Origin of the sequence: Thermanaerosceptrum fracticalcis, assembly GCF_000746025.2 — a bacterium.
GTDB classification, from domain to species: Bacteria; Bacillota; Peptococcia; order DRI-13; family DRI-13; genus Thermanaerosceptrum; species Thermanaerosceptrum fracticalcis.
The window spans coordinates 2,037,388-2,095,058 of sequence record NZ_CP045798.1 but is presented as its reverse complement, the minus strand read 5'-3'; the positions used below and the strand labels follow the sequence as shown (position 1 = coordinate 2,095,058).

The following is a 57,671-nucleotide window of genomic DNA, read 5'->3' as shown; positions in this document are numbered from 1 at the left end:
ATTCGGAGAGACCGTGGGTATTGGCCGTTACTTCTTCCAGAGTTGCAGTTTGCTCTTTACCCTTGTGAATAACAAAAAAATTACTAATAAACATGAAAAAATTACGAATTAACATTAGGCCTAGTATTTTTTAGAGCCGGTTTTGCACAAAATAAAAGAGAAAAATGATCTATGGGAGGAGGGAAATACATTTTGCATATAAGAAAAATATGTAAATTCCTTTGTTTACTACTAGTATTTTCATTGATAGTTTCCGCCTGTGCACCACAACGTCGCCCGGGGACTGATAATAATTATGGTTTTAACATGATGAGAGATATGATGACAACGCCGGAGGCCCGCTATGGCATGGTAGAAATGATGAAAACACCTGAGATACGGCAGGCTATGGTGGAAATGATGAAAACACCGGAAATGAGACAAGCCATGGTGGAGATGATGAAAACACCGGAAATGCGCCAGGCCATGGTGGAAACGATGAAGACGCCCGAAATGCAGGCCATTTTGAAAGAGGTACTGAAACCATAGAACAAAAAGCGTGAGAGATTTATCCTCACGCTTTATTAGTAGTAAAGTATAGGTTTTCCTGTACAGGTTCTTTTGGTCAGTATTTGTAAAAGTTCACAATTGCTTCATAAAATAATAACAATTTGGACAAGTCTTTGTTGTAGACTTATGGTAGTGATTATTATAAAGGAATGTCCCAAAAATAATTTTTTTGCTATGATCAAAGAGGTATGATGCCATGGATGATAAAATGACCACTGAGGTTAGAGAGAAATACGATAAAAAGGCAGAGAGTTATGACAGGCTGCTCGCTCCTATGGAAAGAATGATGATGGGAAAATGGAGAAAAACCTTATGCTCTAAGGCACAAGGGCTGGTTTTAGAAGCCGGAGTGGGCACAGGGGCTAATCTTCCCTATTATCCGGAAGGTGTTAAAGTAGTTGCTGTTGATTTCAGTCCCAAGATGTTGGAAAGAGCAAAAGAAAAATTATCTCTAAGCAAGGTTCCAATAGAATTACTATTGGCAGATATTCAAAACTTGCCTTTTCCGGATAATACCTTCGATACCATAATCACTGCTTGTGTATTTTGTTCTGTACCTGATGCGATTAAAGGATTTAAAGAACTACGTCGTGTGGCCAAACCCGGGGGTAGGCTCTATCTTTTGGAACATGTACGCAGTGAGAATGTTCTTCTAGGGCCTGTGATGGATTGGCTTAATCCTTTCTCTGTGAAATACAGCGGTGTTAACATCAACCGGAGAACGGAAAGAAATATTGAGATGTCAGGAATGAGAATCTTAAAGGTAGAAAATCTGTTTATGGATATTGTAAAGTTGATTACTGCTGAACCAAATAAATGAAGGATAAAAATGATATAATTTGGAATATTGGAGAAAAAGGAGGAATTACAGTGGCAGGATATAAAAGGAACATTCTGGTGGTTGACGATGAGTCCGGTATTAGAGAGTTAGTTTCTTTATACCTAACTAAAGAACACTACCGGGTAGTAACGGCGGAAAATGGACAGGAGGCGTTAAAAAAGATCGAAGAAGGAGAAGAATTTCATCTTTTCATTATAGATGTGATGATGCCTAAGATGGATGGGTTTGCCCTCTGTAAAGAGATCAGGCGCTTTTCCGATAGTCCTGTAATATTTTTAACTGCCAGGGGTGAAGAATATGAACGTCTCTTAGGCTTTGAACTGGGCGGGGATGATTATGTGGTGAAACCTTTTAGTCCCCGGGAACTGGTGGCTAGGGTCAAAGCCCTGTTAAAAAGATCGAATAATCCCCTGGAAACTGTAGAGATCATCAAAGCAGGAGATATGGAGATAAACGTCCCTGGCCGGGAAATTACCTTGGCAGGTGAACATATTATTTTAACACCAAAAGAATTCGACCTTCTTGTTTATTTAGCCCAGAATAAAGGAAAAGTTTTAACCAGGGAAAAGATTATGGAAACGGTATGGGATTATGAATACTATGGTGACCTGCGTACAGTGGATACCCACATCAAAAAACTCCGGGAAAAATTGGGGGAAAAGGGTGACCAGTATATTAAGACTGTCTGGGGTGTGGGCTACAAGTTTGAGGTGAATTAAATGATTAGAAAAAGTGTGGTAGCCAAATTATGGGTGGCTATCGTTATTCTTATGATAATTATTCTGACTCTCCTCAGTATGGGTCTCTTTCAGCTCGTGGAAAATTTCTATTACTCCCAGATTGCCAAAAACCTTATTAACCAGGGACAGCAAATAGCAGATTTATATAAGAATGCACCCCATAGCCTGGAAGTTAGTAACCAGATAGAGATAGTATCCCGTATTATTAATGCTCATATCCTTATTGTGGATAGAGAAGGGCAGATACAGGCCTGTAATACCATGATGCAGCTGCCGCCGGGGTCGGTTTTTCAGGATACAGAACTGGCGGAAGTTTTTAATGGACAGATCGCCATCAAACGTGGTTTTCATCATCATTTTGACACCCAGATGCTGTCTGTAGCCTTACCCATTACAGTTGACAATGAAATAAAAAAGGCTATCCTCATGTATACCCCGGTAGCTCCCATTACAGCAACTTTGGAGTCTTTGAGACGACTGATTTACTTTGGTCTCCTGGGGTCCATCGTGTTAGCCTCTATTTTGGCCTTTTTTCTTTCCAAGAACCTTTCCAGGCCTCTGATTAAAATGAATGAAGTGGCCATGGAAATGGCCAAGGGCAACTTCAATCATAGAATACCGGTCCTGTCCAGTGATGAAATAGGTGTGCTCAGTGCTACCTTTAATTTCTTGTCCGCTCAGTTAAGGCAAAATATCTCTGCTCTGTCATACGAGAAAGAGAAACTGGAAAATGTGCTGACCAGTATGACAGATGGCGTAATAACCCTTGATTCTGCCGGGCGGATAATCCTGTATAACCCCCAGGCCAAGAAACTCCTTAACGATTGTGGAGAAATTAAAGAAGCTGCATTATTAACAGAGTGTGTTCACCTGGCCGAAGTAAATGTGCTGTTTAATGAGGTCATAAAAGAAAGAACCATTAAAAAAGGGGAAATATCCCTATCTGATAAAACTCTGTCTGTAAGGCTTTCACCCCTCTTTCAGCCTGAGAATGAGGAAATTATCGGGGTAGTCATTGTTTTGCAGGATGTGACCCGGGAGCGAAAATTAGAACAAATGCGCAAAGAGTTTGTGGCCAATGTTTCCCATGAATTGCGTACACCTATCAGTCTGATTCAGGGATATGCCGAGGCCATTATGGACGGGTTAGCAGATAACCCAGAGCAAAGAAAAAGTTTCCTTAAAATCATCCATGATGAAGCTAACAGGTTAAAAAGACTTGTTGATGACTTGCTGGAGCTTTCCCGTTTACAAACAGGAGCGATCAAGCTGAATAAAGAATGGGTTGATGTGGAACAACTTTGTCTACAGCTAAGGGATAAGTTTAAATCTGCTCTGGATCAGGAAGGTTTGGCTTTTCAATGTGAAGTATGTGACGATGCCACTGAGATCTGGGCAGACAGGTTCCGGATAGAACAGGTTTTAATTAACCTTATGAGTAATGCCATTCGCTATGCTAAAAAAGGATCTATCAAAATTAGTGTAGGGAAAGATGATGAAGGGTTCGTGATTAACGTAAGTGATACCGGTGCAGGCATACTGGTCAAGGATTTACCTTATATATTTGAGAGATTTTACCGGGCTGACAAATCCCGGAACAGGGAAAGCGGCGGCACCGGGTTAGGACTCTCCATTGTTAAAAATATCGTCGATGCCCATGGAGGTACAATTACTGTGGAGAGTAAGGAAGGAAAAGGAACAACCTTTAGGATCTTCTTGCCGGGTTTAAATATATAAATTTATGTAAACGAAACTGGCTGTTGAAATATTCAACAGCCAGTTTTATTAACTATTTCGTTAATGCCGGTTTTAGTTTTTCGTTTCTTCTTGTCTTGCCTTTAATCAAGAGAAAGCAACCTAAGGCAACGGCCGCTGCGATTAGACCGATGGGGTAAGAAACGGTTGTGGGTAAACCGAATCCTTCCGGAGCCTGGAAGATATAAGTCACTGTCACCGCTGTCATAAAGGTTGCTGGAACTGTAGCAATCCAGTGGTTTTTGGCGATGCTTTTAAGATATACGGCAGCGGTCCACAGGACAATCATGGCCAGTGTCTGGTTGGACCAGGCAAAGTAACGCCACACAATATCGAAGTTAATTCTGGTTAGAAGAAAGGCAACAATGAAAAGAGGAACAGCCAGTTGTAAGCGAGCCAGTGGCTTACCTTGTTTCAGGTTAAAGGAGTCGGCAATAGTTAAACGCGCACTCCTGAAGGCCGTATCCCCGGAGGTAATGGGGCAGGCGATAACGCCTAACATGGCTAACACACCGCCAAATACACCGAGAACACTGGTAGAAATGGTGTGAACAACGGCGCCAGGCCCACCTTTGGCTAAAGCTGCTGCCAATCCGTCTGTGCCGTGGAAGAAAGCAATAGCACCGGCTGCCCAGATCAGGGCAATGATTCCTTCAGCAATCATTGCGCCATAAAATACTTTTCTACCCTGTTTTTCGTTTTGCAGGCAACGTGCCATCATGGGCGACTGAGTAGCATGGAACCCGCTGATAGCACCACAAGCGATAGTGATAAAGAGCAAGGGCCAGATAGGCAATCCTTTGGGGTGTAAATTAGCCAGGGTCAATTCAGGCAGGGTGTATCCTTTAAAAATCAGACCTACGGAAATCCCCACTGCCATGAATATTAAAGCAGCACCAAAAATGGGATAGAATCTTCCGATTAATTTATCGATGGGAAGGATGGTAGCCAGGAAGTAATAGACGAAGATGATGGCAAGCCAGACATTAGTTGTCAAGATATCTGGAGTCAGGCTGGCTAATAACTTAGCGGGACCCAGCATAAATACTGTTCCTACCAGGATTAACAGGATGATGGAAAATACTCTCATGATCTGTTTGGCGGTATCACCTAAATAAATACCTACTATTTCTGAGATGCTGGCCCCATTGTGCCGGACCGAGAGCATTCCCGAAAAGAAGTCATGGACTGCTCCTGCAAAAATAGCGCCAAAGACAATCCACAGGAAAGCCGCCGGTCCCCAGAGGGCCCCGGAAATGGCACCATAGATGGGGCCTAATCCGGCAATGTTTAAAAATTGGATCAGGAAAATTTTCTTCCATCCCATGGGTACATAGTCAACACCGTCTGCCATGGAAGTAGCAGGGGTTGGCCGTGTTTCATCAACACCAAATGCTTTTTCTACAATTTTACCGTAAACAAAGTAACCGCCAATTAATAAAAGAATGGATGCGAGAAACGTTACCATGTTCAACGACCTCCCTTAGTATTTTGTATACTTAAGATACCTTAAATTTAAAGTAAAGTCAGTCTGGTTGACTTAAATTGCATAAAAATAACCCTAAAAATATCTTTTTAGGGCGTAAAGTGGCTTTTATTACTTTTTTAGATTTATGGCTTTCTTAAACTCCTTAACCCGGTTACGGGATACCGGAATCTTCTCATTTTCATAATTCTTCATGACCAGTTGGTAGGTATTATGGAACCATGGCTCGATCTCTTTAATATAATTTAAGTTTATGAGAAAGCTCCTGTGGGGTTTAAAAAATACGCTGTGCGACAAGCTTTCTTCCATTTCACCTATGGAATAGCTGGCTTCATATTCGCCCGTCACTGTTTTCAATACTGTATTTTTACCCTCGGTGGTAACAATAAAAACGATATCTTCCGGGTCTAACAGGATTATCCTGTCTCCTTGCCAGACAGGTATTTTTTCGAAAGTCTTTTTTTCTGTTAGTTTTTCCAGCAGATCTAGCAGTTGCTCTTTATTGTTGACGTTGTAAGATTTATTTTCGTTGATCTTGTCTAGAATACGCTCTATGGTGGTTCTAATTCTTCCTTCGGAAAAAGGTTTTAATATATAATCCATGGCATTGATCTCAAAAGCCTCAACTGCGTATTTGTCATAAGCCGTAGCAAAAACGATAAAGGGTGGATGGGGGTCCTCCATTATTTTTCTGGCCAAAACGATCCCGTTTACCGGTTCCATTTGAATGTCCAGGAAAACCAGTTCGGGTCGAAGTTCCACAACCTTTTTAAGAGCCTCAAGGGCAGAAGAAGCTTCCCCACAAACTTCTATGCCACCTATCTTTTTGATGAGATATATTAATTCATTCCTGGCCGGCCTTTCATCATCCACCACTAACGCCCGGATGTTCATCTTTCCCACCTCTTAAAGGAATTGTAATTTCTACTGTGGTTCCTTTTCCTTTTATACTGCTTATCCTTAGTCTGTACTCTTGACCATAAATATTAATCAGCCGGTTATTGACATTTCTTAAACCTATACTTTTACCTTGAAATCCTTCACTTAAGATGTTTTCTAACTTTTCTTTGCTGAAGCCTATACCGTTATCGCTGATAGTGATTTTCATTTCTTGACCAATCTTTTCCCCTTTAATCATGATCTTGCCTTGACCTTTGGGGAGGATGCCGTGTGTAATACTATTCTCCACGATAGGCTGCAAAATAAGGCTGGGCAATTGGAATTTGAGAATTTCTTCGTCAATCATGTACTCAACCTGAATCTGGTCACTAAAACGGGCTTCTTCGATAGCTAAATAGGCTTTAATATGATTAAATTCCTCAGCCAATGTGATGAAATCCTTACCCTGCAGATTGTTGCGGTAATAGTCGCCTAAATACTCCAGTAAATCTCTGGCTGTTTCCGGATCAGTCCGGCAGAAAGACTTAATGGTGTTCAAGGCGTTAAATAAGAAGTGGGGATTGATTTGGGCCTGTAAAACTTTTAACTCAGCATTAGCCAATAATTGGGCGTGCCTTTCAACTTTGCTTAATTCTAACTGAGTTGAGAAAAGTTCAGCCATACCCAGGGCTAATTCTTCTTCCACTGAGGTTATACTATATTGGCCCATTTTATAAAGCTTTAATGTCCCAATAACCTTATCTTTTTCTTTTAAGGGGACTATCACGGCAGAACCCAGCAGGCAGTCTTCATTAATGCAGCCAATCTCTTCTTTGGTATGAACCACTCTATATTTGCCTTCCTCAATGACGTTTTTGGTCAAAGCCGTCAAAATCTCGTGACCGGCGATGTGATGGTCTTCCCCCATCCCTACATGGGCCAGGATATATTTAGTATCTGTAATGGCTACGGCTGCGATGTCAGTCATTTGATGAATGATTTTGGCCGCCTCTATCACACAGGGGCTATATAAGCCTTTGCGAAAGTAAGGTAGTGTCCTGTTGGCAATTTTTAAAACCAGCTGGGCTTGAGCAGCTTTAACCCGGGAAGCCTCGGTGAATATATTTTCCGTAACGGCAATAAAAAGAGCGATACCTAAGGAGTTTACAACTACCATGGGCAGGATAATGATTTGTACCAAATCAAGGGCCGCGGAAAAGGGTTTGGCCACCGCGAGAATGATCAACATTTGTATGAGCTCAGATACTACACCAATAAATAAACCCATGATCCATTTATTTTTCATATGTCCGATAAAGCGGTAAGAATATCCCCCGATAAAACCCTCAGTAATAGTGGAGATGGCACATGCTAGGGCTGTGAAGCCGCCGATATCGATGGCCCAGCGGTGCAGGCCGGCGATCAAACCGGCACCTATACCCACAAAAGGTCCCCCCAATAGACCACCGGCGATCACACCTATGGCCCGTGAGTTGGCAATAGCGCCTTTAACCCCTACTCCGAAATAGGTTCCAAGGATCCCGAAAAGACCGAAAACTATGGCCATAATCAACTTATCTGTAAGTTTGAGATCTTGTTTCGTTACCAATCTTTTAAAAATCGTTAATTTTGAAAGAATGATGGCCAGAACGATAATCAAACCCATTTTATTTAAGAGGGCAGTCAAAATGTTTATCACCATTAGTTTTCACCTCACAACAACCCATAAGACGTTTGAGAGTTTCTCTATTGTTAGTTCTGTAATGCTAATTCATATTACTAGTAAATTTTATATTTATCAAGGAAGTATCCGTAGTATTTTTTGGCAGAAAGATGAAAGCCTATCTCCTGATTACGGGAGATAGGCTTTGTTATTACGGTGAATATTTCCTTTATGTTTAATTCGTCTGTCTCGATACAAAAGGGCTATTGTTGCCAGGACCAGGACGCATTATCCTGGCAAACAAATATTTTGGCCTATTTGTAGATTATTTGGCTCAATATTGGGGTTAAGTTCCAATAACTTTTTAACAGTAGTGTTCGTTGCTCTAGCTATGCTATAAAGGGTATCACCTGCAGCAACTTCCCAATATATTCCTGAGGGACAGGGCTGTTCCGGCGGTAAACAGATTAAGCTTCCTACACGGAGATTATTGGGGTCCACATTAGGATTTAGCTGCCTTAATGTCGTTACTGTTATTCCTGATTTGATTGCTATCAGGTATAGCGTATCTCCTCTTTTTACTCTCCAGTAACGTCCCGAGGCACAGGGCGGCAATTGTCTTGTTGGCATGGCACATTCACTTCTCCTTAAATAATCTTTCCATAATTATTTTATGAATTTGGTCAAAAGGTGTAATGGGGGACAACACCCTGCTGGAAGAAATGGAATGTGTTACCATAGAGGTTTGTAGAAGGGGTAAGGAAAGAGTATTCAATACCCAAGACAAAAGGCCATGAGCGGCAATACATGGCAGTGGAATACCCGCCAATGTGACACCAGATGCAGGTGGACATGGGAGTTGCGTACGTATTCGACTTCAACAAAAGGACCGGCAATGCTAAAGTGCATGGGATCACAAAAAAGTACCGGCTGAAGTCTTTGAGAAGAAAGACTTTTTCTCAAACCGGTACTCTCAACCAATAGAACTGTTGAAAATATTGTAATAAGAGATGTTCATAACCGGGTCCGTGAAATGAATTATGCTTGGCGCATTGCCATGCAAATCGTTTACCTACTCTATTACTGTATATTGATTCTTTTACCTTTTGTTTTAGCTGGTTCCACTTTAGGTACTTTAATAGTTAGAATACCATCTTTGTACTGTGCTTGAGCCTCATCGGATTTTATCTCCACGGGCAGGGGGATGGTTCTGGAAAAGCTTCCATAATATCGTTCGGTCCGAAAAACATTTTCATCTTTAAATTCATTACTTTTTCTAGTTTGGCCTGATAATCTGACGGAGTTTTCGTCTACATAGACATGGAGGTCTTCTTTAGCCACACCGGGTATTTCGGCCTTTACTACCACTTCCGTATCAGTCTGGTAAACATCCACTTTAGGTCCCGCCGGTCCATAGGCCAGCCTGAAAGGTGACCTTTCCAAGAAATTGGCCATATCCCTCGTCAGGTAATCCAGTTCTTTGAAAGGATTCCACTCAACTAGACTCACTATCATCACTCCCTTAAGTAAATGTTTCAAAATGGTTTTCGCTAATATGATTTCCCCTTTCAAATAACTTATTCAATATTGTTCTGCATTAAAAGATGAGCAAAATTGCTTATTTTGCCAAATTGTTATAAGATATATGTATTGAAAATGCTTCCATATTATCATACTATTACCATAATGCACTGCTAACAGAAGATGAAGTATCCGAAAGGAGAGACGGATGAAAATGAAGGATGGGCAAAAGAAGAATTTTATGACCTTGGATGGAGCCCTGGCCATGGACAAGCGGGAAGTCCGGGAAACTTACCGCCGCTACGTTAATCCAGGCCTGGTAGATGTCATGGGTTTTTTAGATTTTGATAAGCAGTTTGTAAGAGCTGAAGGGGTCACCGTGTGGGATAAGGAAGGAAAAGCCTACCTGGATTTTCTAGGAGGTTACGGTGCCCTGAACTTGGGCCATAATCCACCGGAAGTCCAGGAAGCGGTAAAGGCAGTAATGTCACGGCCCAATCTCTTACAGGCCTCTCTCAACCCTCTGGCGGCAGCCTTAGCCCACAACTTGGCCCAGGTGACACCGGGTGATCTGGATCGGGTCTTTTTTGCCAACAGTGGCGCTGAAGCGGTGGAGGGGGCATTGAAGCTGGCCCGGGCGGCCAATCCCGGACGCAGTAAGATTGTTTACTGTAAAGATTCTTTTCATGGCAAAACTTTTGGTTCCCTTTCCGTGACGGGACGGGAAAAATACCAGAAACCTTTTCAACCCCTTTTGACCGGGTGCGAAGCTGTACCCTTCGGTGACCTTGGTGCTTTAGAAGGAAAGCTCATGAGTAAAGACGTAGCTGCTTTTATTGTGGAGCCTATTCAAGGTGAAGGCGGGGTAATGGTTCCGCCCGATGGCTATTTAGCCGGAGTTCGCCAGCTTTGTGACCGCTACGGTACACTCTTGATCGTTGATGAAATCCAGACAGGTTTTGGGCGGACAGGATATCTCTTTGCCTGTGAGCATGAGAATGTAGTGCCTGACATCATGTGTCTGGCTAAATCCCTGGGCGGCGGTGTCATACCTATCGGGGCTTTTGTTACCCGACCCCAGATCTGGGACCGGGTCTATGGGGGAATGGATAAATTTGCCCTGCATACCTCCACTTTTGGGGGCAATTCACTGGCTATGGCTGCAGGCATAGCAGCATTAAACTCTATAGTTGCCCAAAGTCTTGCTCAGCAAGCCAGGGAAAAAGGGGAATACTTCATGGCCAAGCTCTCGGAATTGAAGGGTAAATATGATATCATCAAGGACCTGCGGGGAAGAGGTTTATTGATCGGCCTTGAATTCAAACAGCCTGTGGGGGGTGTACTGGACAAATTAACCTTGGGTAAAGTTAATCAACTGGCCGGGGAGTATTTTGGTTCTTTGGTAGCCAGTGAACTCATGAATAAATACCAGATTATTACGGCCTATACCCTCAATAATCCCAACGTTATCCGGCTGGAACCCCCACTCACCGTAAGCTATGAGGCTATAGACAGGGTGATTGCAGCCCTGGAAGAAATCCTAGGACACAGCGGATTTACCGGCGTAATGTTAAGCAGTGTACGTACTGCCGTTGCCACGGTGTTTAAGCGGTAACAAAAAACAGACCCGTCTTAGGTCTGTTTTTCCTTTTCGCCGTAAACACCGAGTTTTTCCTTAGACCAGGCAGCATGCAGGCCCTCGTCGATGAGATTATACTGGAGAGTTTTGATAAGGTGACCGGGATATCTAGTGTTGCTGAGGTCATTTATTAGGTTCCGATAATCCTCCATGGCCCTTTGCTCCAGTAAGATGTTGATGTTCAGGACATGCTCTACACCTGACAGCGAAAGTATTCTTCCTGTTACATTTCCCACAATGGGAGCTACGACATCCCCTATCTTACTGGGTTGGCCGCCCAGTTCGTGGATAGCATTGGCGATGTTATCCACGTGCTGCTGTTCAATTATAGCAATACGCTCAAAAGCCACACATATTTCCTGATCATTTAGGGACTTACTTTGTGCAGTGTATAAATCCACCTGACTAAGTTCCAGGTTATAAAACCAGTTTAATTTGGCTAAAAGTTTTTCTTTTTCCATAAATCACCTTAAAAGAATGTTTTTAAATATTAGCTCAATGCATTACGAATTATTCCAAAATGATGTTCTTTTATACATGGGGTTTTTATGACGTATACATAACTTATTAGACGATTATTTAAAATGTAGATATAGATATTTATGCCATATGTAAAGGGGTTAAAAAATGACGGATACACCGGGATATAGAAGCCTTTTGGCCAAGGGTGAGTTAAGGGAGAGGGTTAAGGAAGCCAGGAAGCATTTAACGGAGTGTAATTTATGTCCCCATGAATGTGCTGTGAATAGAAAAGAGAGGATAGGATTCTGCCGGGCCAGGGACAGGGTAGTGGTGGCAAGCTATGGACCCCATTTCGGCGAAGAGGGGCCCCTGGTGGGAAAAAACGGGTCGGGGACCATCTTCTTTGGCTACTGTAATATGCGCTGTGTATTCTGTCAAAACTGTGAATTGAGTTTTGGCGGGGAAGGAGAAGAGGTATCTAACGAAGCTTTAGCTAAACTCATGCTTAAGCTTCAGAACTATTACCGCTGTCACAATATCAATTTGGTGACACCAACCCACTTTGTGCCAAATATATTGGAGGCATTGTCCATAGCCGCGGAGGAGGGATTAAATTTACCCCTGGTCTATAACTGCGGAGGTTATGAAAGGCTAAAGACCCTGCAATTATTAGAGGGGATAGTTGACATCTATATGCCCGACTTTAAGTACAACACAGCAGAGCGGGGAGAAAAGTATTCCCGGGTAAAAGATTATCCTGTTAAGGTGAAGGCTGCCTTAAAGGAAATGGACCGACAGGTGGGAGGCTTGAAGCTGGACGACAGGGGCATAGCCTATCAGGGTCTACTCATCCGCCATTTGATGATGCCGGGGGGCCTGGAAGATACCAAAAAAGTCTTGGAGTTTATTAAAGAGGAACTATCCCCGGAATGTCTGGTTAACTTAATGGAGCAATATTATCCCGAACACCAGGCCTTTCAATATGAAGAAATCGCCAGACCCCTGACCAGGGAAGAATTCCGGGAGGCGTATCTTTATGCCCACAAGCTGGGGTTGCGGCTGGCGAGATGAATATAGGAGACATTTAAATTTTGTGGTACAATTTTTAAAGTAAACGCTTTCCCCATTTTACGAGATAATATTCAACTCAAGGAGGTATTATGATAGATGGAAACACTGGATGCACCCGCTAATTTGCCCCAGCCTTCTAACTTTATAAAAAATATTGTTAACGAAGATTTGAAAATGAACAAAAATGACGGCCGCGTCCATACCCGTTTTCCTCCCGAACCCAACGGCTACCTGCATATAGGACATGCCAAATCAATCTGCCTTAATTTTGGCCTGGCCAACGAATATGGGGGTTTATGCAACTTAAGGTTTGATGATACTAACCCCAGTAAAGAGGAAGTGGAGTTTGTCGAATCGATTCAGCAGGACGTAAAATGGTTAGGTTTTGACTGGGGTGACCGGATGTTCTATGCCTCCGATTATTTTGAAGAACTTTACCAGTTTGCCGTCAAATTAATCAAGGCGGGTAAGGCCTATGTATGTGATTTAAGCCCGCAGGAGATGAAAGAGTACCGAGGTACCCTCACTGAGCCGGGAAAAGAAAGTCCTTACCGCAGCCGTTCCGTGGAAGAGAATCTGGATTTGTTTGAACGTATGAGAAAAGGGGAGTTCCCCAATGGTTCCCGTGTCTTACGGGCTAAAATAGATATGGCGTCGCCCAATTTGAATATGCGCGACCCTGTGCTTTACCGCATTATGCGGGCCACCCATCACAGGACCGGGGATAAGTGGTGTATTTATCCCATGTATGATTATGCCCATCCCCTCTCTGATGCTTTAGAAGGTATTACCCATTCCATATGCACCCTGGAGTTCGAGGACCATCGACCCCTGTATGATTGGGTTATCGATAACTGTATGCAGGATAGTCACCTGGAAAGTCGTCCACAGCAAATTGAATTTGCCCGGCTTAATCTTACCAATACCGTCATGAGTAAACGAAAGCTGCGGGAACTGGTAGAAGAGGGATATGTGAAGGGCTGGGATGACCCGCGGATGCCTACCATCTCCGGTTTAAGGAGACGTGGTTACACCCCCGAAGCCATCCGGGATTTCTGTGACCGGATAGGTGTGGCCAAAAGTAACAGCACCGTGGATATAGCCCTTTTGGAACACTGTATCAGGGAAGATTTGAACTCCAAAGCTCCCCGGGTGATGGCAGTGCTGCGTCCCCTGAAGGTGGTTATCACCAACTATTCCGAAAATCTGGTGGAAGAAATGGAAGCTGAGAATAATCCGGAAAACCCGGAAATGGGCACTAGAAAAATCCCCTTTTCCCGGGTAATATATATCGAACAGGAAGATTTCATGGAAAACCCGCCCAAGAAATATTTCCGTTTGGCCCCCGGGCAGGAAGTTCGTCTCAAGCACGCTTACGTTATCAAATGTGAGGAAGTGATTAAAGATGAAAAAACCGGTGAAGTCATAGAACTGCGCTGTACTTATGACCCCACTACAAAAAGCGGTGCCGACACAAGCGGCCGTAAAGTCAAGGGTACATTGCACTGGGTTTCCGCTGCCAATGCCCTTAAGGCAGAAGTGCGCCTCTATGAGCACCTGCTGTTGGAAGATGATGCGGAAGAAGATGAGGAAAACACTGACTGGAAAGCGAAGTTAAACCCCAACTCACTGGTCACACTCAACAACTGTCTGGTGGAACCAAGCTTAGTCGGTGCTGCACCAGGGAGCCGCTACCAGTTTATGAGACAGGGATATTTCTGTGTGGACCCCGATTCTACAGAAGGAAAACTGGTTTTCAACAGAATTGTTGGACTCCGGGATTCTTGGTCTAAAATAGAAAAGGCGTAATGGGAAATGGGGTCTGAGCATTGTCCGAGAAAGAAAAGCATGAAAGCGCAAGCGGGGTATGGTATGCAGCGGCTGCCTTCACAGCCTGGGGCATTCTTCCCCTTTACTGGAAAGTACTGCAGCAGGTACCCGCTCTAGAAATTCTGAGTCATCGCATTTTCTGGTCTTTCCTTTTTGTTTCCTTTCTTTTATTGTTTTCCGGGCGCATGTATAGTTTGCGCCAGGTAATTTCTGACTGGTCCAAACTGGCGATTGTTTTTCTTGGGGCCATTCTCATTAGCGCCAACTGGTTTATTTATATCTGGGCGGTTAATGCCAATAGAGTGGTAGAAGCCAGCCTGGGCTACTATATTAATCCTCTTTTCAATGTTTTTCTGGGTATGGTGGTGCTTAAGGAAAGGCTTAATATTTGGCAGTTAATCTCTATACTATTAGCAGCTATGGGTGTTTCAGTACTTACTATACAGTACGGGAGCATACCCTGGGTAGCCCTTTCCCTGGCTTTGACCTTCGGACTGTATGGTCTGGTTAAAAAAATGACCAATCTTGACTCCCTGACAGGTTTAACCCTGGAAACAGCTTTTGTCGCCCCTTTGGCCCTTGGCTATTTGTTTTTGCAGCAGTTCCGGGGCAGCGGCTCTTTTGGCGTAAGTTACTTTTATATCAATTTTCTCCTCATGTGTTCGGGTGTGGTAACTGCCTTGCCACTGTTGTGGTTTTCTCAGGGAGCTAAAAGAGTTCGCCTTTCCACATTGGGTTTTCTCCAATATCTTTCCCCCAGTATCAGCCTGTTTTTAGGTGTTTTCATTTTCAAGGAACACTTTACAAAAACTCACCTGCTTAGTTTTGGCTTTATCTGGTGCGCTTTGACTCTTTATGCCTTTTCCCAGACTAGTTTGCTGCCGCAATTACAACCCGGCTTTCTCCAAACCAGAGAGAGGGGTTAGGAGTTGGAGTGAGTCATATTAGGTAAGGGAGCGTGATGATTATATGAGAAGAACTTGGCTGTTTATGATATCAGTTGTGTTGATCTTAGTTCTTATCATTGTAGGCTGCAGCAGCCAGAAGGTGGAAAGTCCTCGTCCTCAAGAAGAAAAAAAACCGGAGGTTATAATAGGAGAAATAACTTACGAAACCATAAAAATTCCTTCGCCCCAGTTCGAAAAATTAATGACCGGTGAATTTGCCCAGTGGTATGAAAAAAACTACAAAGTCGACGGGCTCCATGCTTTTAGTTTAGGTACAGAGCGCTACCTGTTGTTAAGTGTGGGGGAAAAGCCTACAGGCGGGTACTACATTGAAAATGTTACCCTTCTTGGAAAGGAAAAGGAGATTGAAGTTAAAGCTAAGCTCCATTCACCCCAGCCGGGACAGAATGTTACAGAGGCCTTAACGTACCCGCACATTTTAATCGGGATTAAAGAGGATGGAAGACAGCTTGTTTTTGGTGGGGTAACCGGTAATAATCCTACCCCTGTACCCCGTAAGGATACTGGTAAATATGTAGGACAGATTGATAATAATTCTATTGAAATAAGAGTTAGCGGTGTGCCGGAAAAAATATCGGCCAGAGCCTTTAAATTAGGAGACAGTGTGAGGGATAAATTCTCAGCGTTACAACTAAAAACTGGGGAAGAGATAGGTTTTACCTATGTGGAAAAGCCCAACCAGCAGCCTGTTATTTTAGAAATATACCGTCTGAAAAATACTAAATGACCTAACCCACTATCTTTAAAATAAGTACTTTAAAGAAACTCTAGGAGACCTTGACGGGTCTCCTTTATTTTTACTTTTTTACTCTATTTCGTGGACGTATTGTGTTATATAATAAATTTGATGGGAAAAGAGTTGGGTAGCAAAATGACTCACCTTTATCTACTAGAAAAGCCTGGAGGGGGGAGGTGAGAATCAATGATTAATGAAAAAGACGTAATCAACTCTATCGACCGGGCTTTGGACATTCTCTTGCTCTTACAGCAGGAGGGAAGGGAAATGGGGATTACGCAAATCAGCAGTGCATTAGGAATATATAAAAGCACTGTCTATAGAACACTGGCCACCCTGGAAAAAAGAGGATTTGTCCACCAGAATCCTGACAACGGGAAATACTGGCTGGGACTGAAGATTTATTCTTTAGGTATGCTGGTTAAAGAAAAACTAACCATTAAGAATCTGGCCTACCCTTATGCCAAGGCCTTATCCGATAAGTTCCGGGAAGTGGTGCATATTTCTGTCCTGGATAACAGTGCCGAAATTTATCCCAAACACATCATTATTGATAAAATTGAGACCCAGCAGGTGCTAAGTGTGACGCCCCCCGTCGGCTCAAGCGCTCCCTGTCATTCTTCCTCTGTGGGCAAATGCCTCCTGGCGTTTAGTCCACCTGGTTATCTGGAGAGGTTTATCGGTAAAGAGCTGCCCAAATACACCGAAAAAACCATAGTGGGCTGGCCTCAGTTGTTAGCAGAGCTTGCAGATATCAGAGAAAAAGGATATGCCATAGATGATGAGGAATTAGAATTGGGTCTTACCTGTGTAGGTGCACCTATCTTGGGGCGAAACGGTGAGGTCATCGCTGCCCTCAGTTTGTCCGGTCCCACCTCAAGGGTAAAGTCAGACAGGTTTGGGGAAATTGTTACGGAAGTCAGAAGAACAACATCAGATATTTCTAACTTGCTACGCTAATTTTTTTCTCACATAAACAGAACGACGTTCCCACAGTAGGAACACAAAATAAAGGGAGGTCAGAAGGTATGGGTGAATACCAACAGTACAGAATCCTGGTAATCAATCCAGGGGCTACATCCACAAAATTTGCCGTCTATGACGGAGAAAAACAACGCTTTAAAAAAACCGTAGAACATTCAGCACAGGAATTAAAGAATTTTAACCGGGTATTTGACCAGTACCAGTACCGTCTCACCATGATTATAGAGGCCCTGAGGAAAGAGGACATTGAACTGACAACCTTTAAGGCAGTGGCGGGCAGAGGCGGTCTCTTAAAACCTTTAGCGGGAGGAACTTATCTGGTGAATGAACAAATGGTGGCTGACCTTAAAAAGGCTGAACGTGGCGAGCATGCTTCAAACCTCGGGGCGGTGATTGCCTATGACCTGGGGCAGCAGCTGGGTATTCCTGCCTTTATTGTAGATCCTGTTTCTGTCGATGAAATGGAGCCGGTGGCACGGATTTCCGGACTGCCCGATTTGGAAAGGACCAGTCTTTCCCACGCTTTAAATATGAAAGCAGTGGCCCGTAAAGTAGCTAAAGAAATGGGGAAAAAATACGAAGAAGTGAATTTCGTTGTCGCCCACCTGGGCACGGGAGTGTCCGTAGCCCCTCACAGGCAGGGACGGATGATTGATGTAAATAATGCCAAAGAGGAAGGGCCCTTTTCCCCTGATCGCTGCGGGGGATTACCTGCCAGCCAGTTGGTGAAATTGTGTTATTCGGGTAAATATACCTATGAAGAGATGAGAGAAAAGCTGACCAGCAAAGGCGGGCTCTATGCCTATTTAGGGACCACGGACCTCCGGGAAGTGGAGAAAATGGCTGACCAGGGACATGAACTGGCTAACCTGCTCCTGGATGCCCTGGCTTACCAGGTAGCCAAAGAAATTGGGGCTATGTCGGCAGTCTTGGAAGGGGATGTGGACCGGATTATCATCACCGGAGGGATTGCCCATTCCACCAGGATAGTAAATGATATCATGAGAAGAGTGAAGTTTATTGCGCCTGTGGTGGTTGTCCCCGGGGAAGAAGAATTAGAATCCCTGGCCCTTGGTGCCTTAAGGGTTCTCCGGGGTGAAGAGGAAGCGAAGGAGTATGTTTAGTTGTTAGTTGATAGTTGATAGTTGGTAGTTGTTAGTTGTTAGTTGTTAGTTGATAGTTGATAGTTGGCAGTGACTAATGCTCCCCGTTCACCGACATCCGACTACCGACTGACGATCGCCGACATCCGACTGGATGACTTCCGACAATGCTGTACTAGAACATGGACTAGGAAGCAATTGAACTCGGAAATCGGATATGGGATATCGGGAGGCGAAGCCGTATTCGCCAAAAAAAGACGTCGGATAACGGAAAGCGGCTATTGGTTAGCAGAAATCGGATCTCGGAAGTCGGAAAGCGGGAAGTCGATTCTATTGATAAGGAGTGAGCATTGTTGTACAGAAGTTTCGGCGAAATATTAGAAAAAGTGAGAAGTGCCGGACCGGTAACTATTAGCGTTGTTGTTGCCCAGGACCAGGATGTCCTGGAAGCGGTGAAGGCTGCGGAAGAGGCGGGGATAGCCAGGGCTATTCTGGTGGGAGACGAAAATTTAATCAATCCCCTGCGGGAAAAGGTGGGACTTTCCCCGGACACACAGGTTATTCATGAGCCTGAGACAAATAAAGCTGCCTTAAGGGCTGTTTCTCTGGTAAAAAAGGGTGAGGCCCAGGTGTTGATGAAGGGACTCATTAACAGCAGTGATTTTTTAAAGGCGGTTCTTCACGCCACAGAAGGACTGCGTACAGGGCGCTTGCTCAGTCATTTGGCTGTGTTTGAAATCCCGGGTGAAGAAAAACTAGTTTTTCATACCGATGGGGGCATCAATATAGCGCCCAACTTAGGTGAGAAAAAAGATATTCTTGTCAATGCCTTGCTGGCATTAAAGTCTATAGGCATAACCAATCCCTATGTGGCCCTTTTAACGGCCAATGAAATGGTTAATCCCAAGATGCCCGCTACAGTAGACGCTAAAGCTTTAGTTGAAATGAGTGAGCAAGGGGAACTGCCCCCCGGTGTGGTGGAAGGACCCATTGCCCTTGACGTGGCTGTAAGCCCACTGGCGGCGAAACATAAGGGAATCACAAGCCGGGTATCCGGAAAAGTGGATCTTTTCCTTGTTCCCAATATCGAGACAGGCAATGCCTTAGGAAAATCATTAATTTACTATGCCAAAGCAAAAATGGCCGGTCTAGTTTTGGGAGCCACCCATCCTATTGTGATGACTTCCCGGGCGGAAACCGCCGAGGGTAAATTACACTCTATTGCGCTGGCTTGTTTGGCTCATGGCGATAAATGAGGCGAAAGGAGGGCTCTTGGTGCCTAAAGTTGTGGTATTGAGTGAGTATTGTAAAAGCTGTGGCCTTTGTGTAGAGATTTGTCCCAAGAAAATTCTCTCTATCGGCGATAAGGTTAATCAGAAAGGGTATTATACCGTAACGGTAACGGAAGAAGAGAAATGTACAGGATGTACCCTGTGTGGCCTGGTGTGTCCCGACCTGGCTTTGGAAATCTATAAGTAATCTGCAAAAGGAAAGGAGCTGAGGTAATGAGTAAGGTTTTATTAAAAGGAAATGAGACAATTGCTGAAGCCGCCATGCGGGCCGGCTGTAAATTATTTTTCGGCTATCCTATTACACCCTCTACAGAGATTGTAGAGTACCTGGCTAAACATTTGCCTAAAGGTGGGGGGACTGTCCTGCAAGCTGAATGTGAAGTGGCTGCCATCAATATGTGTTTTGGCGCTGCAGCAGCAGGAGCAAGGGTCATGACGGCTTCTTCCAGTCCCGGGATCAGCTTAAAACAGGAAGGCATATCCTATCTGGCTGCCAATGAACTCCCCGTAGTGATTGTCAATATCAATCGTACGGGACCGGGCTTAGGGGGGTTGGGGCCTGCCCAGTCAGACTATTTCCAATCCACGAAAGGGGGCGGGCACGGTGATTACAGGCTCATCGTTTTAGCGCCCTCAAAAGCCCAGGAGCTCTATGATTTAACCATGGAAGCCTTTGATCTGGCTGATAAGTACAGAAATCCTGTTTTACTTCTGGCTGACGGCTTCTTAGGCCAGATGATGGAGCCTGTTCAGCTAAAGGAAAGAAAAGAGGAAAACCTGCCTCCCAAGGATTGGAAGACCGATGGATGTAAAGGCAGGGCCAAACGGAAAATTGCCAGCTATTTTCTGGTGAATGAGCTGGCGGAAGAAGGCTGTCGACGCTGGCAAGCCAAATATGATCAGATAAAGGAGGCAGAGCAGCGCTGGGAAAGTTTTTATGCTGACGATGCCGAATATCTCTTAGTTGGCTATGGAACATGCGGCAGAATTGCCAAAAGCGTGGTGCTTAATGCCCGTAAACAGGGAATTAAACTGGGCTTAATCCGTCCCATTACCCTGTGGCCTTTCCCGGTGAAAGCCTTTACGTCTCACTTTGATGGGATCAAAGGAATTGTGACCGTGGAGCTCAATGCCGGACAAATGATAGAGGATGTTAAACTGGCTGTGAACTGCCGTGTTCCCGTACACCTCTACAGCAGGCAGGGTGGGATGCTTCCTCATGAAAGGGAAATATTAAAATATGTGGGGCAAGTCTTTAATTTGCCAGTGAGAGGGGAGGCATAGTGTGATGCAAAAAGTATTTGGCAGGCCTAAAGGCTTAACAGAAATACCCTTCCATTACTGCCCAGGCTGTACCCACGGTATTATTCACCGTTTAATCGGCGAAGTATTGGAAGAGTTGAATATTATAGAAGATACCATCGGGGTAGCTCCTGTGGGCTGTGCCGGTTTTTCTCTGGATTTTTTCAGCTGTGATTTCGTAGGGGCGGCACACGGGAGAGCCCAGGCAGTGGCCACCGGTATCAAGCGAGCCTTACCCGACAGGATAGTGTTTACCTACCAGGGTGATGGGGATATTGCGGCCATAGGTACTTCCCATGCGATTCATGTAGCGGCCAGAGGAGAAAAGATAACGTCTATTATGGTGAACAATGCCATCTACGGCATGACGGGAGGACAGATGGCCCCCACAACCCTCACGGGCCAGGTTACCACCACCAGTCCCTATGGCCGTGATAACGCCGTTGCTGGTTTTCCCATTGACCTTCCTAAGACTATCGCTACTTTTGATGGCGCTGTGTACGTAGCTTCTGTGTCTGTTGACTCTCCCAAGCATATCCTGCAGGCCAAAAAGGCCATTAAAAAGGCTTTCCAGGTTCAGCAGGCAGGATTGGGTTTTACCCTGGTCAGTATTCTCTCCACCTGTCCTACCAACTGGGGAATGTCGCCTGTTGACAGCCTCAAATGGTTACGGGAAAAAATGATTCCTGTCTATCAGATGGGTGAAATAAAGGTTTCCGAGGAGGTTAAAGGCTTATGATGGATAAAGTGCTGCTGGCCGGTTTTGGGGGCCAGGGTGTGATGTTTATCGGTAAAATACTGGCCTATGCCGGTATGCTGGGGAACCTTGAAGTCTGCTGGATACCCTCTTATGGACCGGAAATGAGGGGAGGCACAGCCAACTGTTCCGTGATTCTGTCTGACGAAGAAATTCATTCACCTGTTATCGACCAGGCTGACGGCGGGATTGTGCTAAATAAACCCTCCTTTGATAAATTTCTTACCCGGATTAGGCCGGGCGGGGTACTGGTAGTGAACAGTTCCATTGTGGAAATGGATAAAACCCGGGAGGATATTGAGATCATTACCATACCTGCTGGCGATATTGCCAATGAAATCGGTAATGCTAATTTAGCCAATATGGTATGCCTGGGGGCCCTGCTCCCTAAGCTCAAACTGGTAAGTCTAGAAAAGATAGAAAAAGCCATGGATGAGGTTGTGGGTAAGAAAAAGCCTGAACTTTATGACATGAATATCGTTGCCATTAAAAAAGGCCTGGAGAGTTAAACGGCTTCCTTCCTTTCCATTGCCTTAGGGGCTATCCTGGCTTTTGCTAAACGAAAAACAAATAAGTAAATTTTAAAGGGTCTGACATTTGTCAGGCCCTATCTGTTACCACAAGGATTTCTGTAGTAAAATTATAGTATATTTTTTACAAAATTATTAGGACAAAGGAGAATATGCATGCTAGTACTCGGTTTAATCATATCCTTTTCTTTAATCTTATATCTCATAAAAAGAAAGGTACCTATGGGGCTGGCCATTATTTCTGGCGGAATTGCCCTGGCTTTATTCTCCCGTATACCGGTGAAAGAAATAGTAATCATCATGGGTAAGGCCTTAGTGGAAAGGCAGACTATAGAACTGGTAGTGAGTGTTTTTTTAATCAGTTTATTAAGCATCATGATGCAGGGTTATGGCGTTATGGATAAAATGGTGGAATACCTGGAGAAAATGTTTAGTAATACCAAAACCCTGCTGTTTATTATTCCTTCTTTACTTTCTACTTTTATGGTTACGGGAAGTGCCATTGTTGCGGCTCCGGTCATTGATACCATGGGAGACAAAGTAGGTATCAGCAAGGCCAGGAAAGCGGCTATTAATCTATATCTGCGTCATGCGTGGTATTTTATCATGCCTATATCCGTGGGTATTGTGAATGCTTCTTATATTGCCGGGATACCTATAAAATCTTTAATTTTAGCCCAGTTTCCTGTAGCCCTTGCCTGTCTGGTTGCGGCCTACCTGGTGTACATTGCCCCACTTCCCAGGACTGAACATGAATTTACTACAGATGAAGGAAAGGGTAACATTTTTCTTAAAGTATTACGTTATACTTCACCACTTCTGGTGAGCCTTGTGCTTGCAATTTGGCTTCCTTTCTATCTAGCTATTCTTCTCGGTTGTGTCTTGACTTATCTGGTGAGGGTTGAAACCGCTGATTTTAAAGTTCTACTTATAAAAAGCAAAAATTTGCCTTTGTTTTATGCCGCTGTAGGTATCATGATTTTTAAAGAGATAATGGAAAATATTCCGGGACTTACCATGTTGATTCGGGACATCATTAATGAGGGTCTACCCTTTTGGCTTATCCTTATTATCCTACCTTTTACGGTCGGCTACATTGTCGCTAATACCTCGGCTATTGTAGGAATGCTCTATCCTTTGTTATTACCTTTAGTCACACAGGAGCAGCTGGTGCCTACGGCCATGCTCATTTATACGATGGGATACTGCGGCTACTTTATTTCACCCATTCATTTGTGCCAGGCTTTAACCAACGAATTTTTCAAGGTTTCTACCCGGGAATTATACAGGGAATACCGGATAACTGTTCCCGTTATGTTTATGGCCAGTGTTATAACTTACCTGTTTATCAGGTAAAACTAATTTTTGAAAACTTATATGGTATTTTGCCTTGCCAAGTCTTCCCACCCTTATTATGATGAAGTTGACATATTGATAATGGGATGAAAGGTTGAGGGATAGGATGCTGTTTATCCGTAATGAGTGTTTAGACCCCCATCATAATCTGGCTTTGGAAGAATATGTTCTGAAGAACCTGGACTTACATGAAAACTGTATACTTCTTTGGCAGAACGAACCCTCTGTTATCATCGGAAGGTTTCAAAATACCATCGAAGAAATAAATGTTGATTACATTAGGAAGAATAATATTCATGTGGTACGCAGAATGACCGGCGGGGGCGCTGTCTATCATGACCTGGGGAATTTAAACTTCACTTTTATTGAAAAGACGGAAAACGGCAACATTGATTTTCGCAAATTTACGGAACCGGTGGTTAAGGCTTTGGCTACCTTGGGAATTAAAGCTGAACATACCGGCCGAAATGATATAACCATAGCTGGGAAAAAGTTTTCCGGCAACGCCCAGTATATATATAAGGGGAAGGTTCTCCATCACGGTACGATTCTTTTTAATTCTAAATTAGAGAATGTGCAGGAAGCCCTCAATGTGAAAGGAGATAAAATTGAATCCAAAGGTGTAAAATCAGTGCGCAGCCGGGTAACAAATGTCATCGATTATCTAAAAGAGAAGATTTCTATTGAGGAATTTCGGGAAATACTCCTCTATGCCCTGTTTGAAGGAAAACCAATCCGGGAGTATAAGCTTGCGGAAAATGATCTGGCCAAAGTCCGGGAACTGACGGCGGAAAAGTATCTGACCTGGGAATGGAACTTTGGTAATTCCCCCGCTTTTAATTTTAAAAAGTCCGGGCGTTTTGCCTGCGGTGGAGTGGAAGTAAATCTCTTTGTAGATAAGGGCATTATTCAGGATTGTAAAATATTTGGGGATTTTTTCAGCAGTTGTGACCTGGAAGAATTGGAAGCACAGTTTAAAGGGCTTCGTTTTGAAGAAAAGGAAATAGCCAATAAACTCGCGAATATAGATATCACGAAATATTTCGGATCCATTACGAAAGAGGAACTATTGAGCTGTTTTTTGGTCTGAAATATATAATTTAAGTTTAGAGAGCCATGAGGTGGAATATACCTTATGGCTCTAATTATTATGGGGATCAACAATAGAGGAAATTCAGGAAAAAAAGCCCGTATAAAAAGGAAAAACAGGGTATTTGTTGAATTATAGAAAAAATATACTAATTGTTATCTAAGGGTGCTTTGAAGGAGATTGGTAAAAATGGCTACAATTAAATATGATAAGCTGGTGAGAGATAGAATACCAGAAATTATAGAAATGACTGGGAAAAAGGCCATAATTGAAAAATTAGATGAAGCTATTTATAAAAAGCTCCTTGATGAAAAGCTGGGGGAAGAACTTCAGGAATATATTTGTAATGATAATGTTGAGGAATTAGCTGACATTGTTGAGGTAATATACGCAATTCTTGATTATAAGAAAGTAACCATCGAGGAATTTGAAAGAATTCGCCTGAAAAAGGCGGAGGAACGGGGAGGTTTTAAAGAGCGATTATTATTAAAGGAAGTAATTGAAGAACTGGAGTGAACAGGATGAAGACTGAGATAAAACAGTCTGCCAGTGTGGCAAGTGTCGCGGAAGACTTATTTGTCGAGCTTTTCTGTGATGCATTTGGGCCTGAAAAAACCCAGTATCTATTTGTACAGTACCCTTTTGTAGATATTTATGGCAACAGGAGATTTATTGACTTTGCTCTTGAAAGCGAAGAGATGCGGATTGCTATAGAGATTGACGGGGAACGTTTTCATAATCCTAATAAGATTTCGAGTAATAAATATTTTGACGATTTGCTAAAACAAAACAGCCTGATTTTCAACAACTGGAAGGTATACCGTTGGGCATACAGCCAATTGAAGAAGCAGCGTGAAAAGGTAAAGGATGAACTGATTACCTTTGTCGGTGAAATGCCTGAATTCAGGATGCTGGAGGATTATCTGCTAAAGCAGAAAGGAAAGGCTGTTGAACTGAAAGATCATCAGCAGTTTGCAATTGATAACCTTAAAAAGATGAGGAACAACGGAGAAAGTATTGCGCTTTTATACCATGCAACAGGCACAGGTAAAACGGTCACTGCAGTTACTGATGCCAAGAACTTTGGTGAAAGAACCCTTTTCCTGGCGCATACCCGGGAGCTTGTCACTCAGGCAAAAAATACATTCGAGCATATCTGGCCTGAGAAACAAACTGGTATGTATGTGGCTGAAGAAAAAGATACAAATGCATATGTAGTATGTGCAAGTATTCAAAGTGTGGCGCAGAATCTTGATCAGTTCAAGCCGGATGACTTCGGATATATTATTATTGACGAATGCCATCATAGTACTGCAAATACTTACAGGAAGGTACTTGGGTATTTTAGACCGAAATTTACCCTGGGACTTACGGCAACTCCGGAGAGGACAGACGGTGAGGATTTACTGGAGTTATTTAAAAATGTTGCGCATAAACTGGACCTGAAAACGGCTGTTGAAATAGGTGAACTAACTCCAATCCGCTGTATCCGGGTTAAAACTAATGTAGACATTTCCGCTGTAAGAATCAACGGGATCAAATATAATTCGCAGGACCTTGAAAGCAAGCTGTTTGTGCCTGAAAGGAACAGGATAATTGTTGATACATACTTGCAATATGTGAAAAACAAGAAGACCTTAGTTTTTTGTGCTTCTGTTAAGCATGCGGAAGAAATTGCGGGGCTTTTTAGGGAGAATGATGTAAAATGTGAAGCTGTTTCAGGCACGCAGAAAAGTTCTGAAAGAGCACGCATATTAGATTGTTATGAAAATGGAGATATAAATGTGCTTTGTGCTTGCGATCTTCTGAATGAAGGATGGGACAGTCCGAAGACAGAAGTGCTTTTTATGGCCAGACCTACCATGTCTAAAACCCTTTATATACAACAGCTGGGAAGAGGAATGCGTAAATGTAAAGGTAAGGACTATCTGATGGTCTTTGATTTTATTGATAATGCCAATATGTTTAACATGCCTTACTCGATTCATAGGCTGTTAAATATCAAGAATTATCGTCCCGGACAATTGGTACTTGCGCCAGACAAGCAGATAGAGCATGATATGAACTTGCTGGCCAAAGGCGAAAAACCCGAGGTTTACCTGGACTTCCCAGTAGATATAACAGACTATGAATTGATTGATCTGTTTAATTGGCAGGACGAAGTTAAGAATATGATATCTCAGCTAGAATTTGTGAGAATGGTTGATGTACAGAAAGAGACAGTTGAAAGGTATATTAGAGAAGGAAAGATAAAACCTGATTTGGAGGTTCCGGTAGGTGATAGGTACAGTTTTAAATATTTTAAAGAAGAAACTGTGAAAAAGTATGCGTCTGAGTTTGGCTGGGAACTGATAACTGCAGCAAATATGAAGGATAAGTTTATGGATATTGTAAAGACCATGGATATGAGCTATTCCTATAAGCCAGTCCTCCTAAAAGCTATGTTTGAGCATGTTGATGAAAATGGAAGAGTTAGGGTAGAGGATATAGTTGATTATTTTATTGGTTTTTACAGTGACCGAAAGAATAAAGGGTTGGTTGTAGAAAAGAAGAACAGTATATTCTGTAAAGAGGGATTTACTCGGAAGGATGTAGAGAGGAATATATTTGCCAATCCATTTAGACGATTTGAAGATATGCGTTTTGTCAGGAGAAGCCGTGATATTGAGTATGTCGAGTTTAACCGACATATATTTAGAAAGCTATCAAAAGAGGATGTTGAGTGGATTAAGGAGCATTGTAATAACAAACTTGAGGAGTATTACAAGAGAAATATTTCATAAGTTAGTAGGGTTTGTATAACCGTATTAATGGCCTAAATCCCTTCTTAGCATATCCTGGGCAACAGTTCCCCTGCAGGCATGCGCAGCACTCTTTTCGTACCCAGATCTGTCTGTAAGAGGACCTGCCCCGGAGTCTCACCGGTGACCTCACCGATGAGGGAGGCCTGCCGTCCTAAAGGGTGATTGCGGAGTTGTGCCAGAACCCGGGGGGCAGCCTGGGGAGAGGCAATCACAACGGCTTTTCCCTCATTGGCCAGGTAGAGGGAGTCCAGGCCCAGGAGGTCAGCTAAACCTTCTACTGCAGGGTCCCGGGGAATGGCGCCTTCCTCCAGAAGAAACCCCAGCCCGCTTTGTAAAGCTAATTCATTTAGCGTAGTGGCCAGTCCGCCCCGAGTGGGATCCCGCATACAGCGAATCTCCGGGGAATGGAGGGGGTTTAGCAGTTCATGGAGGCAGGCACAGTCGCTGACCAGGGAGGTTGAGACAGGAAGGCTGCCACGGGCGGCCATGATGGTAAGACCATGCTGACCTAAGGGACCGGAGATAATTACTTTATCACCGGGCCTCATGTGTTGTGGAGAATAATCAATCTCCCCAGGTACGAGGCCTAAGCCCGTGGTGGTGATGAAAATCCCGTCACCGGAACCCTTTTCCACCACTTTAGTATCACCGGCCACGATCTGAATCCCTGCCTCCCGTGCCGTGTGGGCCATACTGGCCACGATTTTTTCCAGGTCTATAAGGGGAAAGCCTTCTTCCATGATGAAGGAACTGGTTAGGTACAGGGGTTTTGCCCCTGATACAGCCAGATCGTTGACAGTGCCACAGACTGAAAGCTTGCCAATATCCCCACCGGGAAAAAAGAGGGGTTTCACCACAAAGCTGTCAGTGGTCATGGCCCAACGACCCGGGGCACTGGGAAAGAGGCTGGCGTCCAGTTCCTGGGCAAGGATAGGGTTAGCAAAGTGTTTATGGAATATTTCTTTAATCAGTTGATAGGTTTTTAAGCCCCCGGCTCCGTGGGACATAAGAATACAGTCTTGATCCATTTTTTTTACCTCCCGTAGTAGAAGCTGGCGGCACAGGAACCTTCGGAAGAGACCATACAGGGTCCTACCGGTTCCAGGGGTGTACACTGTTTGGCAAAGAGCACACATTCTACAGGCTTTTTCAGGCCTTTTAGGATTTCCCCGCAGCTGCAGGCCGTAGGGATTTCCTTGCGGCCAAGTTGAAGAGAGAAGCGCCGGAAAGCATCAAAATCCTTGTATGCTTCAGCAAGGCCGAGGCCGCTCTCGGGAATTGCGCCCAATCCCCGCCAGGTGGTTTCCACGGGTGTAAAATATTTAGCTAAATAAGCCAGGGCCTGGGGGTTACCTTCAGGATTAACACCTCTTTTATACTGGATTTCCACCCGGTAAGATTTATTCTCAACCTGCGAAAGGAGCATTAGAATACCAAGGAGAATATCTTCGGCGGTAAAGCCTGTGATGACACAGGCTTTATTGTATTCCCGGGCTAAAAATTCATAGGGTTCCTGACCCAGGATGCTGCTCACATGACCCGGGAGAAGAAAACCGTCAATAGCCGTATTGCCCCCACTAACCAGAGCTTGGAGGGCAGGAACAACCCTTTTGTGAAAGGAGAGAACACTAAAATTGTTTACCTTATGGGCCAGGGCCTGTTCTATAGCCACGGCCACAGTGGGAGCGGTAGTTTCAAAACCTACACCCAAAAACACAATCTCTTCCTGGGGGTGGTTTACGGCATATTGGAGACACTCCAAGGCAGAGTAGCAAATAATCACATTTGCTCCCCTGGCTCGAATGGTTTCCAGGCTTCCCGAAGCTCCGGGAACCCGGAGCATATCGCCGAAGGTGAAAAGGGTGACCCCAGGCCGGCCAGCCAGTTCCAGGGCCAGGTCAATGTCGCTCTGGGACGTAACGCAGACGGGGCACCCGGGACCCGATAGCAATTCTATTTCCGCTGGAAGTAACTGACGCAAACCATATTTGGCAATGGCCATAGTATGAGTACCGCACACTTCCATGAAACGAAGGGGTCTGGCTTTTTCCTTGATTCCTCTGATCAGGTCTCCTATAGTCTTAACTTTCCCGGGCAAATTTGTTCAACTCCTCCCAGAGGGCCAGGGTCTCCAAGGCCTCTTCCCTGTCGATGGTATGAATAGCAAAACCTGCATGGATCAGGACATAATCACCTATCTTGGCCTGGGGGACCAGGGTTATACAGATCGTAAGCTGGTTTCCCTGCAAGTCAACTAAGGCTTCCTCTCCGTTAATAGAGAGAATCTTGGCCGGAACGGCTACACACATGCTGTTACCTCCCTGCTATGACTGCTTGACCCAGGCTTATTCCCCCGTCATTGGGGGGAACCTGGCGGTGTATGAGAATCTCAAAATCTTTTCTTTCCAATTCAGTAAGGAGACCGCTGAGCAGGACTTTGTTTTGCATGACGCCACCACTCAAGGCCACGGTAGTGATGTTTGTTTCTTCCCGTAAGAGAAGGAAAGTATGGGTTATCATTTCTTGCAGGGTACGATGGAACTTGGCGGCAATAAAGCCTGTATCACGTTTCTTGCAGATGTCTGCAATGAGTTCCGGCCACATTTCCCGGAGAGAAAGAGTTTCTATCCCGCCTTCTTGCCGCACAGCAAAGGAATAGGTTTCTTTAACGCCGGGAATACACAGGCTTTCCAGTTCCATGGCCGCCTGCCCTTCATAGCTGTTTCTCCTGCAGACTCCCGTTAAAGCCGAGACGGCATCAAAGAGACGGCCGCAGCTGGAGGTGAGAGGGATGTCCCGGGAGTTCTGGAGGATACGCTGGTATAAAGCTATTTCAGAAGGGGCAAAGCCCAGCAGTTTTTCTGCCCACTTTGCGCCTTCCTGGCCCCATTCATGAAGAAGAAAAAGCAGGGCCATTCTATCCGGGCGCTCTACCGTTTTATCACCGCCGATGAGGGGGACATAAGCGAGATGGGCCAGGCGCTGGAAGCAGTCGATGGTTCCCCGGAAGAACTCAAAGCCCCAGAGGTTGCTGTCAGAACCATAACCTGTGCCGTCACACACCAGACCTAATACTTCACCTGTGTAATTGTTATCCACCAGGCAACTGGCTAAATGGGCCTCATGGTGCTGCACGCCCACTAAAGGCAGGTTGAGGCTTTGGGCCAACTGGGTAGTAGTGTAACCGGGATGTAAGTCATGGGCTACTATTTCCGGGGCAATATTAAAATAAGACTGCAGGTGAGAAAGGGTTTTTCGGAATTCCAGCTGGGCCTCTAGATTATCCATATCTCCCATATGCTGGCTTAAGAATGCTTTGTCGCCCGCTGCCAGGCAGAAAGTGTTTTTCAGGTCCCCCCCTAAAGCCAGGACTCTTCTTTTTAAAGGGGTGATTTTTACGGGAAGAGGGACATAACCCCTGGCCCGCCGGGAGATTTGGGTATGTTTTTTAACCACTGCGGTGATGGAGTCATCACAGCGATGATAAATGGGACGATTATGGAGGAGAAAGTAATCGGCTATACTTTTTAGTCTCTGCAAAGCCTCCTCGTTGGTATAGACAATGGGTTCATGGGAAAGGTTGGCGCTGGTCATCACCAGGATATCCAGGTTCCCAGTAAATAAGAGATGGTGAAGGGGTGTATAAGGAAGCATCATCCCTAAAGTTTTAAGACCGGGGTTTAGGGAGGGGGGAAGAGAAGAAGGTAAGATTTGTTCTAAGAGAACTATGGGGGCTTGGGGGCTTTGCAACAGTTCTTCTTCTTCCTTGCTTATATAGGCGTATTTTTTTATCACATCCAGGTCCTTGGCCATTAGAGCAAAGGGTTTGGCTTCACGGCCTTTTCTCTGGCGTAAAGTGTTAACGGCCTCTGGATTTCTGGCATCGCAGACGAGATGGAATCCACCCAGTCCTTTCACAGCGAGGATAAAGCCCTTGGCGAGAAGGTGGCTGAAATCCTCCCGGCAGATACAACCTTTAGCATCCACAAGGGAAAGAGTGGGACCACACTGGGGACAGGCATTGGGCTGGGCATGATATCTCCTGCTCTTTATGTCGTGATACTCTTCACTGCATTCCTGGCACATGGTGAATTCCGCCATGGTCGTGTTGCCGCGGTCATAGGGGACCTGCCGGATGATGGTGTAGCGGGGGCCGCAGTTGGTACAGTTGATGAAGGGATAGCGGAAACGTCTGTCCCGGTGGCTGCGGAATTCCTGTAAACACTCAGGACAGAGGGCCAGGTCGGGGGAAATAAAGATATCACCCGAAGCCTCTTTACTTTCCTGAATGACAAAATCACTGTAACCCCGGACAGGATAAACCTCGGTGTATGTTTCTTTAATTTGTGCTGCCGGAGGGTGTTTTTCGTGGAGTCCACGGACGAAGGCTTGGATTTGTTCGTTAGTTCCTTCCACCCAGATCTCCACGTGGGAACCTTCGTTACGAACCCAGCCCCTCAGCCCGTGTCTTTCGGCCAATCTATGGACAAAGGGGCGAAAGCCCACCCCTTGTATCACCCCGCATACTTTAATTTTCTGGGCCATTATGTGCGACATGGGGACGGTTCTCCTGTCACATCGATAGTCGTTAACCATCCATACCAGGCTTCCATACCCTGACCAGTTAGGGCACTTACTTCAAAAACCGGCAGGTCTGGTTTGATGGTTTTCAGGTCCTCGTAAAATTCCCGGAGATTAAAATTTGTGTAAGGGAGCAGGTCTATCTTATTAAGGAGACAGGCTGCCGCTCCTTCAAAAGTGGTAGGATATTTGGCCGGTTTGTCACTGCCTTCCGTTACAGAGAGAATAACGACTTTTTTATCTTCCCCCAGATCAAAAGCTGAAGGACAGACCAGGTTTCCCACATTTTCAATAAAAATAAGATCCAGTTTTCCGGAAGGAAGTTCAGTCAGGGCTTTATGGACCATGTTAGCATCCAGGTGACAGCCGCCCCTGGTATTGATTTGCACTACGGGCACCTCCAGGGCAGCAATGCGTTCCCCGTCCCGGGTGGTCATGAGGTCACCTTCGATGACGCCAATCGTAAGGTGATTCTTTAGGGTGCGGATAGTGGTTTCCAGCAGGGTGGTTTTGCCTGCCCCGGGAGAACTGATGAGGTTGACGACTTTACTGCCTTTTTCCCTGAAGATTTCCCTGTTCCTGGAGGCCATATCCTCATTGGCCCTGAGAATGTTGGTAACGAGTTTAACTTTTATCACTGCTCGCCTCATCTCCTTCAATGTAATCGATATAAAAGTCCCGGCCCTGGATGATTTTACCTCCCAGGTGGGAACAGGACGGGCAGCGGTAGCCGTACTCCAGCCAGGGGTAAGTTTCCTGGCACTGGGGACACGCATTGAGGGCCTGCTGTTCCTCTATTACCAGTTTAGCTCCCTGGGCTACGGTATTTTGACTTATGACCTGAAAGGAGAACTCCAGGGCTTCCGGTACTACGGCCATCATTTCTCCTACCACAATTTTTATTTCCACCACGTTTTTTAACCTGTTGGCCCGGGCAGTTTGCTCAACCACCTGCAGAAGCTGTTGGGCCAGAGCTAGTTCGTGCATGTTCCACCCCGTGTTAGTTGGTAGTTGTTAGTTGGTAGTTGGTAGTTGGTAGTACAAAAACGCCCCCCGCTTCCCGACTCCCGACACCCGAATCAATAAAATGTTATTTAATCTTCGGGTAGCGGGTAACGGTAGCGGGTGGCAACTAAAAATGTCGGAAATTGAAAATCGGAAGTGTTATTGCTTAAGTTCCTCCAGAATAGCCTTTACTACGCGGGGTACCGCTTCTTCCACCGGGGGAGAGAGCTTTTCCGCGAAGGTCAGGGTATCCTGGGCTTCTATAGCGTAAATTACAATTTCTTTCGGTAACGATAGGCCTAAGGTTTTACCAAGCTCCAGGGCTGTTACCAGGTTGATGTCATGGACCGAGGCCAGGCGTCGGGAAAACTGCAAATCTTCCGGTGTGAGACGGTAAATATCACCGGCCTTCCCGTTCTTAGTTTGAATGGCGTCGACTATAAAGGTTCGTTCATAGCCTGCCAGAAGGTCCAGGAGATTAAACCCGGCAAGAGAGGCCGTGGTTACTTGGAACTCATCCTTTAATGTTTTTGCCAGTTCTTGGGCAATGACCCATCCCACACCATCATCGCTCAAAATGGGATTGCCCAGACCTATAATAATAGTGTTTCCTTTTACCAAGGCAAATTTATCCAGGGTTCTCCCTGGCTGTTATATATCTTGATATCTACCGGGAGACTGCCGGGCATGGTGTGGGTGGCGCAGCCGAAACAGGGGTCATAGGCCCGGAAAGCCATTTCGATCATATTTAAGGCTTGCTGGTTAAGCTCACCGTTTTTAACCAGGCCCTTGGCTGCTTTATCTACGGAGATGTTCATGGCAGCATAATTATGGGCGGTAGCTACGACAATATTTACTTTTTCCAGGATTCCCTGCTCGTTTGTCTGGTAATGGTGGTAGAGGGTTCCCCGGGGGGCCTCTACGATGCCGAAACCTTCTCTTGGTATGGCCGTGGGAAGGCGCCGGATGTCCGTACTTGTAATTTCCGGGTCCTGGGAGAGTTCCAGCATGCGTTCGGCGGCATAGAGCAGTTCCACCAGACGGGCCCAGTGGAAAGCCAGGGTTGCGCGGGAGGGCTTACCGCCCAAAGCGCCATACATTTTCTCATAAGCTTTTTGGGCCATGGGGGTGGCCATTCCTTCAGCGGCATTTAATCTACCCAGGGGACCGACCCAGAGGATACCGCTTTCTGCATCCTCCATAATACCTTTCCAGCCTGGATTTTTCAAGTAGGGAAATTTCAAATATGACCAGCTTTCCACATGTTCGGCGATAAAATCAGGATATTGATGGCTTGCGAATTTAGCAACTTCCTGGCCTTTTTGGTCTACAACCCTTACTAAGCCGTCATAAAAGTTTACCCTGTTATTCCCGTCGACCAGGCCCATGGAATAAGGGGCCAGCTGGTACATTTCACTAAGGATAAGTTTGACGTACTCGTTATTCTTGAGGACTACGTCTTCAAAAATTTGTAAGGATTCTTTTGCAAAGTCCACACAGGACATAGCCATGGCTTCAATGTGCTTGCGTTCTTCTTCAGAAAGGGGCTTACTCATACCCCCCGGCAGGCCGCATACAGGATGAGTGGCCTTGCCGCCAATCATAGCCTGGATCTTCTGGGCGTAAGAACGGTGTTTGATCACTTGCGTGCCTGTTTCCAGGCCAACTTTTGCCACTACCCCCAGGATGTTGCGCTGGGATTTATCGGCACCGGGACCTACCACAAAGTCCGGGGCGGCCAGGGCATAAAAGTGGGCGATGTGGGAATGGATAAAATGGGCACAGTAGAAAAGTTCCCTTAGTTTTTTGGCGGCAGGTGGAGGGTCTACCTGCCAAAGACTATCCAAAGCTTTGGCAGAAGCCAGGTGGTGGGCCTCAGGGCAGACTCCGCAGATGCGGGGTACAATCCGGGGCATTTCTTCGGCGGCCCGGCCTTCACAAAACTTTTCAAAGCCCCGCAATTCGGGAATCTGGAGGTAGGCTTTGGCCACGTTTCCTGCATCATCTAAGAATACTTCGATTTTACCGTGGCCTTCCAGCCTGGTAATGGGGTCGATGGTGATACGTTTCATGCCTGTTCCCTCCTCTTCACACGCTGTAATAAAGCATCGGGTAAGCCAAACCGGTAAAAAGTCCCGGCAGCATCAACGATAGTTTCGGCAGCCTGGCGGGCCTCTTCTTTAGTAGTGGCCTGCAGAATGGAAGTTAAAGCACTGACCAGTTTAGCTCCCTGGTCGTGGATATTGCCGGTAGGTCCGAAGCAGCCTCGGCAGGGCATGTTGGCTTTTATACAGCGGTGTCCGCAGCCGTCCCGGGTGGCTGGCCCACAGCAGACCAGTCCTTGTTCCAGTAAGCATTTTTCCGGGTCCGGGATGATTTCGTGGGGCCGGACAAACCCTTTAAGGTTTTTCTGTTCCTTTACCCTTTGGCAAGTATCGCAGAGAGACTTTGTTCCGGCTATTACGCTCCCCTTGGGGGGGAGATTACCGCTGACGATAGCTTCCACGGCTGTCCAGATGAGGTCTGGGGGAGGAGGACAGCCGGGAAGGTAGTAATCCACATCCACTACCTGGTTTAAGGTATAAACCCTGTTCATGAAGGCAGGAAGCGTGAGGGTACCCTCGGGTACAGCAGTTTCTGCCTGGGGAAGAATTCCTTCATGATTTACAGTGGTTGGGCTGGTTTTATACACTCTTTTCAGTATGCCTTCCCTGTTGGAAAAATTTGCAAGACCAGGTATTCCGCCGAAACATGCGCAGGAACCGAAGGCAACCATGACCCGGGAGCGTTCCCGTAATATTTCGGCCAGTTCCTTTTGTTCAGAATTACGTACGGCACCGTTAAAAAGGCATACGTCTATACTATCTTTGGGAAGAAGGGAGAGGTCCTGGTATTTATAATCCATGGCGATGGGCCAAAGAACGATATTTGCGGCCTCAGCCACATTTAAAATTTTTTCATCCAGATCCAGGATGGCTACGTCACAGCCTCCGCAGGCAGCGGCCCAGTAAATTGCCAGGTTCAGTTTAGGCAAGGTCTTCACCCCCTTGGCGCATGTAAGGTCCAATTTCCTTCAAATCTTTTACCATTTCCTCTACAATACGGGCAAAAATTTCTCCTTGGGATGCGGAAACCCAGACCTGGCGGAAACGAGCAGGTTCTACGCCCATCTGCCTTAGGAGGTTTTCCAGAAGGGGTGTGCGGCGCATGGTCTTGTAATTTCCGTCTACATAATGGCAGTCACCGGGACGGCAGCCGCTGACCAGGACGCCGTCAGCGCCTAATTCGAAGGCTTTAAGCACAAAGGTAGGGTCAACCCGTCCGGAACACATGACCCGGACAATGTGAATATTGGCGGGATATTTGAGGCGGGAAGTGCCCGCTAAATCAGCTCCCGCGTAGGAACACCAGTTGCAAAGGATACCTACTATTTTCGGTTCGAAGCTTCCTGTCATGCCAACACCCCCTCGATCTGGGCCAGTATCTGTTCGTCATTGAAATGCAATACCGTAATGGCACCGGAAGGACAGGCGGCAGCGCAGGTGCCGCAACCCTTACAGACGGCTTCGTTAATAGAGGCGCGACCTGTGGCTTTATCAATTTGAATGGAACGGAAAGGACACAAGCCTACGCAGATCCTGCAGCCTGCACATAATTCCTTATTGACACTGGCAGTAATGGGCGAAATTTTTACTTTCCCCGTAGCGATAACGGAGAGAGACTGGGCTGCCGCTGCGGAACCCTGGGCTACGGAATCGGGTATATCCTTGGGGCTCTGACAGCATCCTGCCAAATAGATGCCATCCGTAGTAGTGGTAACAGGGTCTAATTTAATATGGGACTCCAGGAAAAAGCCGTCGGCGCTCCGGGAGATACCGAAGACCTGGGCCACATGTTCCGCATCGTGACGGGGGACCAGGGCTGTATTGAGGATCACCATGTCGACGGGTATTTCGCGAAAAGCACCTAGCAGGGTATCTTCCGCCCGTACCACAAGCTGCCCGTCTACTTTAGTCACTTCTGCCCCTTTGCCCCGGATGAAGTTGACACCCTCTTCCAGTACGCGGTTGTAGAATTCTTCATACTGCTTACCAAAGGTCCGCATATCGATATAAAATTCATAAACTTCCGCATTGGTGTGGTCTTTGACCATATGGGCAAATTTCACCGAGCTCATGCAGCAGACCCGGGAACAGTAACGCTGGTAGTTGGCATCCCGGCTGCCAATACAGTGGAGAATGGCCACCCTTTTGGGTTCCTCCCCGTTTTTCATGACAATTTTGCCCTGGGTGGGTCCGGAAGCATTGGTCATACGCTCGAACTGTAGACCATTTATAACATTATCATAACGTCCAAAACCATACTGGGGGGCTTTTGCAGCATCAAATAATTCATAGCCTGTAGCCAGGATGATGGTGCCGACCTGGATGGTATGATATTTATCTTTTTGGGCAAAGTTAATAGCCCGGCGCTGGCAGGCCTTGACACATTCCATAGAACATTTTTTTCTATTGAGCAGGAGGCAGTGTTTATCATCGATGACAGCCCGTAATGGTACGGCCTGGGGGAAGGGGATATAGGCGGCGCCTCGTTTGGAGAGTCCCAAATCGAAATCGGTCGGGATGGTATCCTTTAAGACACAGGCCGCAACACAATCGCCGCATCCCGTACATTCCACGGGGTTAATGTAACGGGGTTTTTCCCTGACCGTTACCGTAAAATTACCTACGTAACCCTCGACAGCCGTAACCTCGCTGCTGGTTAACAAAGTAATATTGGGATGGTCTCCCACCTGGACCATCTTGGGGGTGAGAATACAGGCGGCGCAGTCCAGGGTGGGGAAAGTCTTGTCAAATTGTGCCATATGCCCGCCAATGTAAGCTTCTTTCTCTACCAGGTAGACCAGGTGACCTGCCTCTGCTACCTGCAGGGCGGCCTGGATACCGGAGATTCCTCCCCCTACTACCAGTGTTGCAGGATTGACGCTAACCTCTCGTTCCACAATAGGCTGGTGATAAACAACCCTCTTTACGGCAGCCCGTGTTAGGTTGAGGGCTTTCTGAGTGGCTAACTGCTTATCTGTAGTAACCCAGGAACAGTGCTCCCGGATGTTGGCCATTTCCAGGAGATAGCCGTTTAGGCCCGCCTTTTCCAGCGCCCGACGGAAAGTAGACTCATGCATGCGGGGAGAACAGGCGGCTACCACCACGCGACTCAAACCGTATTCCTCAATATCTTTTTTAATATATTCCTGACCAGGATCGGAGCACATGTATTTATAATCCCGGGAGATCACCACCTGGGGCCAGGTTTTAGCTTTTTCGGCCAGAGAAGCTACATCTACCACACTGGCGATATTGGAACCGCAGTGGCAAACATATACACCAATGCGTTCAGTCATGGGACACCTCCTAGCTGATTTTGCTGAGGACAGGTTTAGCGGAAACCAATCCCCTTTCCAATCCTAAAGACTGATAGTCTTTACCAAAAGCAAGACCCATCAACTGGGTGAAATAGACAACAGGGATATGGTAATTGCGCTTATATTTGCGGTTTACCTGGCCCTGGTAGGCATCAAGGTTCATCTGGCAGAGGGGGCAGGTCGTAGCAATCAAATCAGCCTGGCGTTCTTGGGCTTCCGCCAGAATTTCCTGGATTAGTTTGAGGGCCAGCTCCGGCTGGGTTGTGATTAAAGCTCCGCCGCAGCAGCGGCTCTTCTGATAAAAGTCCTGGACATCACACCCTAAAGCAGTGAGGATTTGGTCCATACTTTGAGGATTTTCCGCTTCGTCAAAGCTGGTTGGTTTGACAATCTGGCAGCCGTAATAAGGGACTACCTTTAGCCCGCTGAGGGGCTTTTTCACTAAATCCTTTATTTTTGGGATACCCACCTCGCGCCAGAGAATTTCTATGAGGTGCTTGACTTTAACTTTGCGGGCCATCTTTAGCCCTACTTCCGCTAAAAGGCTGTTGACTTTATATTGTAATTCCGGGTAGGATGATATATTTTCATTGGCTTTGGCCAGGGTGAGATAGCAGGAATTACATGCCGCCATAATATCGCCCTCCTGCTGGCTGGCTAAGGCTAAATTCCTGGCGGGCATAAGCTGGGCCGACAGGTAATCCAGAGAGGATGTGACGGTGGCGCCGCAGCAATTCCAATCAGGTATCTCTGTAAGTTCCAGATTGACTTCCGGAGCAACGGCATAGATGGATTGGGAAAAATCTTTGGCCGATGTCAGTAAGGAACAGCCTGGGAAAAATTGATATTTCATCTATATGATCCTCCTTGCGTTAGTTGGTAGTTGTTAGTAACGGACGCTCCCCGGTTCCCGATTCCCGATATATTTACGGGTAGCGGGTAACGGGTGGCGGGCAGCGGATAAACTTTGTCTGAATTTGTCTACGGTTAACGGTTCCTTGTACTCTTAAATAAAACTGGTCACCGGTCACGCTGCTGAAGGCAGCTTTATTGTGCTTGTGCACGCTTGAACAGTTCCTGCAGTTGTCCTGTCCCTTTGATACTGTGGGGCAGTACCTGTAGGCGGCCTTTCGTTAAAAGCTTTAAACCCATGGGAGCAAATCCCAGAAGTTTGGCAGGGTTAGTGGTGAGGGCGTAGCGCATCATCATTTCTCCTTCATGGACCCGGCCGTAACGATTGAGGACCTGCTGGAAGGAACGGTAGAAGGCCGCGACCTTGTTTCTCTTTTCACGACGGTTTTGTTTAAAAGCCAGATTTTTTAAGATGTACATGATATCGGTAAATTTAATACCCCGGGGACAGCGAACAGAACAGGTATAGCAGGAGGTACAGTTCCAGATGCCTAGGCTGTTTAAAACTTCCTCCCGTTTATTTGCGCGAATCATCGCAATCAACTTACGGGGAGTATAGTCCATACTATAGCTGGTGGGACAGGAGCCAGAACAGGTGCCGCACTGGATACAGCCTAAAATTGCTTTGCCGCCTGGATAGGAGAGGATTTCCTCCAGTAAGGTAAGTCCCTTTTTTTCCAAGACTAAAATGGACATAAAAAACACCCCTTTGCACAAAAAATCACTTTTCAGTAATTTTTTTGGCCCAGGGGATTTTTCTCAAAAAATATGCTCAATTCAGAAAATTATTTTTACTAAATTATATGTCGCCTTAACTAAGATTGCAACATAATTTTATTTATATGTATCATTGGAAAAATATATGGTATATACATGTCAGGTGTCTTATAAGGTTTTGGCAAATATTAGAGGGATATGCGGGAAAACGTCGAATTGTAAAATCGAATAATGAAGGACTAAGGCTTATTAGTTTTTTTATTAATATTACTGCCATTTTCGAAAACATACCTCTGTTGTTCGCAACAAGTCAGATTGACTTCAGGAATATTTTTACAGAGAATTAAAGAAGATATAACACAGAAATGAAATACGTAACAGGGAGGTTTCATGGGAAAGCTTGAACTCATAGCAACTGCTGCCTTTGGCCTGGAATCTGTCGTAGCCAGGGAAGTTCTGGATTTAGGCTATATTGAACAAAAGGTAGAGAATGGCCGGGTAACCTTTTGGGGTGATGAACTGGCTGTCTGCCGTACCAATATATGGCTCAGAACAGCGGACCGGGTACTTTTAAAAATGGGGCAATTTGAGGCCCGCACTTTTGAGGAATTGTTTCAACAGACCAAAGCCTTACCCTGGCCTGACTGGTTACCTGAAGATGCCAACTTTCCTGTAGAGGGCAAATCAGTTAAATCCACCCTTTTCAGTGTATCTGACTGTCAAGCCATTGTAAAAAAAGCCATAGTTGAAAAAATGAAGGAAAGATATAAAAGACAGTGGTTTGAAGAAACAGGGCCCCGTTATAAGGTGGAGGTAGCTCTTCTCAAAGATGTGGTCACCATAACTATTGATACAAGCGGGGCTGGCCTGCATAAAAGGGGGTACCGCAAACTGGTGGGACAGGCACCCCTTAAGGAAACTCTGGCTTCCGCTCTTGTTTATTTAAGCCGCTGGCACCCGGAGAGGCCCCTCATTGACCCCTTCTGCGGCTCGGGAACTATCCCTATAGAAGCTGCCATGCTGGGGCTTAACCTGGCATCGGGGTTGAGGCGTGATTTTGCGGCAGAAAAATGGCCAAATATACAGGAAAAATACTGGAAAGAAGCAAGGGGTGAAGCCCTGGACCTTATAAAAAAGGATATAAGTTTAGATATTGCCGGTTTTGATATTGATGACGAAGCCTTAAGTTTAGCCCGTTATCATGCCCGGGAAGCCGGGGTGGAAAAACATATTCATTTTCAGCGCTGTCCTGTAGCGGAACTTAAGTCTAAAAAGAAATTCGGGTATATTATCTGCAACCCCCCTTATGGCGAACGTTTAGAGGAAATGAAGGCAGTGGAACGCCTTTACAAGGAAATGGGACAAATTTTTAAGAAACTTGATACCTGGTCATATTATGTACTTACCTCTCATCCTCGCTTTGAAACCCTTTTCGGACGCCGGGCTGATAAAAATCGCAAGCTTTTTAACGGACGCATTGAAACCCATTATTATCAGTTCTTTGGGCCCAAGGTCCCGGGATTTAAGAGAGATATATAATTTGGAGCAGGATATCTTTGGGGAAAGTACAAAGTATTCTTTAGGGTGAGTAAAGGTGCTCACCTCTTTATTTTTGTCCTTTTTTATCGAAATTATCTTAAAAAACAACAAGTATATTTTTATATACTAAAAAGCGGCAACATAAGAACAAAATTCGACATAGGTCCTATGTTATCATAAATCAGGATATTTTTTAAAAGATAAATGATTTATTATAATATAATGGCTCAACCTGGGAAGAAGGTAAAAGCTGAATTGAAAAAGGGAAATTGTCTTATACGGATTGAGTGGGTTAAAAAGCGTAACTTTCAGATTATAAGAGAGGTGGGAGGTAAAGCGCACGCTTTTGAAATTGAACAGTTGCTTATAGAAGCCCTGAGCAACGCCTAAATCCATGGTAATAAAAGGGATGAAAGGAAACCTATATATCTCCGTTATACATATGATACAAACAGTATCACTTTTGAGGTGCAGGACTGCGGTCCCGCTTCGGAAACGGGCAAATTCCTTTAGAACTGCCCGGGGATAAGCTTCTGGAAGAGACAGGCCGAGGTTTATTTTTGATTAAGGCTTTTGCCGATGAAGTAGAATTGTGCGGCAATATTATTATAATCAGGAAAGCCTTGGACCTTGGACAAATGCGTATCCCATGTGGGGTAAAAAAAGAAATTTACAGGTCATTTTTGGAGGGATAAAAGTGAAACTGAGTTTAAAGGTTAAACTTATTACCATGTTCCTGGTCCTGATATCTACCCCTCTTTTGGTTTTGGGTTTCTTATCTTATAAAATGGCCTCGGAATCTTTACAAAAAACTATTGAACAGCAGCTGGCAGTAACTAATGCTTTAACCGCAGAAAATGTGGGACTGACCTTAGGGACAGTGAGGGATTACGTGAAGTTCGCCAGCGAAACACCCCAGCTTCTTGGGGCTGTAGTAAACAGCCAGCAGGAAAAAAGAGCGGCCTTTGCTTATGTGGCTGAACTGCAGCGCGAGAATGCCGGTTTGATTGAAATGGTTATTGTTACCGACAGCCGGGGAAAGACCATCATGACCAACGAGTCTCTCAATTCAGATGTGGATTTAAGCGATAGGGATTATCTAAAAAAAGCCCTGGGAGGGTCCGGGGCAGTCAGTGAAGTTATTATGTCAAGAATCACGGGTAAACCTGTTGTTGCCCTTGCTGAACCCTTAAGGGGAGAAAATAAAGTGCAGGGGGTGCTGATTGCCACCATTTTGTTTGATAAAATCTCAGAGCATGCGGAAAAAATAAAAATCGGTGAGAACGGCTACGCCTATATGATTGACAAAAATGGCCTTGTGGTGTATCACCCCAATAAAGAAAAAGTGCTTAAAGAGAACTTGAGTGATACAGATAATGCTGAGTTAAAAGCTCTTGTGCAAAAGATGAAAGCCGGGGAAACTGCAGATGGATATTATACATATGAAGGGGTTAAAAAGTTCGTAAGATTTCAACCGGCCGGTAACTGGATTTTGGCCATTACAGCTAACTATGATGAATACATGGCCCCCGCTTTAGCCATAAAAAATAGAACCTTAATCATAATTGGTATAGCTTTACTCATAGCTCTGTCCCTCGCTTATTTCCTTTCCGCCAAGAACATTATTAATCCTCTTAGACAATTACAACAACTAATGGAAAAAGCGGGTAAAGGTGATTTAACCGTTTATGCCCAGATCAGGACAAAGGATGAGATACAGGCATTGGGAGAATCTTTTAACCAGATGATTACTCATCAGGGAGAAATAGTCAGGCAAGTCCGGACCAGTGCCCAGGAGCTGGCGGCATCCTCTCAGGAAATGGCAGCTTCTTCTGAACAGGTCAGCTCTGCTACTGAGCAAATCACTGCCAGTATCCAGCAGGTTGCTAAAGATGCAGATGCTCAAAACAATTCTGTAATTGAAGCTTCTAAGTCCCTGGTGCAGTTGGCAAGTTTGGTAAAGCTTGCTCAGCATAAAGCCCTGTCCGCAAATGAAAGATCAGCCAATACGATGAGGATTGCCCAGGATGGCAGGACAAAAGTAGAAGAAACAGTACAGGCGATGAATATCATTAACGAAAAATCCAGTGATACGGCTGAAGTTGTCCAGCGGCTCAGCAAGCTGTCAGCCAAGATCGGAGAAATCATCAGCACCATCAATGCTATTGCGGCCCAAACAGATTTACTGGCTTTAAACGCTGCCATTGAGGCAGCCAGGGCCGGGGAACACGGCAGGGGGTTTGCCGTAGTGGCCGATGAAGTCCGGAAACTGTCGGAGGAATCCCATAAAGGGGCAAGTGAAATAGCAGCTTTGGTCAGCGAAATGGTGAAAGAGACCAATAAAGCCGTGGAATCCATGAGGTCAGGAAAAGAAGCGGTAGAGAACGGGGTCAAAGTGGTAAAAGCTACTGACCAGGCTTTTGCTGAGATAATCGATGCTGTTGAGGAAACCGTGGGGAATATTCAGGAAATAGTAGAGATTACGAAAGATGAAGTGGCCACTTCCGATCAGGTTGTCAATTTAATTAATACCATTGCCTCCATTAGCGAGGCTACAGCAGCCAATAGCCAGGAAGTATCGGCTGCTGCGGAAGAACAGGCTTCCGCTGTGCAAACAGTGGCCGCAACAGCTGAAGAAACCAGTGCCATGGCCAATTCTTTAGAAAATTTGGTAAGAGTATTTAAACTAGCTTAAGTAAATATACGCCTCTTATGAGGAAGCTCGGAGGAAGTAGCGCTTAGGGAGTGGATAAAATAAAAATAAAAATTACATTGGCTAATAAGCTAAAAAGACCCTGGGTATGTGACCCGGGGTCTTTTTAGCATTAACGGCACAAGTGCAACTAAGGCTTCTTTGTAAATACTTACAGGACAGGGTTTTAAAAAATAGCCGGTTAAGGCAATTTATAATTCCTCGATTATATTAACTTCATTACTTCTGAATATCCTGGCAACCTTGCCTATTATCTGAACTTGTTCTTTACCGGTAAGCAGGATTTCGGGATGGCAGGAATTGGGGGAGATAAGTTTAATCTGTGTTGTATCCCGGTAATAGCTGCGGATAGTAAAGGAACTGTTGAGGTTGACAAGGACTAACTCTCCGTTTTCAACATTTTGATCCTGTATGACCAGGGCAAGATCGTTTTCTGCTGCTATAGTATCTTCCCGTATTTTGAGGAGAAAGCAGCTCCCGGTAACCTTATTGCGGGAGATGACAACAAAGCCTTCAATGATTTTGCTGGCTGCCCTGAGACTCTTCAGATTTTCCTGGTCCAAGACTGGCAAGTAGATATACCCGGGAGGGGAATAGTGCTCTTTTTCCTCAGCAGCCATGGAATGTTCAGGTTTATGGGGAGTTTCTGAGGTAGTCTCTTTCTTTACGAGATACTCTACAAATTCAGAAAGGATGATCAGGTTTTTCTCACTTAAGTGGTCTAACAATGTGGTGATATGCTGATAAACTTTATTGGGATGTTTTGGTTTTTTGATTGAACCCGTCAAGAGCCAGTCCGTGCTTACGTCAAAAAAATTCGCAATACTAACTAATGCCTCAGAGGAGGGACTGAACCTTCCTGTTTCATAACTACTGAGATTACCCCGCGAAATACCCGTTTTTTTAGCCAGTTCCAGTTGGGTAACGTTTCTCGTTTCCCGTAAATATCTAATCCGTTCGCCTATCGTGGTCAATGCTTTTTTCCTGTGCAAAAGGATTCCTCCTTGAAACAAAGCAGTTATGTTTGAAAATAAATCACTAAATCTTGACAGTGTTTGAAATCAAAGCATATAATAGGTATAAATGTAATATCTTACGTAGAGATTGTATCATATCCTTAGAACTTTGGACTACATCACTGAGTACCAGGAGCAATAACAAGTGCAAGCGGGGGTGAGGTGATGACCAAGCGAAAACGCCAGCTCACAGAGTACGGGATAAAAGTGAAGATGGCTCTCCTTCAGAAAGGGATGAGCCAGCGGCAACTTTGTAAAGAATTAGGCTGCCATGAGGTTCGCTTAAGTGAATTGCTGTGTGGTGTAAACAATAATGCTAATATTCGTAACAAAATAACTAAAATATTGGAAATAGATGATTAGGAATAGAAACCCGAGCGAACTCACTTCATTTTCGGGTGATCTAAGGAGTGAAGAATATTATTACAAACAAATTTAACTACCGTCGTTTATTAAAAAGAATGATCGAGTATCAACGACGTAAATTGGTGACCTCTATTCAACAAAAGTGGAGTAATGTATCGAATAAACGAATTCTTTCTATCAGTGAAAGGTTAGACAGATTGATCGTCAAATACCTCAAGTGGATAAGGAAAATTTAAATATTACTTTGGGCAACAAAGCGAGAAGCGAAGTATAATTTTAATCATATTGGCTAACTCTTAAGACCTGGATATTTACCGGGCTTTTCTTTTCGAGAGGGACAAAGCAGTATTCTCTGCTACCCTAAGTAAACCAGATGTTTAACATCGATGTTTGCCGGTATCTTCTATTGAGGTGGTTTTTGGCAGTAGTGAATGAGTCTTTTCGGGTAGAATCCAACCCTATCCGGGAAACTATGGCTACAGAACCCTGGGCTTACCCTACGAAAGGATTATACGTTTCCTCCCTAGAACGATGAGTGGCGCAAATACTTGTAATTGGTGATTTTTCCTTCCGGGATATACGTGAAGTCAGCTAACCAGTAACCCTTTTCTCCTTCGTCTAGAGTCAAGCCCAGGGTATTATTTGTAGTTCCCAGGAAAATATCGACCCGCCGGAACTGGGTGCCGGAATAAAGGTAAGTCCTTCTTCCGTCTTTTTCTTCGATATAGGCCTGCCAAGGTGTACCCGGGGCAGTAAGATAATTTTCGCCGGTGTCGATTTTATCAATCTTCGCAATGACTACAATATCTTCTAATTCTCCGTCTTTATCGGCATCAAACTGTACCCGCTTCACATAGCCCCAGCCGGGATCCCCCGCCTTGGCTAAAGGAATTTTCTCATCGATAAACTGGATGCTTACGTCTTTCTTGAATAAGCCGAAAGAGGGGAGAGCGAAAATAAAAACAAGGACAGCGGCATAAACGAGGAATACCGCCGGTAACCAGAGCCAGCTTTTTTTCACGGTGATTCTCTCCTTCATTAGGTGTAATGTTCTTAAAATAAGCTTGCAGTAATATAATTATATAATGAAACTTGCTTAATATAGTTGAGATTTTAGAGAAAAAGGGAAATAATAAAATATGAGTATAAGAGTGAAATCTGCTAAAAATGGTGTTGACAGTTTGGGGAAGCCTTGATAGACTTTATCTTAATTTAAAATATTGTTTGTGCTCTTATCCCGAGAGGTGGAGGGACTGGCCCGATGAAACCCGGCAACCGTTTGGGCATGCTCAAATTGGTGCTAATTCCTGCAGAAGTAATCAACTTCTGAAAGATAAGAGACCCCGTATACAGCATGATTGGGGCCTCTTCTCTTGGGAAGAGGCCTTTTAAATTAACAGGGGAAGGGCACTTACAAGGGAGGAGAAAGACAAAATGAGTGTGGAACGTACTTATCAGGACATCAATGAACGAATCAAAAAAGGAAAAGCTGTGGTTCTCACGGCGGAAGAGGTTATCAGTAAAGTTAAAGAAAAAGGCGTCACGCGTACTGCCCAGGAAGTTGATGTGGTTACGACGGGTACTTTTGGTCCTATGTGTTCTTCTGGAGTATTTTTGAATTTCGGTCACTCTGCCCCGCGTATTAAAATGCAAAAGGTCTGGTTAAACAATGTGCCTGCCTATTCCGGCATAGCTGCAGTAGATGCCTACCTGGGTGTAACGGAATTGCCCGAAGACGATCCCTTAAACAGCAATTATCCCGGGGAATTTCGCTATGGCGGGGGCCATGTTATAGAGGAACTGGTAGCCCGTAAACCCATCAAATTAAAAGCCACCAGCTACGGAACAGACTGTTATCCTCGCCGGGAGATTGAGACCACTATCACCTTAGATGAGATAAACGAAGCTATCCTCTTTAACCCGCGCAACTGCTACCAGAATTATAATTGTGCCGTTAACCTGGGAGACAGGACTATCTATACGTATATGGGTACCCTAAAACCCCGTTTAGGCAATGCCAATTACTCCACTTCAGGCCAGTTAAGCCCCTTGCTTAAAGACCCCCATTTTAAGACCATCGGGATTGGCACACGGATCTTTCTCGGTGGGGGTATGGGTTATGTGGTGTGGAACGGGACCCAGCATTTTCCCGGTACCCTCAAAGATGGTAACAACAGAGACCTGTGTGGAGCAGGGGGGACGCTTTCCGTAATGGGCGACTTAAAGCAAATGAGCCCCCGCTGGCTGGTCGGTACCAGTTTCCGTGGTTACGGAGCCACCTTGACGGTAGGGGTGGGATTACCCATCCCGATTCTAAATGAAGAAATTCTTTATTATGCCGCCAAAACTGATGAAGAACTGTATGCTCCCATCGTCGATTACAGTGATGCTTATCCTAACCGGAAGCCAGGTAATCTGGGATTGGTAAGCTATGCAGAATTAAAGAAAGGAACCATCCGGATCATGGATAAAGAAGTTCCCACAGGGCCCCTCAGCAGTTATCCTCGGGCCCGGGAGATTGCCCATATCCTCAAAGAGTGGATAGAAAAGGGTGATTTCCTCCTGGGAGAACCCAGCCAGTTGCTGCCCGGCCCTGCTGCCGGCTTAAGCGGCAAGCCCCTCAATGAGAAAGAATAACTGACGATCACCGTGACCGGTGACCGGTGCCCAGTGTCTACACTCGTAAACCGTAAATCGTGAAAGATGAAAAATATGACCTGCCAATATAAGGGTGATAGGGACAATGTTGTCGGTGATCGTCTAAATATGCCGGTGATCGGTCAACGGTGATTGGTGATCGTTCATCACTAATAACTAGTAACTAGTAACTGAAGAATGGAGTGAATGCTATGGCCCCTGAGAAAATTGTCCTGCGCTTCAGTGCAGAGACTGCTGATAAGCCCATTATCTATCACCTGGTGAAGGATTACGATTTAATCATTAATATTGTGAAAGCCTCCATCAACCCTCATAAGGAAGGAACTATGGTTCTGGAGTTATCGGGAGAAAAATATAAGGAAGGTATCTCTTTCCTGCGCAAACAGGGAATCACTGTGCAGCCCTTAACCCAGGAGGTTGTACGTAATGAAGAGCGCTGTACCAGCTGCGGGGCCTGTACGGTCCACTGTCCTACCCAGGCTTTGTATATGGAGCGGCCTTCTATGGAAGTAAAATTCGACGGCGACAACTGTATCGTTTGTTTAATGTGCCTGAAAGTCTGCCCCGTACAGGCCATGGAGGTTAGAATTTAAGTGGTATACGAAGCTCGCACCTACCGGACCCTGCACCAGCAGAAGGACCTGTGCCATTTTCAGGTTATGGTAGAGGAGACTGACCTGGATATTGCCGTAAGGAAAGAAAGATATGATGCAAGAATCATAGAGTTGGCAAAAGCTGTAGTCCGTGAAGAGCGTTACCTTTTAAAAGAATATATCAGCCGTGACCCTGTTTTTCTCACCACTCTGGAGCCTTATCAGCCTCTCCCTGATGCACCCTTTTCGGTAGTGGAGATGAGTAGAGCCGCCCAGTTGGCCGGCGTAGGGCCTATGGCGGCGGTGGCAGGGTATTTTTCGGAAACAGTAGGCAAAAAACTGGCCGCTTTTTCCAGGGAGGTTATTGTAGAAAACGGCGGTGACATCTGGCTGAAAACCAGTAAAACCAGGCGCGTGGGAATTTTTGCCGGCAACTCTCCTTTTACCCATCGTATAGCCCTGGAAATTAGGCCTGGTCGTACACCTCTCGGAATCTGCACCTCTTCCGGTACGGTGGGACATAGTTTAAGTTTTGGCAAAGCCGACGCGATGGTAATTTTATCTCCTTCGGCCACCCTGGCCGACGCTGTGGCTACTGCCGCCTGTAACATGGTGCAAAACACCGATAACCTGGAAAGAGCCGTCAATTTTGCCCTCAATATTTCAGGGGTAACAGGTGCTGTGGCTATCCTGGGCGATAAGATGGCGGTACGGGGGGAAATAAAGTTAGTGCCTATGTGAGTAGGGGCCTATCCATTGACACATTAAAGTAACGGGGCCCCTGGATTATTAACAATGATTTTGCCAACCGTTTTGGTCTGGGACTTGCTCTGAAAGTGTAAAACTGGGGGTAGAAATGGCAGAGGCCTGGCTGGGGGCTGGATGCAAAATTATGCAAAGTGGCCAAGGAGTACTACCAGGAAGCAAAAGATGCGGGCTACGGGAAAGAAGATTGCAATGCTGTTTATAAAAAAAGAGGGGGCCTGACTTTAGGCCCCACACTTTACTAAAACTTTATTTTAACTTTAATTATCCCCACCTGTACCAGGGCTTGGAAGAAAATCACCACGGAAGGGCCGAGAATAAGACCAATGAACCCTGTGAGTTTAAAGCCTATATACATACTGATTAAAGCGGAGAGGGCCCCTATACCCATGGCATTGGCCATGATTTTGGGCTCGACGATACGGCGGAAAGTAATAATAATAGCATAGTGAATTAAGAGGCCAATACTTTGGAAATAATGACCCGTCATATATTCGTAGATGGACATGGGAATAATCACAGAACCTGTTCCCAATACCGGCAGGATATCGACAATGGTAACGAGAAGAGCTGTTGCTGAGGGGTAACTGATTCCCAGGATAAGAAAACCAAGGAATACTACAAAATAGATTATGATGCTGACAATTACCTGAGCTCTGATAAAACCCATGACGGCATGCTGCAGGTTTTTTAATACTATTTCCACTCTTTCATGGACTTCCGGGTCGAAGAGCTGCATAAACCTGTCTTTAAGCCTGGGAAAATTAAGGCTAATCAGATATAAGGCAATAAATACTATAAGAACTTCTAAAAAGACGTTGGGTAATTTTCTGGCAATGTTGAAGAAGATTTCGGCAATTTGACCGATCATTCCCTGTAAGGCTTCCAGGAGACCGCGAAAGATCTGGTGGAGGCTTGCCTGGTATTCAGGGGGAAGGGATTGAAATAAGTGATGGGTTCTATCGTTAAGCCACTCCAGACCGTGGGCTTCCTTAATAAAGATCAGCAGGGTTTTGGCAAGTCCTACGATTTCCTTAGATACCTTGGCGATAATAATGTAGCCTACGCCTATCACGAAGATAACGAAAACAGTGCAAACAAAAAAAGCGGTATAGATACGTTTGAACCCCGTTTTCTGGCTAAGCTGTTGGATTAAGGGCTCCAAGAGCAGTGCTAGAAGGAGAGCCAGTAAAAAGGGCAGTCCCAGGGTAAAAAGCGCATAAAGTAAGAAAAGACCCAAAGCGCTGTAAAGTATGGTTTTCAGTGACAAAGGACAGGCCTCCTATATTTAAGGTTTTCTCTTTCATTTTAACAGTTTATGGGGTAAAATCTACTGAAAAAGTATCTTTTAGTAGTTTTATGGCCCGGTAGACTGTAGTATCTCACGCATATACTAAATAAAAGGGAATAATCTTTACTGGAACCTCCTCATCTTTTCTGTTACAATGTTCATGTTTTAAGTTAAATGTATGGAGGGGAACATGGAAGAAATTTTAAAAGCGTTAATACTGGGGATTATACAAGGATTGACGGAATTCCTCCCCGTCAGCAGTACAGGTCATCTTTTATTAGGCAGGAAACTCTTGAACTTGTCTGAGGCAGGGCTTTTTCTTGATACCATGCTGCACCTGGGAACATTTTTAGCCGTAGTCGCTGTCTTCTGGGAAGATATCCTTTATATGATAAAACATCCTTTCAGCCGCTTAACTCTCCTCGTTATAGCCGGGACCATTCCCACTGCTGTTATTGGTTTGGCCTTTGAGGATTTTTTTGAGGAAATTTCCAAGACCGGTGTGACTGTGGGATGGGAGTTCCTGGTGACCGGTACTATTTTATGGATAGCCGATAATCTGAAAAAGAGAGGTTACAAGGATATAGATGAGATAACATATAAAGATGCACTGGTCATGGGGACCTTGCAGGGGGCTGCCATCTTACCGGCCATTTCCCGCTCAGGTTTAACCATTTCCGGCGCCTTATTCCAGGGGATTGATAAAAAAGCGGCCGCCCGTTTCTCCTTTCTCTTATCCCTGCCGGCTATTTTAGGGGCAGTTGTTTTACAAAGTGTTAAGCTTTTTAAAGGACAGGTGGAGGCTATCAGCATGGGAGCCCTGGCGGCGGGCACTTTAGCGGCGGCAGTTGCCGGTTATATCGCGGTAAGATGGATGCTGGCCATCATCCAGCGGGGATCCTTAAAAGTATTTTCCATTTACGTCTGGATACTGGGGATTGGTATCCTCATTGCCCAGTTCCTGGGTAAGTTTTAGTTATGCTAATAATTAAAAAATATGACTGAAGTACTAAAATACCCGGCAGATTTCCTGTCGGGTGTTTTTCTAAATTATTTCGGCTCCTGACGCTGTTAAATATCAAAAAGTGCTCTGATTTCTTCCTGGCTCATTTTCGTCAGGAAGTTTTCACCCGGCCTGATAACGGCCTGGATCAGTTCTTTTTTCTTTTGCTGCAGGTCATAAATCTTTTCTTCAATGGTGTCCTTGGTGATCATTTTGAATACCTGGACGGTGTTTTGCTGGCCCATGCGATAAGCCCTGTCTGCGGCTTGTTCTTCAACCGCCGGGTTCCACCAGGGGTCATAGTGGATCACCATATCTGCCCCCGTAAGGTTCAAACCTGTCCCGCCAGCCTTCAGGGAAATCAAGAACACCTCTTTTTCCCCGGCATTAAAGGAGTTGACCAGCATGAGCCGTTCCCTAGATTCCGTTGTACCGTCAAGGTAGTGGTAGGAGATCTTAGCCGCTGCCAGTTCTTCTTTTAGGAGAGAAAGCATGCTGGTAAATTGGGAAAAAAGGAGAACCCTGTGCCCTGCACTGACGGCATCTGCTAATAATTCCATAAGGGTTTCCGCTTTTCCGCTGCCTCCCTGATAGTCTGCAAAAAAAAGGGCGGGGTGGCAGCAGATTTGTCTGAGCCGCGTCAAGAGGGACAGGATTTTAAGCTGGCTTTTTTCAAAGCCGTGGGCCAGGAGTTCTTCCTCAAACTCTTTTTTGGCCTGGAAGAGATAGGCTGTATATAATTTGCGCTGTTCCTCAGTCATCTCGCAGGTTAACTTGCTTTCTATCTTGGGAGGAAGTTCTTGCAAAACTTCTTTTTTGGTCCTACGCAGGATGAAAGGCTGCAAATGACGGGACAGATCCTCCAGAGCCTTCTTATCCTGGTGTTTGACAATAGGGGTTTCGAATTTGTTTTTGAACTTGTTATGGCTTAAAAGGTATCCCGGCATGAGAAAGTCAAAAATAGACCACAGTTCGGTCAGTGAATTTTCCAACGGAGTACCGGTAAGGGCAAAATATCCTTGAGCTCTGATGCTTTTCACGACTTTAGCGTTTAAGGTGTCGGGATTTTTGATATACTGGGCTTCATCCAGGATACAGTATTTGAATTCAAGGTTTTCATAGAGTTCCATATCTCTTCTGAGCAGGGGATAGGAGGTTACCGCCAGATCTGTCTTAGACAGATCCTGGATAGTTTTCTGCCGTTCCTCCTGGTTTCCGACAATAAGGGTTGTCTTAAGTTCCGGAGCAAATTTTTGCGCTTCTTCCTGCCAGTTGTAGACCAGGGAAGTGGGGGCTATAACCAGGGAAGGGGCAGAGTCCCTGGGAGGATTGTTTTTTTCTGCAAGGAGAAAGGTTAAGACCTGTAAGGTTTTTCCCAATCCCATATCATCGGCCAGGATACCTCCCAGGCCGTAAGAGGCCAGGGTTTTAAGCCACTTGAAGCCTGTTTTCTGATATTCCCGGAGCTGGCCTTTGATCCCTTCGGGAAGCGAATATTCCAGTTCACGGGGTTCCCGGATATCCTGAATTATTTGTTTGAAAGCATTGTTTCGCTCCAGGTGGAGGTTTTTTTCTTTGGCCAGGCTGTCAAGATAGAGAGTACGGTATTTAGGAAGCTTGATGATACTTTTTTTCAAATCTTTTTCGCTGAGGTCAAGATTTTCTGTTAATTCGGCCATTTCCCGAAGCCAGTCGCCATCAAGGGCAAGAAAAGAACCGTCTTTCAGCCTGTAATACTTTTTTTTCAGTTTGTATGCTCCTAATAATGCGATAAGTTCTTTAGAGTCCAAATGCTCATAAGTCAAAGCCATTTCCAGAAGGTTCGTATCCATATTCAGCCTCACTGCGGGTGTGACACGGCTGGAAGTGTTAATCCTTATGTTTCTGAAAGCTTCTGAATAGTAGACTTCGGCCAGACTGGCCAGAGCAGAAAGACCTTCCTGCAGGAAGTCATATATTTTTTCTTCGCTGTCCAGAAGGAAATGCTCTTTAAGTTTCTTGAAACCCCATTTAAGGAACAGGTCTACCATCTCTTTTTCTTCTACTGTCTGTCTGATAAGGATTTTGTCCTTGTCAGTGAATATGGTTGCCTGTTTATCGGCAGCGGGATTAACCACTGCCTGCCCATATTTGAATTCTACCCGGGCACTGATGCCGCTGCCGGCCCGGTCAAGGTAAACGTGTTTAGTCAGGGGTGCCCTGTAGAATTTCTCCTTTAAGGAGGGAGCCAGGCTGACGGAACCGATTTTCTCCAGGGAAGGTACTAACGATTCTGGTTACATCGGCAAGGGTTTTGTTGATATTGATAACGAAGGAGTCTTCACCCATCAGGTCGAAGAATTTAAGCAAGTTGGTATTATTTAGTCTCAGCTTTCTTCCGTCAATGGAAAGAGACTGGCTGAGGTAATAGGCGTAAGGGTTGTTCCCGGACCACTGAGAAGTTGCTTTTCGTCCCTTTCGATGGTTTGGATGAATTGGAGCAGAGCGGCAGATTTAGGATCAAATTTTGTCTCACCAGGTTTTAGGCTGAAGTTTTTTCCGAAAGTAAATTCTTCCGATTTGGCTAAAGTTCCCAGGAATTTTTTCAAGTCTTTTACGGTGTACATTTTACCGCTGCCGACGGTAAATTCCAGCCAGCTCACTTTGGAACCGTCCTGGTACAAAAAAAAAATTAAATTCCGGTTTCAGGATGGCCGTTACGGTGTTTTGCTCCTCAAGGGAAGAAGATGTTCTATTGCTGAAAAAATCCAGGAAAGATTGGACACCCTGGGGAAGTTTTGGCGCTGTCTGGGGCCCTTTGGTTTCATATGGCTGGAAAGTACCGAAATATTTATGCCAGTCGGCCTGAATGGCTTTCATGACGGCCACGATATGTTTGCAGGCCCCATCGTAGCTGAAGAAGGCCTCACACTGGCAGGCATAGTCGTCCAGCTGGTTTCTGCTGTTGAACGTTACATTCACATAATATTTATAGGTGCCTCGCACTACGGCTAAAAAGCTGTTGTTCTTGCGGTCGTAATGAAGGGACAACACGCTGCCGTCCTGGTAATATTTGAGACCTTTGCTGTAGGTTGTTTCCAAAACAGTTACTTCTTTGATTTGCGCATCGGTGAGCATAGGAAGGACCATCACCTGAACTTTTTTTAGATTGTCGCAACTTTCATTTTAGCATATTTTAGATTAACTCGTAGTATAACGAAACAAGGAAATTTTCATGCAAAAAAATAAGGAGTTATTGCTGTTTAGATGATGATAACTTTTTGTCATGGGTAATTTATTTTACAAAGCACATGCTATGATTAAATTAAATAATAAATTGGGGTGTCAAATCCTTTCGCCCTAGCCATGACTCGCTAGCTTAATTGGTAGAGCTACTGACTCTTAATCAGTGGGTACCGGGTTCGAGTCCCGGGCGGGTCACCAGGAGAGAAAAGCGGGGAGGGTTGTTTCCCAGTTTCCTGTTTTTGTGCATAATGATTAATCTGTTTTGACAAATGGAAAAAAGGGAGATATAATTAGCTTGTAATTAGCTTAATAAATTGAATATGGTCAGTTTAAGGTGCCCTGTAGCAAGGGAGAATAGGGAAGCCGGTGTGAATCCGGCACGGACCCACCACTGTAAGCGGTGACGATTTACTTTTATGCCACTGGTCATACCCGGGAAGGCAGTAAGGAGGATGAACCGCAAGTCAGGAGACCTGCCTTAAACGTAGTTTGTGGGGGACAGGGGAAGAATGTCAGCCTGCATGTTTGCTGTTGCTTATTGATGGGGAAGCCTCTTAGCGTTGCTAAGAGGCTTTAATTTTTGTTTTCCGGTCAAACATTCTACTCTCTGGTGCCCGTCAAAGGGCATTCTTTTTTACAAAAAAGAGCTTGTCTCTTTTTGATAGGGGTGGACCTTGGGCCATCTGTCAAGGCTTTTAGGGAAGTGCAGCCCCCCCGGCCTTGGCATAGCCGTAGGAAAGCCCCCTCTTGATACACCCTCCACTAATTTTCTTTAGTTCAGCCTCAATATATTTTTTAGATTATTGAGGCCCTTTTTTTAGGGGAGCGAAATCCAGTTAGAAGGGCAGGAATTAGGTCCATGTTAGTTGGTGGGCAAAAGCTGTTTAGACAGTTAAAGGATTTAAGGGTATGGCGGTTTTTTATTTTGGTTGTGTTTTTCTTGATGGCTGTAGGGGGTATTCTTTTCAGTTTAAGTAAAGGGGCTATGGAAATAAGCCTGGGGCAGATCTGGCAAAGTTTTACCGAGGAAAGCCAGGAACCCTGGGCCCATGTGATGCGCAATATTCGTCTGCCCCGCACCCTGGTGGGAGCCCTGGTGGGCATTAATCTCTCCCTGGCTGGCACTATCCTCCAGTGTGTGATGCGCAATCCCCTGGCTGATCCTGGTATCATCGGTATTTCTTCAGGGGCAGGTTTAGCCGGCATTATTATCCTCATTGTTTTTCCCCACAATACTCACTTGCTGGTGCCTGTGGCTTTTTTGGGGGCCATGGGGGCAGCGTGTCTGATTTACATTCTGGCCTGGAAGGGCGGGGATATTCAGCCTATGCGGGTGATCCTGGCCGGGGTGGCGGTTTCTGCTTTTTTGGGTTCCTTTATTTCCGCCCTGATGATTTTTTACAGCGACCGGGTCCATGGGGCCCTGATGTGGATGGCTGGCGGTCTTTCCGCCCGCAGCTGGCCCCACTTCAAGGTTATTTTACCTTATACCCTGCTAGGGGTTTTAATCGCTTTTTACGGTGCACAAAAATTGAATATTCTGCGCCTGGGGGATGAAATTGCCCGGGGCCTGGGTCTGAAAGTAGAAGCTGTCCGGATCGGATTAACAGCAGTGGCGGCTCTGCTTGCGGCCAGTGCTGTCAGTGTGGTGGGGCTTTTAGGTTTTGTCGGCTTGATTGTGCCCCATGCAGCCAGGCTTTTGATCGGCGGGGACCATAAGTTTCTTCTGCCGGCAGCGGCCCTTTTGGGAACAGGGGTGGTCACCATCAGCGATACGGTGGCTAGGCTGGCCTTTGCTCCTGTAGAACTGCCCGTGGGCATCATTATGGCTTTTCTGGGGGCGCCCTTTTTTCTCTATCTCTTAAGGAGGGAAAGCTGATGGCCCTTTTAAATGTTGATGGGGTGAAATTTGCTTATAAAAAAAAGGAAGTTCTAAAAAAAATGTCTTTAGAGATTAATGAAGGGGATTTTATGGCTGTTTTGGGTCCCAACGGCTCCGGCAAGTCAACCCTTTTGAAGCTTCTTTCCCGCAACCTGAAGCCTGATGGGGGCAGTGTCTTTTACCGCAAGGAAAAAATCACCAGCATGGATACTAAAGCTTTAGCCAGACGCCTGGCTATTCTGGTCCAGGGGGCCGTGGCCCCTCCCGATATTTTGGTCAAGGATATGGTGAGTTACGGGCGCTACCCCCACCAGAAATGGTGGCGGGGCAATACCCAGGAAGACCTGAAGATTATTGCCTGGGCCATGGCCAGGACAAAGGTCCAGCAATTTGCTCTGCGCAGGATGGGAGAACTTTCAGGAGGGGAAAGACAGCGGGTTTTTCTGGCTATGGCTTTGGCCCAAAAACCTGAAATAATTCTTCTGGATGAACCTACCACATACCTGGATATTGCCCACCAGCTGGAATTGTTGGAATTAGTGCGGGAACTGAACAAGGAAGAAGGACTTACTGTTGTCGCCGTCCTTCATGATGTGGCTCAGGCCGCCCGCTATGCGGAGAAGGT

Annotated in this window: 54 protein-coding genes, 1 tRNA gene, 2 pseudogenes and 2 riboswitches (1 of these 59 running past the window's edge); of the genes and pseudogenes, 31 read left to right on the top strand and 26 right to left on the bottom strand. The window is 45.3% G+C overall.

Features of this window, described 5'->3' with window-relative positions; genetic code table 11:
• Nucleotides 1-192 precede the first annotated feature (192 nt).
• The 4 genes from BR63_RS10715 to BR63_RS10700 all read left to right on the top strand — a co-directional run bounded on the left by BR63_RS10715 (nucleotide 193) and on the right by BR63_RS10700 (nucleotide 3,867).
• On the top strand, nucleotides 193-528 hold the full coding sequence (locus BR63_RS10715) for a hypothetical protein (protein ID WP_207724717.1): 336 nt from the start codon (nucleotides 193-195) through the stop codon (nucleotides 526-528).
• Between the two features lie 217 nt (nucleotides 529-745).
• A complete protein-coding gene (locus BR63_RS10710; RefSeq protein WP_034420098.1) occupies nucleotides 746-1,369 on the top strand; it encodes a class I SAM-dependent methyltransferase in 624 nt (207 codons plus the stop codon).
• A gap of 50 nt (nucleotides 1,370-1,419) precedes the next feature.
• A complete protein-coding gene (locus BR63_RS10705) occupies nucleotides 1,420-2,109 on the top strand; it encodes a response regulator transcription factor (RefSeq protein ID WP_034420242.1) in 690 nt (229 codons plus the stop codon).
• Nucleotides 2,110-3,867, top strand: a complete 1,758-nt coding sequence (locus BR63_RS10700) for an ATP-binding protein (RefSeq protein WP_034420096.1) — start codon at nucleotides 2,110-2,112, stop codon at nucleotides 3,865-3,867. It begins immediately after the preceding gene.
• 52 nt (nucleotides 3,868-3,919) lie between these two features.
• On the opposite strand, the gene BR63_RS10695 is transcribed toward BR63_RS10700, so the two are convergent.
• From BR63_RS10695 to BR63_RS10675, 5 genes are all read right to left on the bottom strand, one after another.
• Nucleotides 3,920-5,353 (bottom strand): carbon starvation CstA family protein, encoded by a 1,434-nt coding sequence (locus BR63_RS10695; protein WP_034420094.1) that lies wholly within the window; start codon nucleotides 5,351-5,353, stop codon nucleotides 3,920-3,922.
• Nucleotides 5,354-5,482: 129 nt separating this feature from the next.
• Entirely contained in the window at nucleotides 5,483-6,265 is a 783-nt protein-coding gene (locus BR63_RS10690) for a LytR/AlgR family response regulator transcription factor (RefSeq protein WP_034420093.1), read from the bottom strand.
• On the bottom strand, nucleotides 6,237-7,952 hold the full coding sequence (locus BR63_RS10685; protein WP_051965398.1) for a sensor histidine kinase: 1,716 nt from the start codon (nucleotides 7,950-7,952) through the stop codon (nucleotides 6,237-6,239). The genes BR63_RS10690 and BR63_RS10685 overlap by 29 nt, the downstream gene beginning before the upstream one ends.
• A gap of 249 nt (nucleotides 7,953-8,201) precedes the next feature.
• Nucleotides 8,202-8,543 carry a LysM peptidoglycan-binding domain-containing protein gene (locus tag BR63_RS10680; RefSeq protein WP_034420091.1) on the bottom strand — a complete coding sequence of 114 codons (342 nt, stop codon included), beginning with the start codon at nucleotides 8,541-8,543 and terminating at the stop codon, nucleotides 8,202-8,204.
• A gap of 450 nt (nucleotides 8,544-8,993) precedes the next feature.
• Entirely contained in the window at nucleotides 8,994-9,428 is a 435-nt protein-coding gene (locus BR63_RS10675; RefSeq protein WP_243269978.1) for an Hsp20/alpha crystallin family protein, read from the bottom strand.
• Nucleotides 9,429-9,642: 214 nt separating this feature from the next.
• On the opposite strand from BR63_RS10675, the gene BR63_RS10670 reads away from it, so the two are divergent.
• Complete coding sequence (locus BR63_RS10670; protein ID WP_207724716.1) at nucleotides 9,643-11,049, top strand: aspartate aminotransferase family protein; 1,407 nt, start codon at nucleotides 9,643-9,645, stop codon at nucleotides 11,047-11,049.
• A gap of 17 nt (nucleotides 11,050-11,066) precedes the next feature.
• On the opposite strand, the gene BR63_RS10665 is transcribed toward BR63_RS10670, so the two are convergent.
• Nucleotides 11,067-11,534 (bottom strand): demethoxyubiquinone hydroxylase family protein, encoded by a 468-nt coding sequence (locus BR63_RS10665; RefSeq protein ID WP_034420088.1) that lies wholly within the window; start codon nucleotides 11,532-11,534, stop codon nucleotides 11,067-11,069.
• 166 nt (nucleotides 11,535-11,700) lie between these two features.
• Between BR63_RS10665 and BR63_RS10660 the strand changes: the two genes are divergently transcribed.
• The 15 genes from BR63_RS10660 to BR63_RS10590 all read left to right on the top strand — a co-directional run bounded on the left by BR63_RS10660 (nucleotide 11,701) and on the right by BR63_RS10590 (nucleotide 27,337).
• The gene (locus tag BR63_RS10660) at nucleotides 11,701-12,606 is read left to right on the top strand and encodes a radical SAM protein (protein WP_034420087.1); all 906 of its coding nucleotides are present in this window, start codon (nucleotides 11,701-11,703) and stop codon (nucleotides 12,604-12,606) included.
• 96 nt (nucleotides 12,607-12,702) lie between these two features.
• A complete protein-coding gene (locus BR63_RS10655) occupies nucleotides 12,703-14,415 on the top strand; it encodes a glutamine--tRNA ligase/YqeY domain fusion protein (protein ID WP_081908002.1) in 1,713 nt (570 codons plus the stop codon).
• A 20-nt stretch (nucleotides 14,416-14,435) separates the two neighbouring features.
• Nucleotides 14,436-15,362, top strand: coding sequence for an EamA family transporter RarD (gene rarD, locus BR63_RS10650; protein WP_034420085.1), 927 nt, complete (start codon nucleotides 14,436-14,438; stop codon nucleotides 15,360-15,362).
• 43 nt (nucleotides 15,363-15,405) lie between these two features.
• Nucleotides 15,406-16,131 carry a protease complex subunit PrcB family protein gene (locus BR63_RS10645; RefSeq protein ID WP_034420083.1) on the top strand — a complete coding sequence of 242 codons (726 nt, stop codon included), beginning with the start codon at nucleotides 15,406-15,408 and terminating at the stop codon, nucleotides 16,129-16,131.
• A gap of 195 nt (nucleotides 16,132-16,326) precedes the next feature.
• Nucleotides 16,327-17,100, top strand: a complete 774-nt coding sequence (locus tag BR63_RS10640; RefSeq protein WP_034420082.1) for an IclR family transcriptional regulator — start codon at nucleotides 16,327-16,329, stop codon at nucleotides 17,098-17,100.
• Between the two features lie 68 nt (nucleotides 17,101-17,168).
• Nucleotides 17,169-18,248, top strand: coding sequence for a butyrate kinase (buk, locus tag BR63_RS10635; protein ID WP_034420081.1), 1,080 nt, complete (start codon nucleotides 17,169-17,171; stop codon nucleotides 18,246-18,248).
• Between the two features lie 332 nt (nucleotides 18,249-18,580).
• Nucleotides 18,581-19,483, top strand: a complete 903-nt coding sequence (locus BR63_RS10630; protein WP_034420080.1) for a bifunctional enoyl-CoA hydratase/phosphate acetyltransferase — start codon at nucleotides 18,581-18,583, stop codon at nucleotides 19,481-19,483.
• 19 nt (nucleotides 19,484-19,502) lie between these two features.
• A complete protein-coding gene (locus BR63_RS10625) occupies nucleotides 19,503-19,706 on the top strand; it encodes a 4Fe-4S dicluster domain-containing protein (protein ID WP_034420079.1) in 204 nt (67 codons plus the stop codon).
• A 26-nt stretch (nucleotides 19,707-19,732) separates the two neighbouring features.
• Nucleotides 19,733-20,803, top strand: a complete 1,071-nt coding sequence (gene vorB, locus BR63_RS10620) for a 3-methyl-2-oxobutanoate dehydrogenase subunit VorB (protein ID WP_034420078.1) — start codon at nucleotides 19,733-19,735, stop codon at nucleotides 20,801-20,803.
• Nucleotides 20,804-20,807: 4 nt separating this feature from the next.
• On the top strand, nucleotides 20,808-21,560 hold the full coding sequence (locus tag BR63_RS10615) for a thiamine pyrophosphate-dependent enzyme (protein ID WP_034420238.1): 753 nt from the start codon (nucleotides 20,808-20,810) through the stop codon (nucleotides 21,558-21,560).
• Nucleotides 21,557-22,087: a 2-oxoacid:acceptor oxidoreductase family protein gene (locus BR63_RS10610; protein WP_034420077.1), complete on the top strand. Its 531-nt coding sequence runs from the start codon at nucleotides 21,557-21,559 to the stop codon at nucleotides 22,085-22,087. Before BR63_RS10615 ends, BR63_RS10610 begins: the two co-directional genes overlap by 4 nt.
• Nucleotides 22,088-22,264: 177 nt before the next feature.
• Nucleotides 22,265-23,464: a DUF401 family protein gene (locus BR63_RS10605; RefSeq protein ID WP_034420076.1), complete on the top strand. Its 1,200-nt coding sequence runs from the start codon at nucleotides 22,265-22,267 to the stop codon at nucleotides 23,462-23,464.
• 106 nt (nucleotides 23,465-23,570) lie between these two features.
• Nucleotides 23,571-24,554 carry a lipoate--protein ligase gene (locus tag BR63_RS10600; protein ID WP_034420075.1) on the top strand — a complete coding sequence of 328 codons (984 nt, stop codon included), beginning with the start codon at nucleotides 23,571-23,573 and terminating at the stop codon, nucleotides 24,552-24,554.
• Between the two features lie 189 nt (nucleotides 24,555-24,743).
• On the top strand, nucleotides 24,744-25,070 hold the full coding sequence (locus BR63_RS10595) for a nucleoside triphosphate pyrophosphohydrolase (protein ID WP_034420074.1): 327 nt from the start codon (nucleotides 24,744-24,746) through the stop codon (nucleotides 25,068-25,070).
• A gap of 5 nt (nucleotides 25,071-25,075) precedes the next feature.
• Entirely contained in the window at nucleotides 25,076-27,337 is a 2,262-nt protein-coding gene (locus tag BR63_RS10590) for a DEAD/DEAH box helicase (protein WP_034420073.1), read from the top strand.
• 44 nt (nucleotides 27,338-27,381) lie between these two features.
• On the opposite strand, the gene hypE is transcribed toward BR63_RS10590, so the two are convergent.
• From hypE to BR63_RS10525, 13 genes are all read right to left on the bottom strand, one after another.
• Nucleotides 27,382-28,386 carry a hydrogenase expression/formation protein HypE gene (gene hypE / locus BR63_RS10585; RefSeq protein ID WP_034420072.1) on the bottom strand — a complete coding sequence of 335 codons (1,005 nt, stop codon included), beginning with the start codon at nucleotides 28,384-28,386 and terminating at the stop codon, nucleotides 27,382-27,384.
• A gap of 5 nt (nucleotides 28,387-28,391) precedes the next feature.
• The gene (hypD, locus tag BR63_RS10580) at nucleotides 28,392-29,456 is read right to left on the bottom strand and encodes a hydrogenase formation protein HypD (RefSeq protein ID WP_034420071.1); all 1,065 of its coding nucleotides are present in this window, start codon (nucleotides 29,454-29,456) and stop codon (nucleotides 28,392-28,394) included.
• Nucleotides 29,440-29,667: a HypC/HybG/HupF family hydrogenase formation chaperone gene (locus BR63_RS10575; RefSeq protein WP_034420070.1), complete on the bottom strand. Its 228-nt coding sequence runs from the start codon at nucleotides 29,665-29,667 to the stop codon at nucleotides 29,440-29,442. Before BR63_RS10575 ends, hypD begins: the two co-directional genes overlap by 17 nt.
• 4 nt (nucleotides 29,668-29,671) lie before the next feature.
• On the bottom strand, nucleotides 29,672-31,915 hold the full coding sequence (hypF, locus tag BR63_RS10570; RefSeq protein WP_051965397.1) for a carbamoyltransferase HypF: 2,244 nt from the start codon (nucleotides 31,913-31,915) through the stop codon (nucleotides 29,672-29,674).
• Nucleotides 31,903-32,577: a hydrogenase nickel incorporation protein HypB gene (gene hypB / locus BR63_RS10565; protein WP_207724714.1), complete on the bottom strand. Its 675-nt coding sequence runs from the start codon at nucleotides 32,575-32,577 to the stop codon at nucleotides 31,903-31,905. Before hypB ends, hypF begins: the two co-directional genes overlap by 13 nt.
• Nucleotides 32,564-32,926 carry a hydrogenase maturation nickel metallochaperone HypA gene (gene hypA / locus BR63_RS10560; RefSeq protein WP_034420069.1) on the bottom strand — a complete coding sequence of 121 codons (363 nt, stop codon included), beginning with the start codon at nucleotides 32,924-32,926 and terminating at the stop codon, nucleotides 32,564-32,566. The genes hypB and hypA overlap by 14 nt, the downstream gene beginning before the upstream one ends.
• A 177-nt stretch (nucleotides 32,927-33,103) precedes the next feature.
• Entirely contained in the window at nucleotides 33,104-33,565 is a 462-nt protein-coding gene (locus tag BR63_RS10555) for a hydrogenase maturation protease (protein ID WP_034420068.1), read from the bottom strand.
• Nucleotides 33,559-35,016 carry a Ni/Fe hydrogenase subunit alpha gene (locus BR63_RS10550; protein ID WP_034420067.1) on the bottom strand — a complete coding sequence of 486 codons (1,458 nt, stop codon included), beginning with the start codon at nucleotides 35,014-35,016 and terminating at the stop codon, nucleotides 33,559-33,561. The genes BR63_RS10555 and BR63_RS10550 overlap by 7 nt, the downstream gene beginning before the upstream one ends.
• Complete coding sequence (locus tag BR63_RS10545; RefSeq protein WP_034420066.1) at nucleotides 35,013-35,978, bottom strand: NADH-quinone oxidoreductase subunit B family protein; 966 nt, start codon at nucleotides 35,976-35,978, stop codon at nucleotides 35,013-35,015. Before BR63_RS10545 ends, BR63_RS10550 begins: the two co-directional genes overlap by 4 nt.
• Nucleotides 35,971-36,399: a hydrogenase iron-sulfur subunit gene (locus BR63_RS10540; RefSeq protein WP_034420065.1), complete on the bottom strand. Its 429-nt coding sequence runs from the start codon at nucleotides 36,397-36,399 to the stop codon at nucleotides 35,971-35,973. Before BR63_RS10540 ends, BR63_RS10545 begins: the two co-directional genes overlap by 8 nt.
• Nucleotides 36,396-38,345, bottom strand: coding sequence for a CoB--CoM heterodisulfide reductase iron-sulfur subunit A family protein (locus BR63_RS10535; RefSeq protein WP_034420064.1), 1,950 nt, complete (start codon nucleotides 38,343-38,345; stop codon nucleotides 36,396-36,398). The genes BR63_RS10540 and BR63_RS10535 overlap by 4 nt, the downstream gene beginning before the upstream one ends.
• A 10-nt stretch (nucleotides 38,346-38,355) precedes the next feature.
• Nucleotides 38,356-39,219 carry a CoB--CoM heterodisulfide reductase iron-sulfur subunit B family protein gene (locus BR63_RS10530; protein WP_034420063.1) on the bottom strand — a complete coding sequence of 288 codons (864 nt, stop codon included), beginning with the start codon at nucleotides 39,217-39,219 and terminating at the stop codon, nucleotides 38,356-38,358.
• Between the two features lie 194 nt (nucleotides 39,220-39,413).
• On the bottom strand, nucleotides 39,414-39,974 hold the full coding sequence (locus BR63_RS10525; RefSeq protein ID WP_081908000.1) for a 4Fe-4S dicluster domain-containing protein: 561 nt from the start codon (nucleotides 39,972-39,974) through the stop codon (nucleotides 39,414-39,416).
• Nucleotides 39,975-40,385: 411 nt separating this feature from the next.
• On the opposite strand from BR63_RS10525, the gene BR63_RS10520 reads away from it, so the two are divergent.
• The gene (locus BR63_RS10520; RefSeq protein WP_034420062.1) at nucleotides 40,386-41,534 is read left to right on the top strand and encodes a THUMP domain-containing class I SAM-dependent RNA methyltransferase; all 1,149 of its coding nucleotides are present in this window, start codon (nucleotides 40,386-40,388) and stop codon (nucleotides 41,532-41,534) included.
• Between the two features lie 697 nt (nucleotides 41,535-42,231).
• Nucleotides 42,232-44,229 carry a methyl-accepting chemotaxis protein gene (locus BR63_RS10510; RefSeq protein WP_034420060.1) on the top strand — a complete coding sequence of 666 codons (1,998 nt, stop codon included), beginning with the start codon at nucleotides 42,232-42,234 and terminating at the stop codon, nucleotides 44,227-44,229.
• Nucleotides 44,230-44,438: 209 nt separating this feature from the next.
• On the opposite strand, the gene BR63_RS10505 is transcribed toward BR63_RS10510, so the two are convergent.
• Nucleotides 44,439-45,239, bottom strand: coding sequence for a helix-turn-helix domain-containing protein (locus BR63_RS10505; RefSeq protein ID WP_051965396.1), 801 nt, complete (start codon nucleotides 45,237-45,239; stop codon nucleotides 44,439-44,441).
• Nucleotides 45,240-45,428: 189 nt separating this feature from the next.
• Here BR63_RS10505 and BR63_RS10500 point away from each other — a divergent pair, with 189 nt between their 5' ends.
• Complete coding sequence (locus BR63_RS10500; protein WP_034420058.1) at nucleotides 45,429-45,626, top strand: helix-turn-helix domain-containing protein; 198 nt, start codon at nucleotides 45,429-45,431, stop codon at nucleotides 45,624-45,626.
• Nucleotides 45,627-45,724: 98 nt separating this feature from the next.
• Complete coding sequence (locus BR63_RS20000; protein WP_187142661.1) at nucleotides 45,725-45,865, top strand: aspartyl-phosphate phosphatase Spo0E family protein; 141 nt, start codon at nucleotides 45,725-45,727, stop codon at nucleotides 45,863-45,865.
• Between the two features lie 287 nt (nucleotides 45,866-46,152).
• Here the strand turns inward: BR63_RS20000 and BR63_RS10490 are convergent, their stop codons facing one another.
• On the bottom strand, nucleotides 46,153-46,650 hold the full coding sequence (locus BR63_RS10490) for a hypothetical protein (RefSeq protein WP_034420056.1): 498 nt from the start codon (nucleotides 46,648-46,650) through the stop codon (nucleotides 46,153-46,155).
• Nucleotides 46,651-46,858: 208 nt separating this feature from the next.
• Nucleotides 46,859-46,969: riboswitch (SAM riboswitch) on the top strand.
• Nucleotides 46,970-47,063: 94 nt separating this feature from the next.
• Here BR63_RS10490 and BR63_RS10485 point away from each other — a divergent pair.
• The 3 genes from BR63_RS10485 (at nucleotide 47,064) to BR63_RS10475 (ending at nucleotide 49,621) form a co-directional block, all read left to right on the top strand.
• A complete protein-coding gene (locus BR63_RS10485) occupies nucleotides 47,064-48,266 on the top strand; it encodes a homocysteine biosynthesis protein (RefSeq protein WP_034420054.1) in 1,203 nt (400 codons plus the stop codon).
• A gap of 212 nt (nucleotides 48,267-48,478) precedes the next feature.
• A complete protein-coding gene (locus BR63_RS10480) occupies nucleotides 48,479-48,880 on the top strand; it encodes an NIL domain-containing protein (RefSeq protein WP_034420053.1) in 402 nt (133 codons plus the stop codon).
• On the top strand, nucleotides 48,881-49,621 hold the full coding sequence (locus BR63_RS10475) for a UPF0280 family protein (RefSeq protein WP_034420051.1): 741 nt from the start codon (nucleotides 48,881-48,883) through the stop codon (nucleotides 49,619-49,621). It abuts the gene before it with no gap.
• A 265-nt stretch (nucleotides 49,622-49,886) separates the two neighbouring features.
• Here the strand turns inward: BR63_RS10475 and ytvI are convergent, their stop codons facing one another.
• Complete coding sequence (gene ytvI, locus BR63_RS10470; RefSeq protein WP_034420049.1) at nucleotides 49,887-50,915, bottom strand: sporulation integral membrane protein YtvI; 1,029 nt, start codon at nucleotides 50,913-50,915, stop codon at nucleotides 49,887-49,889.
• Nucleotides 50,916-51,126: 211 nt separating this feature from the next.
• On the opposite strand from ytvI, the gene BR63_RS10465 reads away from it, so the two are divergent.
• Nucleotides 51,127-51,912 carry an undecaprenyl-diphosphate phosphatase gene (locus BR63_RS10465; protein WP_034420048.1) on the top strand — a complete coding sequence of 262 codons (786 nt, stop codon included), beginning with the start codon at nucleotides 51,127-51,129 and terminating at the stop codon, nucleotides 51,910-51,912.
• Between the two features lie 95 nt (nucleotides 51,913-52,007).
• Here BR63_RS10465 and BR63_RS19780 read toward each other — a convergent pair whose 3' ends face one another.
• From BR63_RS19780 to BR63_RS19365, 4 genes and pseudogenes are all read right to left on the bottom strand, one after another.
• Nucleotides 52,008-52,583 carry a DEAD/DEAH box helicase gene (locus BR63_RS19780; protein ID WP_276568983.1) on the bottom strand — a complete coding sequence of 192 codons (576 nt, stop codon included), beginning with the start codon at nucleotides 52,581-52,583 and terminating at the stop codon, nucleotides 52,008-52,010.
• Nucleotides 52,560-54,197 (bottom strand): annotated as a pseudogene (locus BR63_RS10460) (DEAD/DEAH box helicase); the annotation flags it as partial. The pseudogene BR63_RS10460 and the gene BR63_RS19780, both read right to left, overlap by 24 nt.
• Nucleotides 54,198-54,305: 108 nt before the next feature.
• Nucleotides 54,306-54,581, bottom strand: coding sequence for a hypothetical protein (locus BR63_RS19370; protein ID WP_034420046.1), 276 nt, complete (start codon nucleotides 54,579-54,581; stop codon nucleotides 54,306-54,308).
• Nucleotides 54,547-55,056: an SWIM zinc finger family protein gene (locus BR63_RS19365; protein ID WP_034420045.1), complete on the bottom strand. Its 510-nt coding sequence runs from the start codon at nucleotides 55,054-55,056 to the stop codon at nucleotides 54,547-54,549. Before BR63_RS19365 ends, BR63_RS19370 begins: the two co-directional genes overlap by 35 nt.
• Nucleotides 55,057-55,286: 230 nt before the next feature.
• Between BR63_RS19365 and BR63_RS10455 the strand changes: the two genes are divergently transcribed.
• The 3 genes and pseudogenes from BR63_RS10455 to BR63_RS10445 all read left to right on the top strand — a co-directional run.
• Nucleotides 55,287-55,362, top strand: a tRNA-Lys gene (locus BR63_RS10455).
• Nucleotides 55,363-55,479: 117 nt separating this feature from the next.
• A riboswitch (cobalamin riboswitch) is annotated at nucleotides 55,480-55,659 on the top strand.
• Nucleotides 55,660-56,023: 364 nt separating this feature from the next.
• Nucleotides 56,024-57,043: a FecCD family ABC transporter permease gene (locus BR63_RS10450; protein WP_034420043.1), complete on the top strand. Its 1,020-nt coding sequence runs from the start codon at nucleotides 56,024-56,026 to the stop codon at nucleotides 57,041-57,043.
• A 65-nt stretch (nucleotides 57,044-57,108) separates the two neighbouring features.
• Nucleotides 57,109-57,671: pseudogene (locus BR63_RS10445) on the top strand (ABC transporter ATP-binding protein); its annotated part runs 154 nt beyond the window's last position; the annotation flags it as partial.

Excerpts from the sequence above, each read along its gene's own strand:
- BR63_RS10675 (WP_243269978.1), bottom strand. The coding sequence starts at position 9,428 with ATGATAGTGAGTCTAGTTGAGTGGAATCCTTTCAAAGAACTGGATTAC.
- BR63_RS10465 (WP_034420048.1), top strand. The coding sequence starts at position 51,127 with ATGGAAGAAATTTTAAAAGCGTTAATACTGGGGATTATACAAGGATTG.
- buk (WP_034420081.1), top strand. The coding sequence starts at position 17,169 with ATGGGTGAATACCAACAGTACAGAATCCTGGTAATCAATCCAGGGGCT.
- BR63_RS10575 (WP_034420070.1), bottom strand. The coding sequence starts at position 29,667 with ATGTGTGTAGCCGTTCCGGCCAAGATTCTCTCTATTAACGGAGAGGAA.
- BR63_RS10640 (WP_034420082.1), top strand. The coding sequence starts at position 16,327 with ATGATTAATGAAAAAGACGTAATCAACTCTATCGACCGGGCTTTGGAC.
- BR63_RS20000 (WP_187142661.1), top strand. The coding sequence starts at position 45,725 with ATGATCGAGTATCAACGACGTAAATTGGTGACCTCTATTCAACAAAAG.
- BR63_RS10485 (WP_034420054.1), top strand. The coding sequence starts at position 47,064 with ATGAGTGTGGAACGTACTTATCAGGACATCAATGAACGAATCAAAAAA.
- BR63_RS10690 (WP_034420093.1), bottom strand. The coding sequence starts at position 6,265 with ATGAACATCCGGGCGTTAGTGGTGGATGATGAAAGGCCGGCCAGGAAT.
- vorB (WP_034420078.1), top strand. The coding sequence starts at position 19,733 with ATGAGTAAGGTTTTATTAAAAGGAAATGAGACAATTGCTGAAGCCGCC.
- BR63_RS10540 (WP_034420065.1), bottom strand. The coding sequence starts at position 36,399 with ATGACAGGAAGCTTCGAACCGAAAATAGTAGGTATCCTTTGCAACTGG.
- hypF (WP_051965397.1), bottom strand. The coding sequence starts at position 31,915 with ATGTCGCACATAATGGCCCAGAAAATTAAAGTATGCGGGGTGATACAA.
- BR63_RS10615 (WP_034420238.1), top strand. The coding sequence starts at position 20,808 with ATGCAAAAAGTATTTGGCAGGCCTAAAGGCTTAACAGAAATACCCTTC.
- BR63_RS10530 (WP_034420063.1), bottom strand. The coding sequence starts at position 39,219 with ATGAAATATCAATTTTTCCCAGGCTGTTCCTTACTGACATCGGCCAAA.
- BR63_RS10655 (WP_081908002.1), top strand. The coding sequence starts at position 12,703 with ATGGAAACACTGGATGCACCCGCTAATTTGCCCCAGCCTTCTAACTTT.
- BR63_RS10600 (WP_034420075.1), top strand. The coding sequence starts at position 23,571 with ATGCTGTTTATCCGTAATGAGTGTTTAGACCCCCATCATAATCTGGCT.
- BR63_RS10590 (WP_034420073.1), top strand. The coding sequence starts at position 25,076 with ATGAAGACTGAGATAAAACAGTCTGCCAGTGTGGCAAGTGTCGCGGAA.
- BR63_RS10665 (WP_034420088.1), bottom strand. The coding sequence starts at position 11,534 with ATGGAAAAAGAAAAACTTTTAGCCAAATTAAACTGGTTTTATAACCTG.
- BR63_RS10550 (WP_034420067.1), bottom strand. The coding sequence starts at position 35,016 with ATGAAACGTATCACCATCGACCCCATTACCAGGCTGGAAGGCCACGGT.
- BR63_RS10660 (WP_034420087.1), top strand. The coding sequence starts at position 11,701 with ATGACGGATACACCGGGATATAGAAGCCTTTTGGCCAAGGGTGAGTTA.
- BR63_RS10710 (WP_034420098.1), top strand. The coding sequence starts at position 746 with ATGGATGATAAAATGACCACTGAGGTTAGAGAGAAATACGATAAAAAG.
- BR63_RS10525 (WP_081908000.1), bottom strand. The coding sequence starts at position 39,974 with ATGTCCATTTTAGTCTTGGAAAAAAAGGGACTTACCTTACTGGAGGAA.
- BR63_RS10695 (WP_034420094.1), bottom strand. The coding sequence starts at position 5,353 with ATGGTAACGTTTCTCGCATCCATTCTTTTATTAATTGGCGGTTACTTT.
- BR63_RS10685 (WP_051965398.1), bottom strand. The coding sequence starts at position 7,952 with ATGGTGATAAACATTTTGACTGCCCTCTTAAATAAAATGGGTTTGATT.
- BR63_RS10670 (WP_207724716.1), top strand. The coding sequence starts at position 9,643 with ATGAAAATGAAGGATGGGCAAAAGAAGAATTTTATGACCTTGGATGGA.
- BR63_RS10535 (WP_034420064.1), bottom strand. The coding sequence starts at position 38,345 with ATGACTGAACGCATTGGTGTATATGTTTGCCACTGCGGTTCCAATATC.
- BR63_RS10680 (WP_034420091.1), bottom strand. The coding sequence starts at position 8,543 with ATGCCAACAAGACAATTGCCGCCCTGTGCCTCGGGACGTTACTGGAGA.
- BR63_RS10610 (WP_034420077.1), top strand. The coding sequence starts at position 21,557 with ATGATGGATAAAGTGCTGCTGGCCGGTTTTGGGGGCCAGGGTGTGATG.
- hypA (WP_034420069.1), bottom strand. The coding sequence starts at position 32,926 with ATGCACGAACTAGCTCTGGCCCAACAGCTTCTGCAGGTGGTTGAGCAA.
- BR63_RS10520 (WP_034420062.1), top strand. The coding sequence starts at position 40,386 with ATGGGAAAGCTTGAACTCATAGCAACTGCTGCCTTTGGCCTGGAATCT.
- BR63_RS10605 (WP_034420076.1), top strand. The coding sequence starts at position 22,265 with ATGCTAGTACTCGGTTTAATCATATCCTTTTCTTTAATCTTATATCTC.
- hypE (WP_034420072.1), bottom strand. The coding sequence starts at position 28,386 with ATGGATCAAGACTGTATTCTTATGTCCCACGGAGCCGGGGGCTTAAAA.
- BR63_RS10450 (WP_034420043.1), top strand. The coding sequence starts at position 56,024 with ATGTTAGTTGGTGGGCAAAAGCTGTTTAGACAGTTAAAGGATTTAAGG.
- BR63_RS10480 (WP_034420053.1), top strand. The coding sequence starts at position 48,479 with ATGGCCCCTGAGAAAATTGTCCTGCGCTTCAGTGCAGAGACTGCTGAT.
- BR63_RS10645 (WP_034420083.1), top strand. The coding sequence starts at position 15,406 with ATGAGAAGAACTTGGCTGTTTATGATATCAGTTGTGTTGATCTTAGTT.
- BR63_RS10700 (WP_034420096.1), top strand. The coding sequence starts at position 2,110 with ATGATTAGAAAAAGTGTGGTAGCCAAATTATGGGTGGCTATCGTTATT.
- BR63_RS10500 (WP_034420058.1), top strand. The coding sequence starts at position 45,429 with ATGACCAAGCGAAAACGCCAGCTCACAGAGTACGGGATAAAAGTGAAG.
- BR63_RS19365 (WP_034420045.1), bottom strand. The coding sequence starts at position 55,056 with ATGCTCACCGATGCGCAAATCAAAGAAGTAACTGTTTTGGAAACAACC.
- BR63_RS10595 (WP_034420074.1), top strand. The coding sequence starts at position 24,744 with ATGGCTACAATTAAATATGATAAGCTGGTGAGAGATAGAATACCAGAA.